The organism is Candidatus Pelagibacter sp. HIMB1746 (genome assembly GCF_052047555.1).
Lineage (GTDB): Bacteria > Pseudomonadota > Alphaproteobacteria > Pelagibacterales > Pelagibacteraceae > Pelagibacter.
The window spans coordinates 115,344-172,233 of sequence record NZ_JBNAJZ010000002.1; the positions used below are offsets into that span (position 1 = coordinate 115,344).

Sequence of the window (56,890 nt, forward strand, 5' to 3'; positions counted from 1 at the left end):
ATTTTAAATAATAATACTTATCCATTAATGATAACTTTTAACCCTTCTTATTTAATTAGATATCCAGATAACAAAAAATATTCTTGGGAAGATTTAAAAAAAATAAGAGAAAAAGTTAAAGAGTTAAAATTAACAATTTAATGAAATTAATAGCTGGTGTTGATGAGGTCGGCAGAGGTAGTTTAATTGGTCCTGTTTATGCTGCTGCTGTCATTCTCAAGAAATCTGCGGATCCAAAAATTTTAAAAGACTCAAAAGTGTTGAGTAAAAAAAAGAGAGAATACCTTTTTAATTATATTAAAAAAAATTCAATTTGGTCATTAGGCAAAGCTTCTGTCAACGAGATTGAAAAACTAAATATACTAAATGCAAGTTTACTGGCTATGAAAAGAGCTATATTAAAATTAACAAAAAAACCAACTCTTGTATTGATAGATGGAAACAAAATTCCAAATTTAAAAAATTATAAATTAAAATCGATCATAAAGGGTGATAAAAAAATTCCCTCAATTTCTGCAGCCTCTATAATAGCAAAGGTATCAAGAGATAGATTAGTTGCTACTCTATCAAAAAAAAACAAAGGTTATCATTGGGATAAAAATTTTGGATATGGAACTAAACAACACTTACAAGCGTTAAAGAAACTAGGCATAACCAAACATCATAGAAAAACTTTCTCTCCTATATCTAGATTAACTTAATACTACATCTAGTTATCATTAAAATTCGATACACAAATCGAATCCAATTTTTTCAATCACAGGTTGACCGAAGAATCCATTTGGAGTCTAATTAATTTTTACAAATGAAATCTAATTTTAAAAATAAAATAATCAACGGAGACAGTCTCGAAGAATTAAAAAAAATTCCACGTGAAACTTTTGATTTAATTTTTGCTGACCCTCCATATAATTTACAATTAAAAGGTGAATTGACTAGACCAGATAGATCAAAAGTCAGCGCTGTAAACGACAAGTGGGATCAATTTGAAAATTTTAAAAAATATGATGAGTTTACGTATGAATGGCTTAATGAATGCAAAAGGATTTTGAAAAAAGATGGAGCTATTTGGGTTATAGGTAGTTACCATAATATTTTTAGAGTAGGAACTGCAATACAAAATTTAGGTTTCTGGATACTAAATGATGTCATCTGGAATAAAAATAATCCAATGCCTAACTTTAGAGGCACAAGATTTACAAATGCTCATGAGACTTTAATTTGGGCTTCGAAGAGTGAAAAATCAAAATACACATTCAATTATCAGTCTTTGAAATGTTTAAATGATGATCTCCAGATGAGATCTAATTGGAGTCTTCCTATTTGTAGTGGTTCTGAACGACTTAAAAAAAATGGAAAAAAAATTCACTCTACTCAAAAACCAGAATCACTTTTACATAGAATTTTACTAGCTACATCAAATAAAAATGATCTAATTCTTGATCCTTTTTTAGGTTCTGGAACTTCTGCTGCAGTTGCAAAAAAACTAGGGAGAAATTATTTTGGTATAGAAAAAGAAAAGAATTATTTTAAAGCTGCTGAGGAACGTTTAAAGGCTACCAAACCAATTGAAGATGATTTATTAGATACACTTAAAAATAATAGATCAAAACCAAGAATTCCATTTGGATCGTTGGTAGAGCTTGGGATAATTAAGCCTGGAACAAATATTTTTGATAATAAGAAAAAAATAACAGCAAGAATAATGGCTGATGGTAGCATCAAGCACAACCAGGCGGAAGGTTCTATTCATAAAGTTGCAGCTACTATTTTGGGAGCTGAAAGCTGTAATGGTTGGACATTTTGGCATTGTGATATTAATGGACGAACCTACCCAATCGATTACTTGAGACAAAGATTAATTTCTAAAAATTAATCTTTATAAATTTTACCTAAATAACTTTGCAGAAATTTTTTATTTTTTGTCAAAAGCTTTAAAAAAATATTTCTAAAAAAGATCATAATCGGATTTGATAAATGAAAAGCAAATTGATTAAAATGAGATCTTCTATTAATCATTTTTACTCTCTCTAATCTAGAATTATAAAAATCATTTTTTTGGTTAATTATAACTTCATGTAATTGATTAGCTCCTTCTATTGATTGTGAGGCTCCCTGAGCAAAAGAAGGAGAGAATGCAAAAAAAGCATCTCCAACTAAATAAATATTTTTTGGAGGAATAAATGGATTTTTACTTACAAACACTGGAAACAATTTTATATCTTCAAGGCTCTGAAATACTTTTGATGAAATTTTTTCGGATAATTTTTCTTTAATGCTCTCAATAAATGTACTTTCATTACAAAGATTGTGGTTTTTTTGCTGATCAGAATTTAACTTATTCTTCAATATCCCAATAAAATTAAAATTTTTATCATTATTAAGTGGATATAATACATAATGAAAATCTGATCCTAAAAATAAAGAAACATTCTCCTCGTTTATATTATCAAGACTTTCTTTGGATACACTGGCTCTAACAGCGATAGTGTTATTGTAAATTGGTTCTGAATTATTATTTGAAATTAATGACTTTCCTTTTGAAAATACACCATCTGAAATAACTAAATGATCACAAGTTATTTTTTCTTTATCAAAAGTTAAATTTATTAAATCATTACTGTATTCTATGTTGTCTAAACTGCAGTTAAACTGGATTGTATTTTTATCCAGTCGATTTATTAGGAACTGAAGTAATTTTGATCTTTTCAATGTTGTATACTTACAATCATCAGAATTAAATTCTGAAATATTTAAATCACAAATTTTCTTTGAATTTTTAATTTGATAAAAGTCAATTTTTTTTGGATTAAATTTCTCTTTGTCTGACAAGGAAGAGAAGCCTAATTTGTTTAATAACTTTACGCTATTAACAGATAATTGAATGCCATAACCTTCCCCTATTTCTAATGAGGTTTTTTTTTCATAAATTGTGACCTGATAATCTTTATTTCCTTTAAATAAGTTAGCTATAAACAGACCGGAAATACCTGCGCCAATAATTGCTATTTTTTTCATTTTTGACTTTCTAAAAATTTTATTATCTTTTTGGTAAATGTTGGAAGTACATAATTTTCAAGCTTTGCAGGATTTATCCAATTAATATTTTTGTCAAAGTTATGCTTCTTTTTATATTCAATTTTAATATTCATATTCATATTAGATATTTTAAAATTTAAATCTTTATCAAAATTTTTAGGATTATTTAATTGATCCATTGGAAAAATATTTAAATTTTTTAAAAAATTAAATTTATTATTTTTGATTAATAAATATTGATTATTTTTTTTATAAACATTCAATTTATAATATGTTTCCTTGTTAATTTTCTTTAATTTCACTAAATCAAAATTTTTATTTTTAAATGCTTTGCAATTATTAGATAGTGGACATTTATTACAATTAGGGTTTGTAGGTTTACAAATTAATGCACCCAATTCCATCAAAGCTTGCGCATAATCGCTTGATCTTTTTGTCGATGTCCCAAAAATTTTTTTTTGATCTTGTAAGAATTCTTTTTTAATTTGACTTTGTTTCTTTAAATACAGATATCTTTTTAATACTCTTTCAATGTTTCCATCCAAAGGAATTATTGGTTTGTTAAATGCGATTGCTGAAATTGCACTCGCTGTATAATCGCCAATACCTGGTAATGATTTTAATTCATAAAAATCTCTAGGTATTTTTTTATTGAATTTTTTAACAATTATTTGAGCAGTTTTTTTTAAATTTCTTACTCTTGAATAATATCCAAGACCTTCCCAAAGTTTGGTTAATTTTCTATCATTATATTTTGATAACTTTTCAATATTAGGAATATTTTTAATAAATCTATTAAAATAAGGTATCACAGTAGCAACCTGAGTTTGTTGCAACATAAACTCGCTAACCAATGTAAAGTATTGTTTCTTTTCTTGTGAAACCTTATTTCTCCAAGGTAAAGATCTCTTATTTATATCGTACCAATTGAGAATTTTATTTGTTATTATTAGATCTTTCATATGCAATTTAAAAATAATACTAAGCAGAGAAATACTAGCATTCAAGGATTAAGATCTTTCAAAGACACTTTGCCAAAAAATTTAAAAAAAATTATTAATAAAAAAGGTCATATATATTCAGAAACACTCAGTAATTGGAAATATTTAGTCGGGAATGAATTGTTTAAAGTCTGTTTCCCAAAAACATTCAAAAACTCAAATCGATTTGGTGTGAGTACTTTAGTTGTAATGGTTAAAAGGGGCCATGAAGTAGATGTAGAATATTCAAAAAAAAACATTTTAGATAAAATGAATAATTTTTTTGGCTACGATGTTGTTGAAAAGCTCAAATTTATTAGCTTTGATAACGAACAAAAAACTAGCAGTTTGAATGAAATTAAATCTAATAATGTGGCAATTAGTAAATATCGAGATAAAATCAAAGATGTTAAAAACGAAAAGATTAAAAAATCATTAACAGAATTAACAAAAGTTTATAAAGAAAAATGAAAAAAATTATATTACTTGCCATAATTGTTTTAGGAAGCTTTTCAAATTTAAACGCTGAAGAAATAAAAAGAATTATTGTTGGAAATAAAGACGCAAAAATAACTATAATTGCGTTTGAGTCACTAACTTGCAGCCATTGTGCTAATTTTCATAAAAACGTTTATCCAGAACTTAAAAAAGAATATCTGGACACAGGTCTTGCTAAAATAGAATTTAGACATTTTCCTTTAGATATTGCCGCCTTCAACGCTTCAAAAGTTGCTCAATGTAAAAATGATGGTAATGCTGATATTTTGGAAAGTTTATACGCCAACCAACAAAAATGGGTAAAGGGAAGCTCTATTGAAGAAGCAAATAAAAATCTTCAAATATTTTTAAAAAATGAAGGTTTCTCAATCGATTTTGAATCTTGTGTGAATAACAAAAATATTGAGGATTTTGTGTTAAATGACCGAATAGATGGTTCTAAAAACTTCAAGGTAAACTCAACTCCTACGATAATAATAAATAACAAAAAATTCGAAAAAAAACTTAATTATAAAAATTTAAAAAAAGCACTAGAAAAAATGATATAAGTTAGTGCATGGAGTTTAAAAAAATCCAATTAAATGGATTTAAATCATTTGCTGAAAAAACAAATTTCTTGATAGAAGAAGGTCTTACTGGAATTGTTGGTCCTAACGGCTGTGGAAAATCAAACATAGTAGAATCTTTAAGATGGGTAATGGGAGAGACCTCTGCAAAAAGTATGAGAGGTTCAGGAATGGAAGATGTAATTTTTTCAGGTACATCTAATAAAGCATCAAAAAATATTGCAGAAGTTTCCATAGAAGTAGAAAACAAAGAAAAAGAAGGTCCCATTCAATATCGTGAATTAGAAAACATTCAAGTTAGACGAAAAATTGAAAAAGATAAGGGTTCTAAATTTTATATTAATGACAAAGAGGTAAGAGCAAGAGATGCTCAAATGTTTTTTGCAGATCTTTCAACGGGCGCACATTCCCCTTCTATGATTAGTCAAGGAAGAATTGGAGCTTTAGTGACAGCAAAACCTACTGACAGAAGAGCAATACTTGAGGAGGCAGCTGGAATTTCTGGTTTACATGTAAGAAGACATGAAGCTGAACTTAGACTTGGCGCGGCTGAAAATAATTTAAAAAGAGCCGATGAATTACGAAGGCAACAAGAAAAACAATTGGCAAATCTTCAAAAACAAGCGGAAGAAGCTACAAAATACAAATTAATTTCAGAGGAAATAAAAAAAATAGAGGCTGGTCTATATTATCTAAGATTGTTGGATATCGATAAGGAAATAAGAATAGAAAATGAAATTAATACAGAGGCAGGAGGAGAAGTTGAAAGTTTCAACAATCAGATATCTGAACTTGAAAACTTAATAAAAACTTCAACTGATAAAGTTGCTCCACTTAGAGAAAAAAATATTGAGAATTTATCAAGAATACAGAGACTTAATTTGGAACTTCAGAACCTAGATGAGGAAAATACTAGAATTCAAGATGAAATTGAAACAATAAAGAAATCAATAAAGACTTTAGACGAAGACATAACTAGAGAAAATGGAATTATTATTGATGCTAACTCTAATGAAAAAAGATTAAAGGAAGAAAAGTCAGATTTAATTGAAGTAGATTCAAAATATTTTGAAACAGAAAAGTTATCAAACGAAGATCTAGAAAATGCAAAAAATGAACTTGAGAGAGAGCAAAAAGAAGTTGACGAAGTAGTTAATAATTTAGCTGACGATACAATTAAAATAAGCATTGGTCCTATAAAGAATGTAAAAAATTCAATTACTAGAGCAAAAGAATTAATTGATAATAATGAGATAAATCAAGCAGTTACATTACTCGATAGATGTAATATGGAATTAGACAATTTTATTAATGATTTAAAAAATGAAAAATCAAGAACAGAACTATTAAGTGTAAATGAGAAATCTCAAAATATAAAAATACTTCAAGAAAAATATGCTGATGCATATAGTAAAAATCAGTCGATAAAGAATGAATCGGTAAAAAGAAATGAAAGAATAAAAACAATAGAGACTGAGATAGAAAGCTGGAAAAATCTTTTATCCAATTCAGAAAAAATGGTAAATGAATTAACTGAAAGAAAAAATAAATTATCTAAACAATTAAATGATTTAGAAAATCAGCCAAGAGTACAAGCAGAAAGAAAAGGTCAAATTTCAGAAAATTTAAGAATTTCTGATGAAGAAAAAATAGAGAACGAAAAAATTATAGAAGAAACTGATAAAAAAATTGAAACTTTAAGAGCTCAACTAAATGAGATACAAGAGCAATCAATTCAAATTAGAGAGCGAAAAGCTAGCTCAGGTGCAACCATAGAAGGTTTACAAAAAAGAAAAAATGATTTGCTTGATAGGGTTAATACAGAATTAAATTTAACAGAAGAAAATATTTTAGAAAATTCAAATTTATTTGGAGTTGAAGAACTTCCAAATCATGTTGATCAAGAAGATGCATTAGATAAAAAAAAACAACAAAGAGATCAATTAGGTTCTGTAAATTTAAAAGCAGACGAGGAAACTAGTAAGTATGAAGAAGAAATAAAAAAAATGGAACAAGATCGTAGTGACCTAGTTACCGCAATTGTTAAACTTAAAGATAGTATTGATGAGCTAAATCAAAAAGGAAGGGAAAGACTTGTTGAGGCATTTGAAAAAGTTAACAGAAAATTTAATGAGGTTTATACAAAACTTTTTAATGGAGGAAATGCCAAGCTTGAATTAGTAGACTCTGATGATCCATTAGAAGCTGGTTTAGAAATGTTAGTCAGTCCACCAGGAAAAAGGCTTCAATCTATAACTTTATTATCTGGTGGTGAACAAGCACTTACTGCCCTATCTTTGATATTTGCAGTATTTTTAACTAACCCTTCTCCAATTTGTGTTTTAGATGAGGTGGATGCTCCTCTTGATGATGCTAACGTTACAAGATTTTGTAGCTTGCTAGAGGAATTAATTAAAATTACTAACACTAAATTTATAATTGTTACTCACCACGCCTTAACAATGTCTAAAATGAACAGGCTATATGGGGTAACTATGCCTCAAAAAGGGATAAGCCAACTGGTAGCCGTAGACCTTCAAAAAGCAGAAAGTATGGTTGCTTAACCAGAATAAATGGCAAAAGACCCTTTTAAAACTCGCTTAGAGATTGCAAAAAGCAAGATTTCCAAGAAAAATCTTTATAACAAGAAGGATAATCCCTCACCTATTGGAACTGCATTCAAATTGAGCACAGAACTTGTTTCTGCAGTGGCCGTCGGGACAATTATTGGGTTTATTTTTGACAAGACCTTTGGTACTAAACCCTGGTTTATATTAATATTTTTTTTTGTTGGGGTGGTCGCTGGAATAACAAACGTGATTAGATCAGCAAAAAAGATGCAAAAATAAGTTAGTACTATGGCAGCAAACCCGATGTCCCAATTCGATGTTTATAGAATTGGACCTGAAATAAAAGTTGGAGCATTTGACATATCTTTTACAAACGCAAGTTTGTTTATGATTATAAGTACTGTTTCTATTTTATTAATTTTTAATTTAGGATCTAAGAAAAATTCAATCTTACCAAATAAAATTCAATTATTAGCGGAACTTAGCTACACCTTTGTTGCTAAAATGATTAGTGATACAGCTGGTTCTAAAGCAAAACCATATTTTGCATTTATTTTTTCATTGTTCATGTTTGTTTTATTTTGCAACATGTTTGGAATGATACCGTACACATTCACTGTAACTAGTCATATTATCGTTACATTTGTTCTTGCTGCATTTATCTTTATTGGCGTAACAGTAATTGGATTTATTAAACATGGTTTTGGATATTTAAAATTGTTTGTACCAAGTGGAGTACCAGCGGTATTACTTCCTTTAATAGTAGTTATTGAAATTATTTCTTATTTAAGTAGACCAATAAGTCTATCAGTTAGATTATTTGCAAATATGATGGCTGGTCATACAATGATGAAAGTTTTCGGAGGCTTTGTAATTAGTCTTGGAATAGTTGGTGGATGGCTTCCACTAAGTTTTTCGGTTGCATTAACTGGTTTGGAGATATTAGTTGCTTTTCTTCAAGCATATGTTTTTGCAATTTTAACCTGCATCTATTTAAATGATGCATTAAATTTACACCATTAATAACAGAGGAGGATATAATGGAATTAGAAGCAGCAAAAATGATCGGAGCAGGTTTAGCAGCAATAGCTTTAGCTGGTGCCGGTGTTGGTATTGGAATAATTTTTGGAAATTATTTATCAGGTGCTATGAGAAACCCATCAGCAGCTCAGAAACAATTTCCTAACCTACTTTTAGGTTTTGCACTTGCTGAAGCAACAGGATTATTTGGATTAGTTGTTGCATTGATTATTTTATTTGCGTTTTAAGTTAATGGTCAAAAAAATATATCTTCATCTGGTATTTTTAAGCTTCTTTTTTATCAAAGAAGCTTTTGCCGCTGAAAGTGGAGGTATGCCTCAATTAAATCCAGAGTTTTGGGTTTCTCAGATTTTCTGGTTGGTACTTACTTTTGGGATAATGTATTTGGTTTTATCTAAACTAATCCTTCCAAAAATTAGTAACAACTTAGAATCTAGAAAATCTCAAATTCTAGAAAATATTGAGGCAGCTGAAAAACAAAGAGAAGATAGTGAGACCAAACTTAAAGAATATGATCAAATAATTTTAAAAAGCAAAACTGAAGCTAATGCTATGTTTAATCAAGCAAGAGAAAAGGCAGTTAAAGATATAAATGCTAAAAGAGACGTTCTTGATAAACAAATAGATGACGAAATAGCTAAAGCGGAAAAAGAAATCCAAGCTTTAAGAGATAATGCACCTGATAAAATAAATAAAATTGCTATAGAAACGTCATCCGAGTTACTTCAAAAACTTATTGGTGCTGAAGTAAATAATAGCAGTATATCAGCAATTGTTGACGATCTAACTAGAAGAAATGGAGATAAATACTATGGCAATTGATGCAACTTTCTGGGTAGCAATTTCATTTGTAATCTTCATCGGAGTTTTAGTTTACTTTAAAATTCCACAAAAAGTTTCTCAAATGCTTGATGGTATGATTTCTGATATCAAAAATGAGATAGATGAAAGTGAAAAATTGAGAACAGAAGCAAAAACTTTGCTCGATAAGGCTCAAAAAAAATTAGATACCGCTACTTCAGTAAGTAATGAAATTTTGGAGAATGCAAAAAAAGAGTCGGATAAATTAATAATAGATTTAAATGATAAATTTCATAAATCATCCGAAATTAAAAAAAGTTTAGCTGAAAATAAAATTAGCCAAATGAAAGAGGCTGCATTGAAAGAAATAAAAGATGCTTCAATCAAAATAGCGGTAGATTCAGTAAAAAAAATCATAACTACATCAGTTGATAAATCTAAACTGGATGCTGTATTTCAAAAAAATTTAGAAGAAACTAAAGAACAGCTAAAAAAAATAAACTCATAATACGGTTACAATTTCCTTAAAAAGCTATAAATTACAGCAATGAATTCTATAGTTATTGGATCTGGATTTGGTGGTATTGCTGCAGCAATTAGACTAAGAGCCAAAGGACATAAAGTAAAATTAATAGAAAAACATTCAGATCTAGGTGGAAGAGCTAGAGTTTTCAAAAAAGATGGTTTTACCTTTGATGCTGGGCCAACAGTAATAACAGCTCCATATTTAATTAACGAACTATTCAGTTTGTTTTCTAAAAATCCTGAGGACTACATAAAACTAACCCCACTTAAAATTTGGTATCAATTTGTTTTTGAGGACCAAACTAAATTTAATTACTCAGGTGATGAAATAGAAATGAAAAAACAAATTGAAAATTTAAATCAAGAAGATGTTAAGGGTTATGAAAATTTAGTAAATTTTACCAAAAAAATTTTTGAGAAAGGATTTTTAGAACTTGCAGATGTTCCATTTGATAGACCCTTTTTTATGATGAAACAGCTGCCAGCATTATTAAAACTTAAGAGTTATAAATCAGTTTATTCATTAGTATCGTCTTATGTAAAAAATGAAAAATTAAGAAGGATGCTTAGTATGCATCCACTTTTGGTTGGTGGTAATCCATTCACAACTACCTCAATTTATGGGCTAATTCTTTATTTAGAAAAAAAATGGGGCATTCATTATTCAATGGGCGGTACAGGAAATATAATTAAAGGATTTGAAAAGTTAATGGAGGAAATAGAAATCAAAATAATAAAAAATACTGAGGTAAAAGAAATTATTACTAAGAATAATAAAATTACTGGTGTTGTAGTTGACAATGAAGAGATTATCAAAGCTGATAATGTTATTTGTAATGCCGACCCTCCTGCTTTTTATGAAAAGATGACTAGTAAAAACTTAAAAAACTCAATGCTGTTTGATTGGAAACAAAAGAGGATGGATTACTCAATGGGTTTATTTGTTTATTATTTTGGAACCAAAAAAGTCTATGAAAACGTTGAGCATCATACAATTAAATTTGGAAACAAATATAAAGAACATCTGGATGATATTTTTGATCATAAAAAATTAAATAACGATATTAGCTATTATCTACATAGACCTTCTGCAACAGATAAGAGCATGGCTCCTGAGGGTAGTGATTGTTTTTATGTATTGGTTCCAGTTCCAAATAATCAATCAAATATAGATTGGCAAATAGAAGGTGAAAAAATGAAAAATCTTGTGATTGATAAAATGGAAAATGATTTAATGCCAAATCTTAGAGATAATATTGTATCAGACTTTTATCTTACACCTGATTATTTTGAGAAAGAACTAAATACAAAATATGGATCAGGTTTTTCAATTCAACCTAAATTCACTCAATCAGCTTATTTTAGATTTCATAATAAATCAGAGATTTATGATGGTTTATATTTTGTTGGTGCTGGAACTCACCCAGGTGCGGGAGTACCAGGAGTACTTTCATCAGCAAAAGTATTAGATAAATTGATCTAGAATGTTAACTAAAAATTATTTATCAACATATGCAAAATCATTTAATTGGGCTGGTTTTTTTTTACCAAAAAAAACTTATGACAAATGTTCTGCGCTTTATGATTTTTGTAGAGAAGCGGATAATATTGCAGATGATCCAGCAAAATTAGAAGACAAAATAATTAAATTTGAAAACTTTAAAAAAGATTTTTTAAATAAAAACTTTAAAAACATTGTTATTAAAAATATTTGGGAACTTATAGATGAATTTAATATTTCAACAAAAGTAATTAATGATTTATTTGATGGGATTAATTCAGATATTAAAGAAAGAGTGGAATTAAAATCAAAAAAAGAGTTATTAATTTACTCTTATAGAGTAGCAGGTACAGTTGGTTTAATGATGGCAAAAATTTTAAAAGTTAATAAGACAGATTCCTTGAAATCAGCTATCGATCTTGGAATAGCAATGCAGCTTACCAATATTTCAAGAGACGTAATTGAAGATAAAAATAATAAAAGAATTTATATCAATGAAAATTTCAACGATATCAAATCCACCATTTCTTTATCTGAAAGATTTTATGAAAATTCTTTTTACTCAATTAAAGAAATACCTTTAAGTTTCAGATTCTCTATTTTAGTTGCAAGACGAGTCTACAGAAAAATTGGACACAAAATAATTAATAAAAATAATTTAGAAAATTATAAAAATTCTGGAAAAATTTATGTAACAAAAATAGAAAAAATTATTGAAACTTTTTTATCAATTTTTGATTTAATAATTTTAACATTTACAAATAAAAATGATAATAACATTGAACATGATCATTCATTAATTAATGAAGAGATAAATTTAAATGAAAGATTTTGATTATATAATTATCGGTGGTGGTTGTGCAGGTTTGTCTTTGGCTTATGAACTTGAAATTTCTGATAAACTAAAAAATAAATCTTTGGCTATAATTGAGCCTAGGGACGAATATAAAAGAGACAAAACTTGGTCATTTTGGAAAGTATTTCCACATAATTTTGATGATTGTGTAAAAAAAAGTTGGGATAATTTTTCTATAAACATTCCTAATGATACAAAGTTTATTGATTGTAAACTAACACCTTACCAATCTATAGATACTGGAAAATTTTATGACAAAATTCTTTCAAAACTTAAATTAAATGAAAATATAAAATTTTTTAAGAATATTAATGATATTGAATTATCAAATTCAATAATTTTTAACAGCGTTCCAAATTTTGAAAATAAGCCAAATAATTTGTGGCAACATTTTTGTGGTGTAGAAATTGAAACTGAAAAAGATTTTTTTGATGACCAAATATTTAACTTAATGGATTTTGCATGTGATCAAAAAAATGAGGTTCATTTTTTTTATACTTTACCTTTTTCAAAAAAAAGTGCACTTGTGGAAACTACCTGGATCTCAAATTTAAGTAATGAAAATATAAAAGATTATGATAATCAAATAGATCAATACTTAAAAAACCATTTAAATATCAGAAATTATAAAATCAATTTTAAAGAAGAAGGCTCTATACCTTTATTTAGAAATAAAAATCTAAAAAAATTAAATGAAATATATATTGGATCAGCCGGTGATATGACAAGATTAAGCACGGGTTATACTTTTTTAAATATTCAGGAACACAGCAAATATATAGCAGAAAACATTGATAATATTTCTAAAGCTAAATTGTTTAAAATTAAAAAAAAATATGATTTTTTGGACAATATTTTTTTGAAAGTTTTAAGAAATAACTCTTCAGATATGGGGGAAATTTTCTTTAAAATGTTCAATAGTTCACCTAAGACTGCTATTAATTTCTTATCTAATAAAAGTAATTTTTTTGAAGATTTAGAAATAATTTTAAAAATGCCTAAATGGAAATTTTTAAAAGAATTATTTTAAATGACTAATCAATTAATTAAAAAAATTAACCTTAATCATTCATTTATATTTTTTTTGTTAATTAATCTATTTTCTGTCGTGATGTTTAGATTAAATTATTTAAATATTTCATCATCAATATGCTTATTTTTAATTTTAACTATTGGAGTTTCACACGGTGCATTAGATAATATTAAAGGTAAAAAACTTCTTAAATTATTTAATTTTGAAAGAATATATATTTTCTATATTTTCTATATTTTTATAGCAGTTTGTGTCATTATTATTTGGTTACTCTTACCTGCAACTACACTGTTAGTTTTTCTTATAGTGGCATCATTTCATTTTGGTAAAGAAGATACACAATTTTTAATAAACAAAAAATCTTACTTAATTCAAATATTATACCTTTTAAAAGGATCGCTCATAATTCTTGCCCCGCTTTTTTTTCATTTTGATGATACTGTGAAAATTTTCAAATCATTACTTGTTGTTAATGAAAATTTTTATTTATTCTTAGAATTTTTAGAAGAAAAAAAGATAATCGAGATATCAATTATTTTGAGTTCATTATCAAGTATATTTTTATTTATTGATAAGTTTGAATTAAAAAAATTCACTATTTTTTTCGATTATTTCTCTATTATAATTTTAAATTACTACTTTACTCCTTTAGTAGCTTTTACAATTTATTTTTGTTTTTTACATTCTGTGAGGCACTCTATTTCACTTGCGATAGACCTTGATGAAAACAATCTCCAAAATGGACTAAAATTATTTATTTTAAAGGCTTTACCACTTACTCTTTTAACAATCTTTATTTCAATAATTGTATTATTTTTATTAAATGACGTTAATTATATAGATGATGCAATCTTAAAACTAATTTTTATTGGTTTGGCGTCTTTGACCTTTCCACATATATTGCTGGAATATTTTTTAGAGAAAAATGAAAAACAAACAAATTAAAATTCTACTTTCTGCTCCAAGAGGTTTTTGCGCTGGCGTTGAGAGAGCTATAGAGATTGTAGAAAAATCTATTCAAAAATATGGATCGCCAGTTTATGTTAGACACGAAATCGTTCACAACAAACATGTTGTTGATAATTTAAAAAATAAAGGCGCTATCTTTGTTGAAGAATTAGAGGAAATTGATGACAAATCTAGACCTGTTATTTTTTCTGCACACGGTGTTCCAAAAAAAATACCTGAAGATGCTGAAAATTATAAAATGACTTATGTAGATGCCACTTGTCCACTAGTTTCTAAAGTTCATAGAGAAGCGGAAAACTTAAATAAAGCTGGTTATCATATTATTTTGATAGGTCATGAGAACCATCCAGAAGTAATAGGTACTATGGGACAATTACCTAAAGGATCTATTGATTTGGTTCAGAATGAAACTGAAGCAATGGAATATAAAACCAATCATAAAGAAAAATTGGCTTATATAACTCAAACAACTCTGTCTGTTGATGATACTAAAGAAATAATAAAAATTTTAAGAGATAGATACTCAAATATTAAAGAGCCAGCAAAAGAGGATATTTGTTACGCAACAACTAATAGACAAATGGCAGTAAAAAATATTGCAAAAGAGTGTGATATGTTTTTTGTAATAGGTAGTAGAAACTCTTCAAATTCAGTTAGACTTGTTGAAGTAGCAAAAAAATCTGGTTGTCAAAATTCACAACTTTTTCATTCTGAGAGTGAAATTCCTTTTGATCAAATACAGAATTCAAATACTATTGGTATATCATCAGGAGCATCAGCACCTGAAATTCTAGTAGAAAATTTTATTAGTGAATTAAAAAAAAAATTTTCTATAAATGTTGAGGAAATAGAAATTGTAAAAGAAAATGTAGTCTTTAAAGTTCCTAACAAATTAAATTAAATGGCTGTATATACAAAAATAAATCAGAGTGATATCGACATAATAAACAACAAGTTTAATATTGAAAAAATTTTAAGTTTCCAAGGAATTACTAAAGGAATTGAAAATACAAATTACATTTTAAAATCTAAAAATAAAAAATTTATTCTCACAATTTTTGAAAAGCGAGTTCTTCCAAAAGAGATCCCTTTTTTTATGAAATTAATGGATTATTTAAATGACTCAAAAATTAATTGCCCAAGACCACTTAAAACTAAAGATAAAAATTATTTAATTAAGCTTAAAAATAAAACAGCCTGCATTGTTACTTTTTTAAAGGGAAAAGATAAAAAGAAAGTTAACGAAAGTGACTGCTATGCTATTGGAAAAGCAATAGCTAAAATGCATTTGGTTACTAAGAAGATAAAATTTACCAGAAAAAATTCAATGGGCATAAGATATTTAAAACCTCTACTTCAGAGTATTAAATTTAAATCAAATAAAAGATCAAATTTGAAAAAATTTTTATTTAATAATTTTAATGACATTAAAAAAAATTGGCCAAAAAAACTTTCTTCTGGGATTATACATGGTGATTTATTTGTAGATAATATTTTTTTTAATAAAAATAAGCTGTCGGGAATAATAGACTTCTACTTTGCTGCTAACGATTACTATATGTATGAAATAGCAGTCTGTATTAATGCACTATGTTTTGATGAAAAAAATAAAAAATTTGTAATTAATAAAAAGAAAGTTGATAACTTAATCAAAGGATACAACAGTGTTAAGAAAATTAAATTAAATGAAAAAGACAATTTAAATATTTTGTGTAGAGGTGCTGCTCTTAGATATCTGTTAACTAGACTATATGATTATACAAATACTCCAAAAACAGCATTAATCAAAATTAAGGATCCAAACGAATATTATCAAAAACTTATTACCCATAACAATTTGAATAGTTTTAAAGATTATTTAATTTAATGATTAAAATTTATACTGATGGCTCATGTTTAAAAAATCCAGGAAATGGTGGATGGGCAGCAATAATATGTACAGATAATGAAGTGAAAAAAATAAGTGGAAGTGAAAAAGATACAACAAATAATAGAATGGAATTAATGGCGACAATCAATGCATTAAAAGAAGTAAATTCTGAAGATTTGATAGAAATCTACACGGATTCTAAATATGTTAAAAATGGAATTACTGATTGGATCCACAATTGGATTAAAAATAATTGGAAAACATCTAATAAAGAAGATGTTAAAAATAAAGATTTATGGGTTCAATTGCATGATTTGAATAATAATTTTAAGATTAAGTGGAACTGGGTTAAAGCTCATGCTGGAAATCCACTAAATGAAGAAGTTGATTTATTAGCTAGAAAAGCTGCAAGTCTAGATTAATTTAAAGAAATTTTCTGCTGCTGAGATTTCACAAGATCCTGTATCTGCTTCTTCCTGAATTTTAATAACCTTCATGTTATCAACAAACATCGTGTATCTATTAGATCTAATTCCTAAACCTCTGCCACTTTTATCAACATCTGCACCAATTTCTTTTGTGAAATTAAGAAATGGGTCACCCATCATAACAATTTTTTCACCTGCATCATTTTGTTTACCCCAAGCATTCATTACAAATGGATCATTTACCGAAATACAAATTATATGATCAATACCTTTTTCTTTATATTGATCATGCATCTTAATATATCCTGGCAAATGTTTAGCAGAACATACAGAAGTATATGCCCCAGGTAGTCCAAATATTACAACTTTTTTGTCTTTAAAAAAATATTCTATATTTTTTTTTACAGGCTCTCCATCTTGAAGAACAAAAATTTCTGAATTTGGTAGGTTATCGTTTTCTTTTATTTTCATTTGGATCTATCTTTAATATGTTCTTTTACTTTTTCAATATCATTTTCAAGAATATCATAATTTTCTTTCTCATTTAATATAAATTGAAGTTCATTTGGTAACTCAGCTTTAATATTTATAGCACTTTGAATTGCATCAGGAAACTTACATGGATGTGCTGTTGCTAGTACAATATTATTACCATTGAGATTGTGTTTATCAAAAGCTCCATAACCAATTGCAGTATGAGGGTCTAAAACAATATTAAATTCTTGATAAACAGACTTAATAATATCAAGTGTTTCAGTCTCGCTCATTCTTGCTGATAAGAAATCTTGATTAATTAAATTTAACTTTTCTTTATCAATTGAATATTTTCCTTCTTCTTTAATTTTCATCATGTCTTTTGATGTTTGTTCTGAATTCTTATCATTCAAATCAAAAATAAGTCTCTCAAAATTGCTTGCAATCTGTATATCCATACTAGGAGAAATAGTTTCGGAAACGGTTTCAGCCTCGTAATTACCGTTTGAAATAGCTCTATGGAGAATGTCATTTTGATTTGTTGCAACAATCAATTTATTAATGGGCAAACCCATTTTTTTGGCTAAGTAACCTGCGTATACATCTCCGAAATTCCCTGTGGGAACAGAAAAATTAGTGGGTTTAGAGTGATCTTCAATGAGATAATAGCTGTAAAAGTAATAAACACATTGAGCAATAATTCTTGCCCAGTTGATTGAATTTACACCTGACATATTAATATCTTGAGAAAATTTTGTGTCAGAAAACATTGATTTAACTAAGTTTTGGCAGTCATCAAAATTTCCTTTAATAGCGATATTAAATACATTTTCATGTTTTCCAGTAGTCATGATTTTTCGCTGAACAGAAGAAACTCGATTATCAGGATGTAGTACAAAAATATTTAAATTTTCTTTTCCTTTGATTGCATCTATAGCTGCTGCCCCTGTGTCTCCAGATGTGGCAACTACAATATTAATTTTTTCTTTTTGCTTGCTTAAATAAAATTCATAAAAATTTCCAAGAAGTTGCATAGCAACATCCTTAAAGGCTAGTGTTGGGCCATGAAATAACTCTAAGACTGATCGATCCCCTATTTTTATGAAATCAATTACATTTTCTCTTCTAAAAACAGAATAAGATTTATCAATTATTTTAGACAATTCATCTTTATCCATAAAATTTCCTATAAAAGGAAAAATAATTTTTTTTGCTAAATCTGAATAATTTAGTGACCTCAATTCTTGAATTTCTTTTTCACTATAGTTTGGAAGTGAGCTAGGAATAAACAATCCCCCATCATCAGCAAGACCTTTGATAAAAACATCCTTAAATTCATATGTTTTTGAAGTATTTCTGGTGCTGACGTATCTCATTAATAATTTTTTTTTCTAAAGTATAAATATATTAAAAGAATTGAAATCGCCATAGAAAACCAAGTAATTGCATACTTTTTGTGGTTATTTGAAATTTTAGCAGTGATCACTCTTGGTCTTGGGTTTTCGTAGTTACCGTTTAAATAAATAATATATTTCGAAAAGTTTTTTCCTGTAAATTTTAAAATATCTTCCCGATCTAGTGTGAACCAATAATTTTTATCTACTTCATTCTTGGGTTTGAATGAACTTGATTTTGATTGAAGCATTAAAGTACCAATAATATTTTTTTGATCAACAACATTAATCTCTGGTTTGTTTTTTTGGTCAAAAGATATCCAGCCTCTATTAATTAAATAATCTTCATTTCCAACTTTAATTGGGTTAATAACTTCAAATCCAGGTTTACCAGTTTCGTTAAGATTATAGAGATAAATTTGTTTTTCAAAATCAATTTGTCCTGATGTTTTTATTCTTAAATAATTTTTTTTTTCTACATTTTGAAGTTCAACAGGATCAATCTTTAAAGAATTTTCAATTTGATTGATTAAATCTAATTTCCAACTCAATCTATACAATTGCCAAAAGCCTAATGACAACAAAACTAAAATTATAAAATAAACGAAAACTGAAAATAGAAGCTTATTCTTCAAGGATTAAATATTAACTTCCCCAAACGTAGATAGCTGCAAACAAGAATAACCAAACAACATCAACAAAGTGCCAGTACCAAGCAGCTGCCTCAAAACCAAAGTGGTGTTCTTTCGTAAAGTGACCCAATCTTCCTCTCCATAAACAAACAGCAAGAAAAATTGTTCCAACAATTACGTGGAAACCGTGAAAACCTGTTGCCATATAAAATACTGCACCATAAATATGTCCTGAATAATCAAATGTAGCGTGATGATATTCGTAAGCCTGTAACAAAGTAAAAAAGAAGCCTAGTGCAACAGTTGCTGTTAATCCTTGAATAAATCCCTTTCTATCGTCTTCTAATAAAGAGTGGTGAGCCCAAGTTACTGTAGTACCAGATAATAATAAAACTAGTGTATTGATTAATGGAATGTCCCATGGATCAAAAGTTTCTATGTCTTGTGGAGGCCAAACATTTCCAACAAACTCATTTGGGAACAAACTTATATCAAAATATGCCCAAAACCATGCAACGAAAAACATAACTTCAGAAGCAATAAATAACGTCATTCCATATCTATGATGGATTTGAACAACTGGAGTATGGTGACCTTGATGTTCAGCTTCAATCACAACATCTCTGAACCACATATAAGCTGCATAAATTACAAGGGCTAATCCTAAATACATTCCCCAAGATACATCATTGTGCATATAAAAAATTGCTCCAATAGCTAGTACCAAGCATGCAAAAGATGTAAATATAGGCCAAGGACTTGGGTCTACTAAGTGATAATCATGTTTTTTTTCAGCTGACATATTTTTTAATTATGATTGTTTATAATAATCTGTCGAGAAAAAAGTATACGACATAGTTACATCCTGTAAGTTTTTAACTGTTGGGTCATTTACCAGTTCTGGGTCCAAATAAAAAGTCATAATATAAGTTGCCTTCTCACCGGCTTTAAGTTCCTGTTTTTCAAAGCAAAAACAGCCTAATTTACTATAATATTTACCAAAACTTGCAGGTGAAACGTTGAAACTAGCAACTCCATAAGTTGTTTCGTCTCCATAGTTCTCAACCTCAAACTCAATTCTATTTACCTGACCAACCTTAACATCAATGACATTTGATTTAGCCTTAAAATCCCAAGTAAGATTGTTTACATTCGTATCAAATCTTACACTTACAACTTTATCTAAAACTATTTTCGGAGCTTCTTTAGATACTTGGGTTGTTCCTCCAAAGCCAGTTACACGACAAAAAAGATCATATAAGGGCACTGCCGCAAAAGATAAACCTAACATTAAACAAAAAATACCTGCTAGAAGTAATGGAGTTAATGTTTTGCTCTTAATCATATCTGCCTATCAAAAACACCAACGTTATATAATGTAAAAATAAACAAAAAAACCATAAAAGCTAAAATTGCTAAAGCAGTAATAATATTTTTTTTCTTTGTTTTTTTATCGGGTGTTATCATAAAATTTTATCTATTAAGAAAAATACAAAAACTAAAAACAAATATAATATCGAGTATCCAAAAATTGTTTTTGCTTTTTTTGCATCAAACTTGTTCTTCTTAAATTTATAAAGTTCAAAACATAAGTAATTATAATAAATTGTCAAAATTAATGATGGAATTAAAAATACTAGACCAACAAAATTAATTGCATATGGGAAAACAATAACTGGCAACATTATTAATGAATAAACAAATATATTTAATTTTGTGCTTTCAACACCATTAGTCAATGGAAGCATTGGAATATTTGCTTTTTTATAATCATCAGATTTATATAAACTTAGTGCCCAAAAATGTGATGGTGTCCAAAAAAAGATAATTAGAAAGAAAGTTAATGGCTCAAGTGAAAGTGAGTTAGTAGCTATAGTCCAACCAATTACAGGAGGTAATGCTCCTGCAGCGCCTCCTATAACTATATTTTGAGGCGTTTTTCTTTTAAGCCAAACGGTATAAACCAGCACATAAAACAAAATTGTAAATAACAATAAAGCTGCTGAAACTGTATTTGCAAAATAATCTAAAGCAACAACAGAAAATATTGATAAAGCGATACCAAAAATCAAAGCTTGGTTTTTATTAACCTTCCCAGTTGGTATAGGTCTTAAACAAGTCCTTGTCATTAATGCATCTAAATCAGACTCGTACCACATGTTTAAAGCTCCAGCGGCACCTGCTCCAATAGAAACTAAAATAATTCCAATGATTGCATCTTTTGTTGGAATGATATTTGGCGCCATTAACAATCCAACTGCACACGTGAAAATTACAAGAGACATTACTCTTGGCTTCATAAGTTTAAATAACTCAGAGAAATTGAAAACGTCTTCTTGACTTAAATTTCTATTTTTTAACTTAGACTTAATCATTTAATTTTAGACAAAAAATCTAAATACTTTTTAAGTAGTAGATTTTTCTGCACTCTCTTCATCTTCAAACTTCGGTAATTCATCAAAAGTATGAAAATTTGGAGGAGACGGTACTGTCCACTCTAAAGTTGTTGCTCCTTCACCCCAAGGGTTTTGAGCAGCAGCTTTTTTCTTATAAAATGCATAAATTAGATTTGCGAAAAATACTCCTAAACCAATTACAGAAATATATGATCCAATTGAAGATATATAATTCCAACCAGCAAATGCATCTGGATAGTCTGCATATCTTCTAGGCATCCCCGCTAAACCTAAGAAGTGTTGAGGGAAGAAAATTAAGTTTACACCAATAAATGTTAACCAGAAGTGTAATTGACCTAACCATTCTGAATACTCGTAACCACTCATTTTTCCAAACCAGTAATAAAAGCCTGCAAAGATTGCGAACACCGCACCTAAAGATAATACATAGTGGAAGTGAGCTACTACATAGTAAGTATCATGCATTGCTGTATCTACACCTGCATTTGCAAGAACTACACCTGTAACTCCACCAACTGTAAATAAAAATATAAACCCTAAAGCCCAAACCATAGGTGTTTTAAATGATATTGAACCACCCCACATAGTTGCTATCCAAGAAAATATTTTAATTCCCGTCGGGACGGCAATGATCATCGTCGCTGCCAAGAAATAAGCTTTAGTATCCGTGCTTAAACCAACTGTATACATATGGTGAGCCCATACAACAAAACCAACTATTCCAATTGCTACCATTGCATATGCCATACCTAAATACCCAAATACTGGTTTTCTTGAGAATGTTGAAACAATATGACTGATCATTCCAAAACCTGGTAAAATTAAAATGTAAACTTCAGGGTGACCAAAGAACCAGAATAAGTGTTGGAATAATACTGGATCTCCACCTGTTTGAGCATCAAAGAATGCAGTTCCGAAATTTCTATCAGTTAATAGCATTGTGATTGCACCTGCTAACACTGGAAGTGATAAAAGTAATAAGAATGCTGTAACTAAAATTGACCAAGCAAATAAAGGCATTTTATGCAATGTCATACCTGGAGTTCTCATGTTTAAAATTGTAGTTATAAAGTTTACCGCTCCTAAAATTGAAGACGCTCCTGCTAAGTGTAAACTCAAAATTGCAAAGTCCATTGCCGGACCAGGCTGTCCTGCTGTAGATGATAAAGGAGGATATATTGTCCATCCACCACCAACTCCAGTTTGACCTGGAGGGCCATCCATAAATATAGACATAATTAATAAAATGAATGAAGTTGGTAGTAACCAAAATGAAATATTATTCATTCTTGGGAATGCCATATCAGGTGCACCAATCATGATTGGTACAAACCAATTTCCAAAACCACCAATCATTGCTGGCATAACCATAAAGAAGATCATGATTAAACCATGACCTGTTACTAAGACATTGTATAAATGATAGTTTCCACCCAAAATTCCATCACCTGGATGCATCAATTCCATTCTCATTAAAACTGAGAATGCAGTTCCGATCACACCTGCAACAATTGCAAATATAAGGTACATTGTACCGATATCTTTGTGATTAGTTGAATACGCCCAACGTTTCCAACCAGTTGGTGTATGATGATCGTCGTGTGATGCAGTTTGTGTATACATATTATTTACTCGCTAGTTTTTTAAATTGATCTTCTTCATTAATTTCTTTTGCAAATTTTATTTTAGCACCAGTAAGCCATTCTTGATATTCTTCTTCAGAAACTACTCTCACTGTAATCGGCATAAAAGCATGTTTAATTCCACAAAGCTCAGAGCACTGTCCATAATAAGTTCCAACTTCTTCCGCTTTAAACCATGTTTCATTTATTCTTCCAGGAACCGCATCTCTTTTAACTCCAAAAGATGGTAATGCCCAAGCGTGCAAAACATCATTTGCAGTAATTAAAACTTTAACTACTTTATTCACTGGAACAACTAATTCATTATCTACAGCTAATAATCTTGGTTGATTTTCTTTTAAATCTTTGTCTTCAATCATATAAGAGTCGAAAATAATATTTTCATCTGGATACTCATATCCCCAGTACCATTGATAACCGATTGCCTTAACTGTTACATCTGCTTTTGGTATTGAGTCTTGTTTATATAAAATTTTAAACGATGGAACTGCCATCACGATTAAAATTAAACATGGAATTAATGTCCATAAAACCTCTACAGCAACATTGTGAGTTCTTTTAGAAGGAACTGGATTTGCTGATGCTCTAAATCTGATACATGCATAGACCATTAAAAATAAAACAAAAACGCTTATCGCAATTATGATTGGTAATAACAATTTGTCATGAAAATTAACTATATCTCTCATAGACTCTGATGCTGCTTTTTGAAAACCTAATTGCCAATCTTTTGGCTGGTTAGCAAACGCAACTGCAGGAGTTAAAATTGAAAGAATTGTTATTAAAATTTTTTTCATTTTTTTACCCTATATAGAACGTCTTCAAAAAAATTACACTTTAGTTTTCGCGACAAAATATCAATTTATGGCGTATTTTATGATCGATATAGCTGAAATTACAGCTGTTTCAGATCTCAATATATTCTCATTAATTTTCAATGGTTGAACTCCGCTAAATTTTAGAATCTTAGCCCTTTCCTCTTCAGAAAAATCTCCTTCTGGACCTATAATTACACATGTAGGTTTATCTGTAACCATCTTTAAATCTATTTTAGTATTTTCAGAATTTAGATCAGTAAAAATTAAATCCATTTCATTACTATTTAAAAAACTATCTAATGATCTTGGGTCCTCAATATCTGGAACATTAATTCTATTCGATTGCTCTGATGCTTCAATAATTACTTTCTCTAATCGTTCTTTATTAATCTTACGAACAATCGTTCTATCAAATATAATTGGAATAAATTTTGTAACTCCTAACTCAGTTGCTTTTTGAATCATAAAGTTAAAGTAATTTGATTTAATTGGAGAAAAAGCAAGCCACAATTCTTTAGAATTTTCTTTTTGTCTTAATTGCCTTGTAACATTAAATTCAACAATACCTTTTGAAATGTTTAAAATTTTTGCTTCCCATTCACCACTGCTATTAAATAAAGAAAAAATTTCATTTTCTTTAACTCTCATTACTTTGTTTACGTAATGCGATTGAGATTTATCAAGTGTATCAGTTAAATTATTAGATAAACTTTTAGAAAAATATAATCTAATGTTACTCATATTATTAAATTAGTTTATGAAAAATATTAAAGCAATAATTTTTGACGCTTACGGCACTTTATTCAATGTAAATTCAGCAGCAGAAAAATGTAAAGACAAAATTGGTGATAAGTGGGAAGCTTTTGCAAATTATTGGAGAACCACACAACTAGAATACACATGGCTTAGAAGCCTAATGAAAAGACACAAAGATTTTTGGCAAATCACTGAAGACAGTTTAGATAAATCAATGAGTGTTTTTAAAATAGATAATTCAATGAGGGATGAATTATTAGATCTATATAAAATTCTTTCACCTTTTGAAGAAGTTCCAGAAGTATTAAAATCTTTAAAAGAAAAAAATTTTAAACTAGCAATACTTTCAAATGGTACAACTTCTCTTCTAAATGAATTAGTACAAAGTAATAATTTAAATAATTTATTTGATGATATTTTTTCTGTCGAAGAAGTTGGTATTTTTAAGCCTGACTCCAAAGTTTATGATATGCCAATAAAAAAATATAAAATTGAAAAAAATGAAGTTGCTTTTTTAAGTGCAAATACCTGGGATGTATCTGGTGGTGGAAACTATGGATATAATTCTATTTGGGTAAACAGAAATAATAATATCTTTGATAAACTTGATTATTCACCACAAAATGAAATTAAAAATTTAAATGGCCTACTTGATATAACTTAGTAGATAATTATATCAGCTCTTATGAAATTAATTGAAGTATCAAAAATTATAGATCCTATTCCAGCTTCTGATGGTGCAGGAGTAAAATTAAAAAGAAGTATTGGTGTTGAACCAAATTACTTTGATCCTTTCTTAATGCTAGACGAATTTGGATCTGAAAATAGCGAAGATTATATTGCTGGTTTTCCCCCTCACCCACATCGAGGAATTGAAACCGTTACTTATATGCTGGCTGGAGATTTTGAACACAAAGATAGCACTGGTGGTGAAGGAAGAATGACTGCAGGTGATGTTCAGTGGATGAAAACAGGAAGTGGAATTATTCATTCAGAAATGCCAGCTATGAAAGAAGGAAGACTTCATGGCTTTCAATTATGGATTAACATGCCTGCTAAATTGAAAATGAGTAAGCCTGAATACATTTATATAGATGCTGATAAAATGAGTGTTCATAAAGATGATGAGAAACAAGTAAAAGTTATTGCAGGTAAATTTGAAAACGCTGAGGGTCCTGTAAAAGGTCATAATGTAGAACCAGTTTATTTTGATGTGGAGTTAAAAAAAGATAAAGAGTTTAATTTTAATATTCCATCAACTCACAATACATTTATTTATTTAATAAATGGTGAAATAGAAATTGGTAGTGAAAAACATGACAATGTAAAGGATAGTACTTTAATATTATTAACAAAAGGTGAAGAACTTAAAATAAAAGCAAAAACAAATACTAAATTTCTTGTGATATCTGGAAAGCCAATAAATGAGGAAATTGCAAGAGGTGGGCCTTTTGTAATGAACACTAAAGCAGAAATCTTGCAAGCAGTTCAAGATTATCATAATGGTACATTTGTAAAATAAATTATGAATTCAGTTATAATATCAAAAGCAGGTGGACCAGAAGTTCTAGAATACAAAGAACTTAAACTTGAAGATCCAAAAGCTGATGAAGTAACTATTAAAAACCACGCTATTGGTCTAAATTATATTGATACTTATCACCGATCAGGACTTTATCCATTAACTCTACCCTCTCCTATTGGTCTAGAGGGAGCTGGAGAAATAACTAAAGTTGGCTCTAACGTTAAAGATTTTAAAGTTGGAGATAAAGTTGCATACTGTGCAGCTCCTCTTGGCGCCTATTCAACTCATAGAAATTATCCAACTAAAAACTTAGTAAAAGTTCCTGATAGTGTTGATTTAGAAACAGCAGCAACTTTAATGACAAAAGGAATAACGACATTTTATCTTTTACACAAAACTTATCCTGTAAAATCTGGAGAAGATATTTTATTTCACGCAGCAGCAGGTGGTGTTGGTCAAATTTTTGGACAATGGGCCAAAAGTCTAGGATGCAATGTTATTGGTACTGTTGGATCAGATGAAAAAATAGAAAATGCAAAACAAAATGGTTATGACCATGTAATTAATTATAACAAAGATAATTTTGCTGAAAAAGTAAAAGAGATAACAGAAGGAAAAGGATTGTCTGTTGTTTATGATGGAGTCGGAAAAAATACTTTTGATGGCTCTATTGAATGTTTAAAATTAAGAGGAATGTTGGTTTCTTTTGGAAATGCATCTGGACCTTTAGATCCTGTTAATGTTGCAAAATCAATTCAACCAAAAGGACTTTATTTAACAAGACCGAGCATTATGCAGTACACAACTACAAGAGAGGAGTTGGACGAAGCTGCTAATAAAGTTTTCGAAATGGCTTCAAGTGGAAAAGTAAAAGTAAAAATCTCAAAAAAATATCCTCTAAAAGATATTGCACAAGCGCATAAAGATTTAGAGTCTAGAGTTCTTACTGGCCCAGCAGTAATACTTCCCTAGTTTACATCCACATCCATATCAGACATATGGAGTTTAAGAGCATTTGTTGAAATTTGAATTTCTCTAATAAAAAAAATAATTGATATAATCATAGATAAACAACATGACCCAAAAATTACTCTCGCTGCAAATACTTCATCTAAATAAAGTGCAAAAACAGTAAGCATATTAAATAGGAAGCCAAATGAGGCAAATAAAATTGTCCATCTAAGAAGTGTTATCCTACCACTTAAATTTATAAACTGCTTCTTCCATTCTGGTGGAATATGTTTTTCATAAACATGCTCATCATGAAGTTGTCGAATTAAGATACTTAGAGAGTGAAATCTGTTGCTATAAACACTCATGAGTAATGGAATAGCTGGAAACATTAGTGCAGTAACTGTGTAATCTATGTTCATACGAATCAATTTGATTATGAAACTACCCTTTGTTATTTACAAGTAAAATATTATGAACCAAATTAAACTTTTCATTGAATTAACAAGATTAAAAAAACCTATCGGCTACATGCTTTTATTTTGGCCATGTGCATGGGGTCTAACTTTAGCTTATGATTTTTCATCAAGTTGGGATAACTATTTTTTTTGTTTAATTTTGTTTTTTCTAGGAGCTGTTTTAATGCGTTCAGCTGGCTGTATCGTGAATGATATTTTAGATAGAAAATTTGACGCTAAAGTTTTTAGGACTAAGGATCGACCCATAGCCTCAGGAAAAATTTCAGTTAAACTTGCAATCTTTTATTCAACAATACTTTGTTTTTTAGCTTTTTTAGTTTTAATTAGTTTTAACTTATTCACTATAATTCTTGCTTTAGGTTCAATGCCACTTGCTTTTACCTATCCTTTAATGAAAAGATTTACTTATTGGCCTCAATTATTTTTAGGTATTACTTTCAATTATGGTCTAATACTTGGATGGACAGCAATTAAAGGACAAATTGATTTAATTCCTGTTCTATTTTATCTGGGAGCCATATTTTGGACATTAGGCTATGACACGATATATGGATTTCAAGATCTTAAAGACGACGAAATTATAGGACTAAAATCAACTTCTATAAAATTTAAAGGAAATGCAAAAAAATTTTTATTCTTATGTTATTCAATTTTAATGGTTTTCTTTTTATTAGGAGGTTTTCTTATGAATTTTCATAATGTTTATTATATTTTACTCATTTTACCTCTTATTCATTTATTTATTTATCAAATGAAAGTTTTTAATCTTAACGATCCAGCAAGTTGTTTCAAAGCTTTTAAAAGTAATAATTTTTTTGGTCTAATTATTTTAATTAATATTTTAATTTCTCAGAACTTTTAGATGAATAAATCAGAAATATACAAGAGACTTTATAACGATTATTCCAAAAGCTATTTAAATAAAATATTTTTGTCTGCATTTTTATCTATATTGGTCGCTGGTAGCACTTCATCTATCGCTTGGCTTTTAGATCCTGCAATAAAAAAACTTTTTATTGATAAAGATCAATCCTTAATATTTTTCATTCCTTTAATGATTGTGGTTGCGTTTGCAACAAAAGGTCTCTCTCTATATTTTGCAAAAGCTACAATGATAGGTGTTGGTGAGTCTATTAAAAAAAAATTACAATATGATATGGTTCAAAATTTGGTTGGAACAGATACACAAATTATTGATAAAAAACATTCAGGTAAATTTATTTCAAACCTTACATATGATGTTACTCATATTACTAATTTATTAAGTAATGCTGTATTAACTCTATTTAAAGATACCTTAACTCTTATTTGTTTATTGGGAGTAATGTTTTTTCAAAATTGGAAACTAGCGCTTATTTCTATAATTATGATACCTCTTGCAAGTATTGCAGCTAAAACTTTAGGAAAGAGAATCAGTAAAGTTACAACAGAAGCACAACAAAAATCTGGATTTTTAACTACATACTTGGTTGAACTTTTTAAAAATCATAAATTAATTAAAATTTTTCAAAAGGAAAATTATGAAAAAAAACGAGCAGATAAATTTTTATCAGATTTAAGAGATAAAAACCAAAAGATACAGACAGTCTTTGTAAGAATGTCTCCAATAATGGAAACTTTTACAGGTATAATGATTGCAATATTAATTTTCTACTCAAGTTTATTGATTTCCCAAGAGGAACTTGAGATTAATAATTTTTTCTCATTTTTAGCTGCGATGATGCTGGCTTACCAGCCTGTTCGTGCTTTATCAACTATAAGCTTAGTTGCAAATCAAGGCATATCAGCTGCATCTCGTATTTTGCCAATTATAGATCAACAAAATCAAATTAAAGATAAAATAAACGCAAATTCTATTAAGATAAATAAATCTAACATCAAATTTAAAGATATAAAATTTTCATATGACACTAAAGAGGCTCAAACTTTAAAGTCAATCAATCTGGAGTTTGAGGGAGGAAAAATGACGTCTTTAGTAGGTCATAGTGGATCTGGTAAATCCACAATAATGAATTTAATTCCAAGATTTTATGATGCTCAATCTGGAGACATTACAATAGATGAGCAATCTATATATGACGTTAGTCTTAAGTCGCTGAGAAATGAGATATCTTTAGTAAGCCAAGAGACAACTCTTTTTGATGATACAATATTTAATAATATTAAATATGGTAATGATAATGCTACAGATGAAGAGGTTTATGAAGTTTCAAAATTAGCATTTTGTGATGAATTTATAAAAAACTTACCTCAAAAGTATCAAACGTTGATAGGTGAAAATGGAGTAAGATTATCAGGAGGTGAAAAACAAAGACTGTCAATAGCAAGAGCAATGATGAAAAAAAGTTCAATAATTTTACTAGATGAGGCAACCTCATCCTTGGATACAGAAACTGAAAACAAAATTCAAGAGGCACTAAAAATTTTAACTAAAAATAAAACTACAATTGTAATAGCTCATAGACTCTCAACAGTATTAAATTCAAATAACATCTATTTAATCGATTCAGGAAATATTATTCATAGTGGCAAACACGAAGAGCTATTGAATAACTCCAAATTGTATAAAAGTTTTTATGAAAAACAAATACAAAAGTAATAATGTTTTTTTTATATCAAATATTTCTTACAATTATTTTATTTATTTCACCTTTTATAATTGTTTATAGAATTTTAAAAAATAAAGAGGACAAAGCAAGATTTATAGAAAAATTTAGTATCCCCTCCAAAAAAAGATTAAATGGAAAACTTATTTGGTTTCATGGTGCAAGTGTTGGGGAAATTTTAAGTGTAATACCTTTGATAAAGTATTATGAAAAAAATAAAAAAATTAGTCAAATTTTAATTACTTCAAGTACATTAAGCTCTTCAAAAATTATTAAAAAATTCGAGTTTAAAAAAACTATACATCAATTTTATCCAATTGATTACGTTCCTATTACAAATAAATTTTTAAATTTTTGGAAACCTGATTTAGGTATATTTATTGACTCTGAAATTTGGCCCTGCATGTTTAAAAATATGTATTCAAAAAAAATTCCATTGCTTTTGCTAAATGCACGAATAACAAAAAAAACATTCAATAAGTGGATCAAAATAAAAAGTATAAGTAAATCTATTTTTGAATATATTAAAGTTGCATATCCTCAAAATCTTGAAACAAAATCATATCTTAGAAAATTATCTAGTTGTAAAATAAAACATATTGGTAATTTAAAATTTTCTGAAGATTACGATAGTGATTTAGAAAAAATAAATATTAATTTAAAATCTTATTTAATAAAAAAAAAAATTTGGGTCGCATCAAGTACTCATAAATCTGAAGAAATATTCTGCGCTAAAGCTCATTTAGAGTTAAAAAAAAAATATAGAAATATATTAACTGTAATTATTCCACGACATATACATAGGGTTGGTAAGATAAAATCAGAATTAGAAAATTTAGGTCTAACAGTTTTTCTTCATAGTTCAAAATTAAATAAACCTCAAAACATAGATATTTATTTAGTAGATACTTTTGGTGAAACAAAAAAATTTCATAAAATCAGTTCTACTGTTTTCATAGGTGGATCTATCATAAAAAGAGGTGGTCAAAATCCACTTGAAGCCGCACGATTTGGAGCAAAAATTCTTCATGGTCCTAATACTGACAACTTTAAAGATGTATATAAATTGTTAAATTCTCTTGGTGTATCAAAAAGAATTTATTCATCAAAGAAACTTGCTTCTTCAGTATCATTTATAAAGAATAAAAAAGGTGGAAAACAAATAACAAATATTGGAGAAAAAATTTTAAAAAAAACTATAAAAGAGCTAAACAATCATATCTTTAATGACTTTAAGAAAACCTAATTTTTGGAACTTAAAAAAACCAAATTTCTTAGCTTATCTTTTATTGCCAATAGCAAAAACTATTCAATTAATTAATTATTTTAAAAAATATTCTAAGCCAAAAAAATTTAAAATTAAGACTATTTGTGTTGGAAATATATATGTTGGTGGGACAGGTAAAACATCTTTAAGTATAGAATTAAATAAAATTTTAAATAATAAAAATATTAAATCTTGTTACGTAAAAAAATTTTACAAAAATCAAATTGACGAACAAACAATTTTAAAAAATAAAGGAAAACTTTTTTTATCCAATGAAAGAGCGACGGCTATTAAACTAGCAGAGGAAGAAAAATATGAAGTTGCAATTCTTGATGATGGTCTTCAAGATAGAAGTATAGAATATTTTTCAGAAATAGTTTGTTTCAATAGTATCAATTGGATTGGAAATGGTTTGACAATTCCAGCAGGTCCTCTGCGAGAAAATATTAACAATTTGAAAAGATACAAAAATATATTTATCAATGGAAACCTAGAAAATATAGATGAAATTAAATCAGAGATTAAAAAAATTAATCCTCAAATAAATATTCACTTAGGAAAATATAACCCCTTAAATTTAAATGAATTCAACCTTAATGATAAATATATAGTATTCTCTGGAATTGGAAACCACTCAACATTTGTCTCAATGCTTAATTTAAATGGACTAAAAATAATAAAAGATTTTGAATATCCTGATCATTATCAGTATGAAAAGGAAGATATTGATAAAATTTTATCTCAAGCTGAAAATTTAAATTGCAAAGTAATTACAACAGAGAAAGATTACGTAAGATTGGATAAAATTTATTCAAATAAAATTAAATTTTTAAAATCTGAATTAAAAATTATAGATAAAGAAAAATTTATGAGGTGTATTGGCTATTAATGAAAAATATAAAATATCTTTTTCAATTCTTGTTAATTATATTTCTTTTTATAATTTTTAAGATTTTAGGTGCAAATTTATCTTCAAAATTTAGTGGTAAAATTTTTGAAAAAATAGGACCATTTTTTAGATCCAAAAAAGTTATAAATTCAAATATTAAAAGAGCTTTTCCAGATATAAATTTAGAAAAATTAGAAAATATTAAATCACAAATGTGGAATAATTTTGGAAGAATTTTTGCAGAATATATATTTATAAAAAATTTTAGATCTGGGAATTTAAACTCTCGGATTTCAATACAAGGGGGAGAGATACTTGAAGAAATAAAAAAAAATAATCAACAAGTAATTTTTATTTCAGGACATCTAAGTAACTTCGAACTTATGGCGATGTGTTTGGAGAAAAGTGGTATACATCTTGCGGCTATCTATCGTCCATTGAATAATATTTATTTAAATAAAATAATGGAAAGAATTAGAAAAAAATACATTTGTAATAAACAAATAAAAAAAGGAATTGGCGGGCTTAAAAACTTAATTCAACTTAAAAGAAAAAACTATTCTACGGCTCTAATGATTGACCAAAGAGTTTCGGAGGGAATACTATCAAATTTTTTTAATCAAAAAGCTTTAACAACGACTATTCCTGCACAATTGATTAAAAAATTTAATATACCGGTGGTCCCAGTGTACATAGAGAGAATTAAAGGTATAAGTTTTAAGATAACTATTAATAAACCTTTGAAGTTTCCATTAAATTACTCTCAAGAAAAAATTACAGATGAGTTAAATAAAGTTCTTGAAGATATGATTATAAAGAATCCCGGGCAGTGGATATGGTCACACAATCGATGGAAATAAAATTTATTTATCTACTCTCCATCTCTTTTTTTATGTGCTTCTATGTATGAATAATAAGCTTCCTGTTTATCTACATTCCAATAGGTCAAATTTTCTAACATAATTTTTTTTCCTGATATAGCACATATTACATGATCGCCAGTCTCCAAGATATTAAAGTTATTGGGCAGATATTTTAATTTAGCTAATTTATTTTTCATTTCTAAGATATATAAATAGTTATATGAAAATTGCAATTTTAGGTAGCGGAGGAAGAGAGCATGCTTTAACGTTTTCAATATCTAAATCAAACATAGTTGAAAAAATTTACTGTATACCAGGTAATGCAGGAACATCTGAGCTAGCTGAAAATATTTCTCTTGATACAAATAATTTTAAAACTGTTTATGAATTTATAAAAAATAACAATGTTGATCTTGTAGTTATTGGTCCCGAAGATCCACTTGTAAATGGCATAGTAGACTATCTGGAAAAACTAAATATAAAAGTTTTTGGCCCAAATAAGATCGCTTCACAATTAGAAGGTTCAAAAATTTTCACAAAAAAACTTTGTAAAAAATATAATATACCAACTGCAGAATTTGGTATTTTTGAGAATATTGATGATTCTAATAGATATATTGATAACGCAAAACACCCATTGGTAATTAAAGCAGATAATTTAGCAGCTGGAAAAGGCGTCTATATTTGTAAAGACAAAAAAGAATCTTATACGGCAGTAAAAGAAATATTTGACGGTAAGTTTGGAGTTGCAAAACATATTCTATTTGAAGAATTTTTAGAGGGTGAAGAAATGAGCTATTTTATCGTCAGTGATGGAAAAACATTTAAATATTTTGGCTCCGCTCAAGATCATAAAAGAGTTGGAGAAGGTGATGAGGGTAAAAATACTGGAGGAATGGGCGCATACTCACCATCAAGACTTTTTAATAAAGAACTTGAACAAAAAATAATAGAGAGAATTATTAAGCCAACATTAGAAGGTATAAATAATTTAGGAACAAAATATAAAGGATTTTTATATGCTGGATTAATGATAGTTGGGGATGAACCATATTTAATAGAATACAATGTAAGAATGGGAGATCCAGAGTGCCAAACAATTCTGCCAACTTTGGAAACTGATATCATCCAAATTTTTCAATCATGTATTGATGAAAAGCTTAATGAAATAGAAATAAATTGGATAAATAAGAAAAGCTTATGTGTTGTATTATGCTCAAATGGTTATCCCGACAAATATGAAAAAAATACATTTATAAATAATTTGGAGAAATTAAATTTAGATAAAAATAATTATTTGTTTCACGCTGGAACAAAAAAACAGGATAATAAAATTTATGCAGTTGGAGGAAGAGTATTAAATTTTATCTCAATTTCTGAAACTTACGGTGAGGCAAAAAAAAATATCTATAAAAACTTAGAAAAGTTAAATTGGAAAAAAGGTTTTTTTAGAAAAGATATTGGATACAAAGTCATTGATAAATGAGAATTATTAGTGGCACTTTTAAAGGTAAAAAAATTCTTGAACCCAAAGATAAAGAAACAAGACCTTTAAAAGATTTAACAAAAGAATCGATTTTTAATATTATTAATCATTCAAATAAGTTTTCAATCGATCTGGAAAAATCTTATGTATTAGATTTATTTTCTGGTACAGGATCTTTTGGTTTGGAATGTTTGTCTAGAAAAGCAAAACATGTAAGTTTTGTAGAAAATTATAATGGAATATTGCCTATCTTAAAAAAAAATTTATCAAGTTTAAAAAAAATAAACAACTATTCGATTATTGAAAAAAATATTTTCAATGATAAAGATTTTTTAGAAATAAAAGAAAAGTTCGATATTATTTTTTTAGACCCACCTTACAAAGAAAAAGAAATCAATAATATTTTGAATAATCTTTATAAATTTAAAACTCTTAGACTGAATGGAATAATAATTATTCATAGACATAAAAAAGAGAAAGATAATTTCCCTGAAAAATTTAAAATCATTGAAGAAAAAAAATATGGAATTTCTAAAATAATTTTTGGAAAATTTATTTAAGCTAGTATTTTTTTTGTTTCGGTTTTAATTAACTCTACTGCAGGTTGGTTAAAAGGATTAATTTTAAGAGCTTTGCCCAACAAAATTGTTTCTAAAATAAAAAAAGTAAAAAGTTCACCTAGGGTTTTTTCATCTCTTTTCAAAATCTCAAAACTCCTAAAAGGTATTTTCTTGCTTTTAAAAACATTCTCAGTAGCTTGTTTTTGAGCGTAAATAATATGATCAATATCTTTATTTTTTAAATAACTCTGCATTTTTAAAATTTGGCTATTGTTTATTTTTAGAGAATTTTTTTCTTTAACATAAAAAAAAGTAAAAAAATTATTCTTACAACCGTCTAAATATAATTGCATAACACTATGATTGTCTTTAGGCATATTTGAAACGATAGGAAGAATACCTATACCTTTTTTACCTAAACTTTCGGCAACTAATTGTTGGTACCAGTTAAATAGATTTGTAGATTTTTCATCATAATTTATTATTACAGAATTAAATTTTTTTCTTTTTACAAAGTATAAGATTTGATCAACATTTTTGATTAAAGAATTTAAATAATTTTTATTTTTGATTAAATTATTTAATTGTTTAAATTTACTAGAGTCTAGACCCATCAATTCTGCCGGTAACATTCCTACTTCTGATAAAACAGAGTATCTTCCTCCAATAAAATTATTGTGATGAATTATTTCTGATTTAAATTTTTCAGCTAAAGTATGAAGATAATTTTTTTTATTTTCTGTAATAAAAATATTTTTATTTTTTTTTTGAACAAAAATATTTGTATTAACAATTGTTTCTATTGTGTTACCAGATTTAGATATTATTATATTTAAACACTTTTTTTTTTGATTTTTTTTTATATGTGCTTGTAAATTGTCTAAAAATTCAAATTTTTTTTTTATTTTATGTTTTAAAAAATCGTAAATAGCCTGAGCTCCTAGTGAAGACCCACCCATACCTATAATTCTATAATAGATAAAACTCTTAAATTTAGAAATTGTCTTTTTGTTAAAATTATTTCTATATTCTTTTTTTTGTGATTTAATTACAAAATTTTCTTCATCAAGAAGATTTGTTAATTTCTTTTTTAAATTTTGATTTAACTTGTTTTTCCTAAAAAGCTTTAATTTAATATTTTTTGTGAGCATTATTTACTTTTAATTTTGCTCAAAATAGAACCCTGTATATCGCTATCTGTTAATTCTTCATCAATATTATCAGTATTTTCTGTTATTAAACTTTTAAAGTTATCATCTTTTTTTTGGTCAATTTCTTTAGTTTGATTTGGAATTGGCAATTCATTAAAATTTGGTGGCATAACTAATGGTGATTTTTTTTCAACTAAAAATTCATCAGTACTTTTTTTTTTTTGATTAGTAAAACCTTCTTTGATTGTCCCACATGATGATAGAGAAAACAAAATTATCAAAAAAATTGGAATGCCTAGTCTTTTCATAGTTCTTTTTTATTATTACCGATAATTTCAATAAATATCAAAAATAATACTCCTACTGTAATAAATATATCTGCAATATTAAAAATAAACCAATGAAAATTTCCAACATGAAAATCTATGAAATCAGGAACAGCCTTGTAAAATAATCTATCAAAGAAATTTCCCAAAGCACCTCCTAATACCAGTAATAGAGCATATCTGCTTACAAGATCACTGTTTCTAATTAGAAAAATTATAAAAATAATCACTAAAAATATTAAAAAAGTTAAAAAATTATATAAATTATTTTCATTAAATGAGAAAAGACCAAAAGCTATTCCCTCATTCCAAATTAGATGAATATTCAAAAATTTTGATGTGTATATTTCAGAATTAAAATTAAGTTTATCCTGATAAATTACAAATAATTTTGATATTCTGTCTAAAAAAAAAATGATTAAAATAATAATTATTTCCAAATAATAATTTTTAAATATTTTATTTAAGAACATTAAGAATTCTGAGGACAATTAGATCTAACACATCCTTTTTCGTTTATTTTCCAACACATCGAACATTTTGTTCCTTTTGCTTTTTCTGTAAGAACATTTGTGTCGATATTATTTTCATATGTAACTTCAGCTTTAGACGTTATACAAAGCTCCGAAAAATCAATATCCTTTGTGATACTTTCTAATTTTTGATCTAAATGAATCTTAATTTCAGCTTCTAAACTTGATCCTATTACTTTGGCTGCTCTTTTTTCTTCTATACTTACATTGCATAAATTTCTAATTTTAATTAGCTCAATCCATTTCAGATTTAATTTTTCATTATGAAAATTTTTTGGAAAAGTTAAAAAGTTTTCTAAATGAATACTTTTCTGGTTTTTAAATAATAATTGATAAATTTCTTCAGTTGTGAAAGACAAAATTGGAGCAAACCATCTAAGTAAAGAGTTTAAAATTACATTCAACAATAAGATAGTTGATTTTCGCTTAGGGTGATCTAAAGAATCACAATATAAAGTGTCTTTTCTTATATCAAAATAAAAAGCTGACAAATCTACAGTGCAAAAATTTAATAGTTCTTTATACAAATTGTGAAAATCATAATTTTCAAAATATTTTTTGAAATTATTATTTAAAGAATATAATTTATGTAGCATGTACTGCTCTAAATCAGGTAATTTATTTAATTCTATTTTTTCAAGATCAATTATCTCAAAATTATCATTAAGATTTCCTAATAAATATCTAAATGTATTTCTAATCTTCCTATATGAATCTGCGTGTTGATCTAAAATTGAATAATCTATTCTTAAATCCTCTGAATAATTTGATGAAGCTACCCAAATTCTTAAAATATCTGCTCCGTATTTTTTCAAAATATCTTCTGGAGCAATCACATTTCCTAATGATTTAGACATTTTTAAACCTTTTCCATCCACAACGAAACCGTGTGATAAAATTGAGTCAAAAGGAGCTCTACCCCTAGTTCCACATGACTCTAGTAATGATGAATGAAACCATCCTCTATGTTGATCTGAACCCTCTAAATACATGGATGCTGGCCACTTGAGATCATTTCTTTTCTCCAATACAAATGAATGAGTAGAGCCACTATCAAACCAAACTTCTACGATATCACTTAGTTTATCATAATCTTGGGCTCTGTACTTATCGCCTAAAAATCTTTGCGGATCGTCTGAAAACCAACAATCAGATCCCTCTTTTTCATAAATTGATGCAATATTTTCATTAACTTCATCATCAACTAAAATTTCTTTGGTTTTTTTATTTACAAAAATAGGTAAAGGAACACCCCATACTCTTTGTCTAGAAACGCACCAGTCAGGTCTAGTTTCAATCATAGATTTTAATCTTTCTTTTCCCTTGCTTGGATAAAATGTTGTATCATCTATAGCTTTTAGAGCTTTGTCTCTTAATTTGTGACTTTCCATAGAAATAAACCACTGAGGTGTTGCTCTATGAACTAATGGTGCTTTTGATCTCCAAGAATGAGGATAAGAATGAACTAATTCACCATTTGATAATAAATTTTTTTGCTCTTTAAGTTTTTCAATTACTATTTGGTTAGCTTTAAAAATATGAATACCTTCAAATAATTTTACATTATTTGTATATTTCCCATCACCATCAACTGTCTCTATTGCTTTTATTCCATTATTTAAACATAAATTAAAATCATCAGGCCCATGACTTGGCGCACAATGAACTATTCCTGTGCCCTGCTCTGTCGTCACAAATCTTGCTTCTAACATTGGGATTTCAGTATCATAACCTAAGTTTAAAAAAGGATGGTTGCAAATAGTATCCTTAAACTCTTTTCCTTTAAACCTATTAATCTCTTTATAATTTTTAATTCCACATTCTTTAATGACCGACTCAAGTAAAGCTTGTGCCACAACTATTTTTCTGTTTTGAAAATCTCCCTCATCATTAACTTCTAATAAAACATAATCTAACGCTTCATTATAAGCTAATGCTTTATTAGCAGGAATTGTCCATGGTGTAGTTGTCCAAATTATAATTTCACATTTTTCTAATTCTTTAATTTTAGAGGACCTAACTGAAAAGGATGTATATATAGTATCTGACTTGTGGTCTTGGTATTCTACTTCCGCATCGGCAAGAGCAGTTTTTTCAACAGTTGACCATAAAACTGGTTTATATCCTCTGTATAAACTTCCTTCTTTAAGAAATTTACCAAGCTCTCTTACTATCTGAGCCTCTGCATCAAAACTCATTGTAGAATAATAATTTTCCCAATCACCAACTACACCCAATCTTTTGAATTGACCTTTGTGAATTTCAATCCATTTTTCAGCAAAAGATCTACACTCTTTTCTAAACTCAACTATAGGGACGTCATTTTTATTTTTTTTATTTTTTTTATATTCCTCTTCTATTTTCCATTCGATTGGTAAACCATGACAATCCCATCCAGGTACATAAATTGAGTCTTTACCGTCCATTTGATGAAATTTTACAATTATGTCTTTTAAAATTTTATTTAATGCTGTCCCCATATGAATGTTACCGTTTGCATATGGAGGGCCGTCATGTAAGACAAATTTTTCTTTACCTTTGCTTGATTTTCTTAATTCATCATAAAGGTTTATTTTTTGCCAATAATTTAGAATTTCTGGTTCTCTAGTAGGCAGGTTCGCCTTCATTGAGAAAGCTGTTTTAGGTAGATTTATATCAGATTTGCTCATTTAGTTTTTTTTGCAATATTTAAATCAGATTTAATTTGTTTTCTGAGTTGATCAACATTCTTAAATTTTTTTTCTTTTCTAATAAACTTTAAAAACTGCACTGATAAAAGCTTATTATAAAGATTTCCAGAAAAATTAAACAAATGAACCTCAAGTAAGATTTTTTTTTGATTAAATGTGGGTCTATAGCCAAGATTTGCTATTCCACTCAATTTTTTTTGATTTTTTTTTCTTAATACTCTTACTGCATAAACTCCTGGCTGTGCTAAGACATAATCCTTAATATCTATGTTACATGTTGGAAAACCAATTTTTTTTCCAACTTGTCTTCCCTTTTTAACTATTCCATCAATGGTCCACTCTCTTCCTAAAAATTTATTAGCTTTATTTAAATCACCTTTTTCCAGTAAGCTTCTTATTATCGTTGAAGATACTATTTTTTTACTTTTTAAAAGTGGCTTTGGTTTAATAACTTTATAATTATAATTTTTTTCATTTTGTATAAGTAATTTAACATCACCTTCTCTTTTATTTCCAAATCTAAAATTGTTACTTACAAATATAAACTTACAATTGAGTTTTTTATATAAAATTTCTTTTATAAATTTAATTGATTTTATTCTGGAAAAATTTTTATCAAATTTTTTTGTAATTATAAAATCTACTTTTAATTCTTTAAGTAATTCTAATTTTTGATTTACAGACGAAATTTTAAAATTCTTCAATGAATTGTTAAAATACATCTTGGGCATTGGATCAAAATTAATCACACCAATTTTTGAATTATATTTTTTTTTATATGATAGAGCTAATTTAAATAATTTTTGATGTCCTAAATGAAGACCATCAAAATTTCCAATTAATATAATTGAATTTTTATGATGATTATTAATATTGAAATTTTTATATAACTTTACCATTTTAATTCTGTTTGAGTAAAATTAACGATAGCTTCATACTCTTTTGAAACTTCAGTAACTCCTTTATTTTGTATCTCTTCTTTGTGAATTCCATTGCAAACTAACAAGGAATGGTAATTTAATAAGTTGGCACCTTTTATATCTGTATTTAAATTATCACCAATTGCCAAAACTTTCTTACCAATATTGTCTATAGACTGATTGTAAACCTCCGCATGGGGTTTTCCAAAATAAATTACTTCTCCACCCATTTTTTCAAAAACCATTGCAACTGAGCCTGCACAAAACTCTCTTATATTTCCTCTATCAACAATTAAATCAGGATTTGTACAAATCATTTTTTTTGTTGTGTATTTTTCAAGCAAGTTTTTATAATAACTTAAATCATCTTCATGTTCATCGAATAAACCTGTGCAAAGTAAATATTCACTTTCATTTAGTTCAGTTGATTTATTATTTTTAAATTCATTGAACAAATCGAAATCTCTTGGGGGGCCTATATGAAAAAAATTCTTTGATTTAAAAGATGTTTTTAAAAAATTTAATGCTGCCTCACCTGAGGTAAAAACATGCTCTCTCAAATCTTCACTCATGCCCATTTTTTCTAAAAATTTATTTACCGTAGTATTTGGTCTTGGAGCATTGGTTAAAAGAACAAAACTTTTATTTTTTTTCTTTAGTTCATTTAAGGTTGCTATTGCTGAGTTATGTAATTTTACACCATTATGAATGACCCCCCACAAATCTATGTAAAAAAGGTCATAATTATCAGCAATTGACTGAAGGCCATCTAAGTCTAAATTTTTGGTCATTATTTTACCTATAAACCATAATATTTAGATTTTCCTAGCATAATTACTCTGAAAAGATTCTCTAATCTTGAAATAGGCTATGAAATATCTATATGAGGCTCATATTTATATAGAATTATAAAGGAGATTTATGAAGTTTAAACCGTTACATGACAGAGTATTAATCGAAGTTTTAGACAGTAGTGAAAAAACTGCTGGTGGAATAATTATACCAGATACAGCTCAAGAAAAACCTCAAGAAGGAAAAGTTGTTGCTGTTGGTGGTGGAGCTAAAACGGAAGATGGAAAAACAATTCCAATGGATGTTAAAGTTGGAGACAAAGTTTTATTTGGCAAATGGTCAGGAACTGAAGTCAAAATAGATGGCAAAGAATATAGCATAATGAAAGAGTCTGACATTATGGGTATTTCAAGTAAGTAATTTAATTTAAAGGAGAAAACAAAATGGCAAAAGTTGTTAAATTTGATGCTGAAGCAAGAGCAGCTATGATTAGAGGAGTAAATATCTTAGCTGATACTGTTAAAGTAACTTTGGGTCCTAAAGGAAGAAACGTTGTAATGGATAAATCTTATGGTGCACCTAGAATTACTAAAGATGGTGTTTCTGTTGCTAAAGAAATTGATCTTGAAGATAAGTTTGAAAACATGGGCGCGCAGATGGTTAAAGAAGTTGCTAGCAAAACAAATGATGAAGCTGGTGATGGTACAACAACTGCAACTATTCTTGCACAAGCAATTGTTAGAGAAGGTGTAAAATACGTAACTGCTGGCATGAATCCTATGGATGTTAAGAGAGGAATTGATGCAGCGGTTGAAGTTGTAAAAGAAAACTTAGTAGCATCAGCTAAAAAAGTAAAAGACAGTGATGAAATTGCACAAGTTGGAACTATTTCTGCAAATGGTGATAAAGAAATTGGAACAATGATTGCAAAAGCAATGCAAAAAGTTGGAAACGAAGGTGTTATCACGGTTGAAGAAAATAAAGGAATAGAAACCGAACTAGACGTAGTTGAAGGTATGCAATTCGACAGAGGTTATTTATCACCATACTTTATTACTAATAGTGATAAAATGACTACTGAGTTAGATAATCCCTTCATTCTTTTACATGAAAAAAAATTAACAAACCTACAACCAATGGTTCCTCTATTAGAAGCTGTTGTTCAAGCAGGTAGACCATTAATGATTATTTCTGAAGATGTTGAAGGAGAAGCTTTAGCAACTTTAGTTGTAAACAAGTTAAGAGGTGGTCTAAAAGTAGTTGCTGTAAAAGCACCTGGTTTTGGTGACAGAAGAAAAGCAATGCTTGAAGATATTGCTATCTTAACTGGAGGTCAGGTTATTTCTGAAGATTTAGGAATTAAACTTGAGAATGTTAAACTTGATGACCTAGGTTCATGTAAGAAAGTTAAAGTAGATAAAGATAACAGTACCATTGTTAATGGAAGTGGTAAAAAATCTGATATCGAAGGAAGATGTGCTTCAATTAAACAACAAATTGATGAAACAACATCTGACTATGACAGAGAGAAACTTCAGGAAAGACTTGCAAAACTAGCTGGTGGAGTTGCTGTAATCAAAGTTGGTGGTGCAACTGAAGTTGAAGTTAAAGAAAGAAAAGATAGAGTTGAAGATGCTTTGAACGCAACAAGAGCCGCAGTTGAAGAAGGTATTGTGACTGGTGGTGGTTGTGCATTACTTTACGCTGCTCAAGACCTTAATAAGGTTAAAGCAAAAGGTGATGATCAAAAAGCTGGGGTAGAGCTTGTTAGAAAAGCACTTGAAGCTCCAATCAGACAAATTACTAAAAATGCTGGTGTAGATGGTTCAGTAGTTGTTGGTAAATTGTTAGAGCAAAATAAAAAAACACATGGATATGATGCACAAAGCGAAGAATATTGCGATATGTTCGCTAAAGGAATTATAGATCCTGTTAAAGTTGTAAGAACTGCTCTACAAGATGCTGCTTCAATATCTGGATTATTAGTAACTACAGAAGCGATGATTGCTGACAAACCTGAGGAAAAAGATGCTGCTGGTGGCGGAATGCCTGGTGGTATGCCTGGTGGTATGGGCGGCATGGGAGGAATGGGTGGAATGGGAATGTAATCCCAAAACTCATAATAAAAGTTTTAGAAACGCCAGAGAAATCAACCTCTCTGGCGTTTTTTTTTGTAATAAAGTTCAACGAAGGTCTCAACGAAGTTTCAACGAAGGTTTATTCTAAGTTTAAAATCTAGAACTATGTTATATTTCTTTAATCTAGTTTTAATATTAAAAATAAATCTATGCCAAAATTAATAAGTTTGTTTACTGGATGTGGAGGTTTTGACCTTGGGTTTAAAAAAGCCGGTTTTAAAGTATGTTTTGCCAATGATAACGAAAAAAAACTTAAAGAAACATATGAAAAAAATTTAAAACATAAAATTGTAATCGAAGATATAAGAAATATTGATAAGAAAAAAATACCTCAAGGTGATATTATTATAGCAGGAATACCTTGCCAGCCATTTTCAAATGCTGGCAACAGAAAATCTACTAAAGATAAAGACGGAAATTTATTCATTGAAGTAATAGAGGTTATAAAAAATCAAAAAAGAAAACCAAAGGTAATTTTATTTGAAAATGTAAGAGGTTTTTTGTCCTCTAAAGATGAACATGGGGTTCTGTTAACAAAAAGATTTGAAAATGAAATGAAAAATATTGGTTATAAAACACAATTTCAGCTTCTAAATGCTTCAGATTTTGGAGTTCCTTCAAATAGATACAGAGTATTTATAATTTGTATTAGAAATGATGTTAAAAAAATTTATCACTTTCCAGAACCAGATATACTGGTAACAAAAAAAACTGTAGGTGATATTATCAATCAACCGCTTCCAAAAAATGAAAAAGAAGAAATTTGGGAATTTTCTGAAGCAACACTAAAGTCTATAAAATTTATAAAAGAAGGTGGATCATGGAAAGATATTCCGACAGATTATTTATCTGTGGCTCATAAAAAAATTAGGAAAAATATAAAAAAATATAGATCGCCAAATTTTTATCGTAGATTTTCAAGAAATGAAATCATGGGAACAATTACAGCAACATCCTCCCCTGAAAATTCTGGCATTATTCATCCTTTAGAGGATAGAAGATATTCTGTCAGAGAAATTGCTAGGTTTCAAAGTTTTCCTGATAGTTTTAAATTTTATAGTGATAATATTCAATTTAAATACAAAATGATTGGCAATGCTGTTCCTCCCGAACTAGCTTACAGAATTGCTAGCTCAATCAAAAAATATTTATTTTAATTTTTTTCTTTTAGCCAATTAATAGCATTTTGAACTATTTTAGGGTCATCATCAAATCTTCCAATTCCAGTATTACAACTTTCACATAAATATCCTCTAACTTTCCCATTATGATGATTGTGATCTAGAACTATTTTACTTATTCCAGATATAGTTGTTTTTTTACAAATAGGGCATTCAAAAAGACTAAAATCTTTAGGTTTTTTAGAAATCCACAAAGATCTGTCAGAGCTTGAGATACTCACACCATCTTTTATTTTTCTACAATCCTTACAGGAAGGTCTTTTGGTTATAGAATTTTTTTTTATTCTATTATTGGAAAAGAAATTTGTAGGTAGGAACCTAAAACATCTATCACATACCTTATGTTCAAATTGGTCCCCAGTTTTTTCTATTATTATTTCATTTAAAAGATTTTCATCAATATCACATGTAATATTATAGTTGATGAAATAAATTTTAATTTTATCAGTATTTTTACTTTTTAAAACACCAATTGAATTTTCTTTTATTTCTAAGTCATTAAATAGAAACGCTTTATTAATATAATAAAACTTCAACATTAGTTAACTTAGCTTTTCTAGAAAAAAATCAAAGTATTTTAGTAAGCATTATTTTAAAGAATATTAAAAAATAAGAAATTTACGTAATAAAATCTAATTGATAAGTCAATTAGAAGGTTTTTGATGGCTTATTCTTTTTAACCTCTCTTCTCCAAAGAATAAAAAATATTAAGATTAATATAGGTTGGATGAACACAAATATTACAATATTTGCTAATTCATATCCCATACCGGTAACATTCCCAATTACCTCAAGAACATAAACACACCAATTAAAGAAATCATTTACCATTGTAATATTATGAAAGATTAATTTGGTAAGAATATGTCTGGATAAGTTGAAATTAATCCCTATATAAAATGTATTGATAGATATTGATTATTCAAAAGACCTCCACGATTTAAACACAGTTAAATCTGCTTTAAGAGAGTGTGTATATCTAAAGGTACTTAGGCATCAAAAAGATTTTGTGAATATGATTATTGAAACAGATGAGGCTTATTATTATGCCGAAAAAAATTATAGAAATAAAATTGTTGAATCAACATTGAATATAAAGATTTTTAAACAACAGAGAGACAGGATTATTCACCTACATTACGTATTTTATAAAGCACTATATTTCTTAGTTGATAGACTTTCGATTGATTACAAAAATTTTATGATCTCACTTCGAAAAGATAGTGTTAGATTTCACAAGTGGTTTGAAAAAGATGGTATAATTAATACATCAACTTATTAATTAATAGATTTACCTTAATTAAGATGATAAATTTATTCAATTTCCATAAATGATATCAAATAAGTTATATGATCAAAAATCTATAAATTCGCCTTTTCGTTGGGCTGGTGGTAAATTTTACGCAAGAAAAATTATTGAAAATTATATTCCAGACCACGATTATTATGTAGAACCTTTTGTTGGTGGTGGGTCAATATTTTTTCATAAAAATAAAGTTAAAAGTTGGTTAAATGACTATGAGGAAGATTTAATTAACTGTTATGAAGTTATTAAGAACCAACTTCCAGACTTATTAAAAAAATTAAAAAACCAGAAAGTCTCCAAAGAAAAACACCATTGGTTTAAAAACAAATATAAACCAAAAAATAAATTAGAGCAGGCATTTAGATATTATTATTTAAATAGAACTTCATATTCTGGCATTATGAAGAAAGAAAACTGTTTTTTTGGTTATGGTGAAAAATATTCTATGAGACCAGAAAACTGGCCAAGACAATTAGAAAAAAATTCAAAAAAATTACAGGATGTTAAGCTGACAAATTTAGATTTTGAAAAGATATTAAATAATATAAAACAAAAAAATAGTTTTGTTTTTTTAGATCCACCTTATTTTAAAGCTGATCAAAATAAATTTTATACAAAATCTTTTAGTCATGATGATCACATTAGACTTAGTAAAATTTTAAAAAAAAATTCAAGTAAATTTAAATTTTTACTCACATATGACAATTGTGATGAAATTAAGGAAATATATAGTTGGGCTAAATTTTCTGATCCTCAGGAGTGGAATTATGTTATTGCCAGAACAGATGATCAAAAAGGAAAGAAAAAACTAAAAGATGGTTTTTTTAAACCTAGAAGTAAAGGGAAGGAAATTTTTATATATAATTATCCTATTCAAAAAAAATTAGAACAATTAAGTCTTATATAGAAAAAAATTTTTCTATATATTTTAGATTTTTCCAAACTTTGCCTAACTCATCAAATCTAAAAACTGGATAATTTGGTATAAATTTACAATCATTAGGATTTGGACATTTTTTTCTATTACAAATATTATTCTTGCTAATAGGAGCAAGATCAAAACTATTGGCAAAATAATGATTATTTTTCAAATCATTATCAATTTTAGAGTGATTTTTTGTATTACAGAAGTTTTCTAAAAATGACCACTCCTCATCATTTGGCCTAAAAATAAATTTTTTGTCCTCGTTTGTAATGTAAAAAGCATTTCGCAAATTAGTGATAACTAAATCAAAGTGATTATACAAATAACTATCTTTATGTGATTTTAATTCCTCTATTGTTGCTTCACCTTTCTTGGATAATCTTTTTATTATTTCATCTCCCAAAGTACGTGACCTCATCACTTTTATAGAGCAGTGTGAATATTTTTTATTTTTTGTTCCTAAAGAAAAACTATTATTTTTAGCTAATTTACATTCTAAACTAAAACTTTTTTTAGTGTCTCTTTCATAAATTTGTAGATCATCACCTTTAACAGTTAATTGTGAATTAATAATTTCTTTTTTAACTGTAAGATTATCGTTTTTTTTTAATAAATTTATTAAATAATTTTTTATTACATATTCAAAACCTATTCCCCTTACCATAGGAGCTACTTTAGGTTCATCAATAATTTCTGGCAAAGATTGGAAGTCTAAACCATGCTCTTCACAGTAATCTATAATTTTTTGAATAGATTTTTTTGTTAAATCCATCCTTAATGATAGCTAAAAATTTTAATTGAATAAAGAAATTAAATCTTGAAGTTAAGAATCTTAAAAAAATTATTCATTAGTTTAATATGATCCAGATTCTTAGGAGAACTATCTAATAAATTTGGATTAAATAAAATTATTGAAGCAACTTGAGCTCTGGAAATCGCTACATTTAATCTATTTCTACTAAAGAAGAATTCTTTATTTCTAGGTAATGAATCACTATCTGAGGAAGTCATTGAAATAATTGTAATTGGCGCTTCTTGACCTTGAAACTTATCAATAGTCCCAACTCTTGGGTTCTCAATTTTAGATTCTTCTAATTTTGAAATAAGTAAATTAACTTGAGTGTTGTATGGACTGATAATTAAAAAATCATTTACAGTTAATTGTCTTTTGTTACCTTGATCATCAAACTCAAGACCAATCATTTCTTTCATAAGATCCCTAATAACTTCAAATTCTTCGATACTTGTTTGAACATTATTTGTATGACTCATTTCAATATAATGAATTCCAATATCTTGGATTTTTGTTTTTTTATTAAATTTAATTAACCTTTTATCTGTTCTTTCATCACAAATTAGTCTCTCCTCATAAAAATTTGATGAAATAAAATTATTTAATTTAGAGTTAAGCCTATATGTTTTGTTTAAAAAGATACCTCTATCTTCTGGAATAGTATCTTTTCCCTCTAACAAATAATCTAAAATTGATTGACCAGATTCATTTGGATGAATTCCTCTAATAGGTTGACCAAGTTGATTTTGATCACCAATTAAAATTATATTCTTTGCTACATTTCCAATACTTATTAAATCTGCCAAACTTACTTGTCCCGCCTCATCTATAAAAAGATAATCAATCTTTTCATCATAAAAGGTACTAGCTAAATGATATTTGGTTCCAGCATAGATTTGTCCTACATTTAATTCTTTTAACGCATCCATAAAAACAGGATCTTTTTCGTAGGTTTTAATATATTCACCATTAAATACTGTATCTTCATCCTCTAACGTCCCTCTTTTATATCCTTCAAACTCAAATTGTTTTTCAGTTGCCATATCTTCTATTCTTTGAAGTAGATTGTGAATTACTTTGTGAGAAAGTCCAGTGATCGCAATTTTTTTATTTTGTTTTAACAATTCAATAATCGCATTTGCCGCTTGATAAGTTTTTCCAGTTCCAGGAGGCCCTTGTATGTAAAGATAACTATTTTCTAAATTAGAGATAATTTTAGGTATTTCTTTATCAAACTGCTCTGAAGAAATTAATTTATCTCCAGTTTTTATTCCTTTAATTTTGGGATGTTTTTTCTCTAAGAAATTATTTAGTGCGTTATACTTATTTTCTTTATTAATCAAACTATCAATAAATTTATAGGTATTAGATATTAATTTATTATTCGCTCGAGGTTTATCGGGACCAATAGAAAGAATTTCAGGCAACATACCTGATGCTGTTCCTCTTTTTAAAAGAACTTCTTTTGTTTTGTAATCAATGTCTATTATTGTTCCCGCATTATCTTTTTGTTCAATATCTTGATTATTTGCGATGATGGCTCTTTTACTTTTTCTTAGTTTAAAATCTTGATCTTCAAATTTATACGCATAAATCAATGACCTTTTTTCTGGAGTAGGTTTTCCATTTAATTTCATATCTCCAATACATTCAGGATCATCAATTAATTCTTCATCAGATTTCGTTCTTCTTTCAAAAAATTCTCGCCAAGCTGGTTTGTCTTCTCTGTTATAAAATCCAATTATATCAGCCATTAATTGTTTAATTTGAGGATTTTTAATTTTTGATTTCTCAACTTTATCTTGATAGGCAAGCATATCCACTTCCCAATCTCTTAAATCCATTTCATTGTCTTTTTTTTGAGAAGTAAACCAAGAAGTCTCTTTAGGTTTAATATCTAAAAGCCACTTATGAAGTTCATAAGTAGATCTACAATCTTGTTTATTATAACTCTCTATTTCATCTAAATATTTTTGATCCTGCGTTTCAACCCATTCACTATAATACTCTTGAGAAACATCACCTTTTTGTACATCGCCCACTCTTTTAAAATTATAAAATTTTTCTATATTTTTTAATGAATAACTGTTTTCAGAAATAAATAGTCCTTGAGTATTTACGTTTAGCAAATTTACAAACTTATCTAAGTTCATATAGTGATCGTATTCAATACCTTTTACTTTGTGTAATGATGTCAATTTTAATAATGCGGTTATTTCATAAGATCCATAATGATAAATTTTAGATGATGGGTATTTTTCAAAATGTGATTTTGTAAACTCAAAAAAATTAATTACATTTTGTTTTTCTTCTTCTTTATTGTGAGACCAAAGTGCTTTGAATTTTTCTTTATCATCTTCTATATAGTAAATACCTAATAGATACTCTAATCCGCCTGGATAAATGTGGTCTTCAACACTCTCTATATCAAAGTATAAGTCACATGCTGATGGTTCTGGTAATGAGTTAAAGCCTTTTATACCATCTAAATTTCTTGGATTTGGTTGATGAATTGGAACATTAGTTTTTTCATATTCTTTTTGAAGTTTAGCTTGAGTAATTAATTTATATGAAATTTCTTCTCTAAAACCCTTGAGATTCTTTTTTGAATCTTGTTTTGATAATTTAGTAGTAGTATCGATTTTTAATTGTAATAATTTTTTTAAATGAACTTTTGTTAAACCACCAACTTGATTTAAATTATCTTCTTTAACCCAAATTTTTTCACACTCTTCCTTCCATGAACAAATTTGACAGAAACCACATTTTTCTGGTTTAGTTTTGTCAATTCCGTTAGATACAAATTTCTCATAATTTTCTCTATGAGTTTTAAAAAATTCATTTACTTGATTTACTTGTACATTTTCCTCGATCATATCTTTTAGTACAATTGTAAATCTTTTAGGTAATACACCTTGAGTTTGCTCCAACATGTATGTGTACATACCTAATTGAATAATATGATCAGGTTTAGGTTTATTAGAGTTCTTTGTATCTATTACTTCATAACTGTAATCACCAAACTTTGATTTAAGATCTTTATTAATAATCAAAAAATCAAATTCTCCACGCCACTTATTTCTTTGTAAATAACCGCCATGAATGACTTCCCAACCCTCTTTCATAGCCTGTATTGTTTTGGGAACTTTTTCCTCTTTTGAGAGTTTAGTATTTTTTAAATCTATTACTTTTTTATATTTTTTCCTAAGTTCTTTAAGATAGTTTTTCTCGTGTATATTTCCTTTTTCTAATCTTAATTGATCATTCTTAGATAATTCTATTTTCTTTAGATTTAACTTCTTTTCATTTACTTCATTAAAAATAGTGTATTTACAGCTTAAATAACTCTTAAGCATCGATGGAGAGTAGAGGTTTTTCATTAATATAATTTAACTTGTTTAATTATTAATTAACAAGTTTATTTTTCTTTTAATTTTTCAACAATATTTAAATAATCTTCATTAAAAACTTTTTCTGCGAATGTCGATAACTCTTTTCTAGATATAGAATTTATAATTTCATCAATATAATTTATTCTTGTGATAGGCTCACCATATGAATGATATTGAGAAATTAAATCCATCCAAAATATATTATCTTTTAAATTTACAAGATGTTCACTTAATAAAGTTTTTTTAGCATTTTCAAATTTGTTATTTTCATAATCATTATTAATAAATTTATTGATAACTTGTTTGATTTCTTCATTTACTTTTTCTTCATTTTTAATACTGGACGCATAACTAACGATAAAACTATATGTCTCAACTGGATATTTTGTAGTGTCATAAGATGAAGCTGAAATTGAATAAACTAAGTTTTTTTCTTCTCTCACTTGATCCATTAACATCGAGTCTAAGATATCTTCTATGTAATAAAGTTTAAATCTATTTTTTAAAGTGTTTTTAAAATAACCATTATAAAATCGAATATGATTTAAATTTAAAGGATTTTCTTCTTCATATAGAAAAAGTTTATAATTTTCTTGAAATCTTATTTTATGATCTACAAAACTTTCTTCACGATTAGTAATCTTTAAACTTCCAATATATTTTTCGATCAACGGCTCTATTTTGTCAACTTCGAAATCTCCTACAAATACAAAAATAAAATCCTTAGCATCTTCAAATCTATCTTTGTAAAAAGAAACTGCTTTCTCATGTGTAATTTTTTCAAAAAATTCTTTGTCAGGATATAATGATCTTGGATGTTTATTATAATACTCTTCATAGAAATTCTTATTAAACTCAAATTGTGGATCTTGAGAAGAATTAATATATTGATCAATTTGTCGATCTTTGAATTGTTCAACAACTTCTTTATCAAAATTAAGATTATAAAAATTTTGATAAATTAATATAAACATTTCTTCTAAAAATTGACTAGTACTATAACCATCAACTCCATCTTGAAGTTGGGTTATGATTGGATAAACATTTAGAGATTTTCTTGGATATTGTTTTCTTAAATCTAGTTTTTTTAAACTACCAATGTCTGCTAAACTAAGAATATTACTTAAATACTTCGCTGTTGGAAAAGTATCATTGTCTGCTATTGAATAACCACCGTTACTTCTTGATTGAAAATATATTACATTTTCTTCAAAGTCTGTTGGTTTTAAATAGACCGTTACTCCATTTTCTAATACGAATTTTTGAACTCCAGTATATGGAACTCTACTTTTCTTAATAATTTTTGATCCTTTTAGATCTTCATTAATTTGTAGTTTATTTAATTTAACACTTTCATATGGCTTAATATCAGCATTTTTAGCGGAGTTTTGTATGATCTTAATTTGATCAAGATTTGGTAAATTTTCTACATTGGGTGGTGATTTAATTTCAATAAATTTATATCCCTCATTAATGATACTTGAAAAATATTGATTTATTTCACTTAAACTGATTGTGGGTAAGAACTCTCTATTTAGTTTTAATTCATATTCTATTCCAGAAATCATTTCATCATAATTAAAATTTCTTTCAAATTCATCTACATAACTAACTGAAGTTCTAGACTTAGACTCTAACAAATTATCTTCAGCACTTATTAGAAAACGATTTTTTGCTTCATCTAATTCTGTTAAATTAAATCCAAATTTAATTGCTCGTTCTATTTCTGTATAAAATCTCTTAATACCCCTCTCAATATTTTCTTTTGTGAGACGAACTAAAAAATATTCAAAATTGTTACTTTGTCCAAAATCAAAGTCACTAATTACACTTTTGATAAACTCTGGGTCATTTGAATATGAAACTTCATCAAGTCTTTTTTGAAAAATATCATATGTTAAACTCTTTACAATATTAGAACGATAATTTTCTTTAGTGTTTATTTTTAAAAAATCTTTTCTTTTTAAAATTGAAAGTTCAATTCTATCTTCTTTTTCATCTTGATATCTTAAAAATTTTTCTTCTGTGTAATCTGGAACTGTAAAATCAATTTGTTTTGTAATTGTTTTATTTTGAATATTAGAAAAATATTTTTCTATAATTTGAAATACTTTTTTTTTATCAAAATCTCCAACAATAAATAAACCAGCGTTCTCAGGTTGATACCAATCATTATAAAAGTCTTTAACATCATCATACTCAAAGTTTCTAATTACCTCCAAATCTCCTCTAGGAAAACGTTTTGGATATCTTGAACCATCTAAAAGTCTTGTTAAAAATAAATCTCTATATTTTATACCTGATGTTAAGTCAGATAATATTTCTTCTTCAACAATTTTTCTTTCTTTTTCAAAAGACTCATCTGTTAAATCTAAATTTCTAATTATGTCTGATAAAAATAGTAGACCTTTATCTAAAGCTCCATCTATGTCGGTAGGTATTTCAATATTATACGATGTTGTATCAAAACCTGTAAACGCATTGAAGTGAGAACCTAAATTTAATCCAATACTATTAAAATATTCATCAATTGAATTTTTAGGAAAGTTTTTAGATCCATTAAAAGCTACATGTTCTAGTAAATGTGCCAAACCCTTTTGATGTTCTTCTTCCATCATTGATCCTGCTTTAATTACCAATCTTAGTTCAGCTTTGTTTTCAGGTTTTGTATTTTCTTTAATGTAATAAGTAAGACCATTTTCAAATGTTCCTTTTTGAATACTAGGATCTACAGGAAGTTCATTGGATAATGTTATTTGTGATTTAAAAAGTAAAATTAAAAAAACTAAGGATTTTATTGAAATTTTTGACCAACTTTTCATAAGTTTTGATTATTAAGTCATATCAAAATATTATGACGCTAAAGTGATTTTCTTTGAATTATTAACAAACCCCTTAAATTTCAGAATAAGTAAAAATAAGTACTATAAGCGTTCGATTATCAATTAGAATTCTCTAGATCTAAGATCAAATATTACCTTTGATGAGAAATTATCAAAAATTTTTAAAATCAAACAATCTCTAAGTATAAATAATTAACGATAAGTACGATCATTTAAATGATCATTTATATCGTAAAGCGAAGTGATTAAACGCTTCAATATATCGATTTAATAAAAATCGTCTTAAGAATTTAATCGGAATTTATTCTTATTACAATACACGAGGCCGTAAACTCATGATTACGGAAAAACGAGGGTGAGACGCTGACTGTCAAATCCCATAGAACTTAATATTGAACTTACCAAGATATTAAGTCTAGCGTTGGTAGTTTGAAGACTACAAAGTGGTAAGTATCTGGTTTTACCAGCAGATTGAAGCGCCGACCGTTTGTCTGTGAATGCCGATTTTCAATACTCCAAGGTAGGTGTCTATTTGGGCGTTGTACTCAAGGACAAGACTTTTCCAACTTCTAATATTTTTTAAGTATTAGTTGATGGCAAAGTTTTGTCTAAATGAACGTTACCTCAAGGATATGGTTACAAATGAGATCAAGACGAAGTCTTGGTTGACGAAGTCAACTACTTAAAGAACAACATGAATAAATACTAGTATGGAAAACAAAATAACAAGTCTCTGGAACAAGATAAAAACTACTAGAGATACTTTTAGTAAAATAGCGTTAATTAAAGAATTTGATGATCTAGTTACAAAATACAAAGATGAGCTCATTAAGAGGTATCAAAGAGAAAAGAAATGAATCTAGTTCAACAAAGTGTCAAACAAATACATAAAGAAAGTCTTAAAAATTATTATGATGTCACAAGAGCGGAAGATGAATTATTTGATATGTTACAATCTAATCGGCTCTATAGTGAAGTACAATTAGTTCTAGATTTGATCAAAGACATCACTGGCGATAACAATGATAGTTATAAAGTAAGAAAAATGGGTAAATTATTATCTAATCTATTTAACAAAATTAAAATCAAATACGACATTAAGGAGTAATCAATGTGGACAGCTCAATCAGAGAAAATATTAAAACAAAAAACTAAAAAAGAACGTGTCAATTTTCTAATCTCAAAAGAATATCGAGATCGATTTAAACTCTTATGTCAAAAGAATGGATTGATAATGTCAGTGTTTATTGAAAATGCGATTAGACGATTTGTAGATGGGAGATGAATTATTACCCCCTCCCCAATTAAATAATCAATTAGGGGGTAAAGTAGTTACTTTTTATTTTTTTTTAGGATTAATTTTTTTTTATCAATCCTCTTATTTTCATTTTTTTTTGTATATTTTTTAGGAGAAAAAAAATCATAGGTTCCTAAAAGACCCATTGGATCATTATCTTCAGTAGCGAGTATTGTTTTTATTATTTTTCCCATCTTACTCTCCTTCTGTTTTATTTTCTTTTTTTCCTTCAATCTCTTCAATGATAGCCAGATCAAAACGATTTAATTTTTTACCTTTCTTTTCATCAGCTTTGATTTGATCATATTGTTCTTTTACAATTGCCATCATTTCTTCCATTTCTTTAAGTGTTGTCATTAGTTTCTCCTTTCTTATTTTTGATAAAAGAAACATGAATTTCTTTTGTTGTTGATGGCTCTTCCTCTTTTTCAAAAAATTCAATTAAAGATTCTCCAAACATTCCAATATTTTCACCAGCTGCTTTTTTCTTTTTAAGTAGCTCGTAAACTTCTCTAACTGTTGCCATTAGAACCTCCTTTGATTTTCCAACCATTTTTTTTCAAAGCTTTAATGAGATTTTGAAGTAGTTGATTTCTTGAAGAGGTTTTATCTCCAATCTTTTCGAAAAAGATAGGTTTTAACCTCTTTTCTTCTTTAGATTTAAGATAGTCTTTAACAGGACTAATGGTAAACCCTTCTTTGTAAATTGAACTATCTTTGTTTGATTTAACGATTTTATATTTCATGTATCTCCTTTAGCGTTAATGTTTAATGTCCGAAGCAAGTAGAGTAATTTTCTAAATCACGGACAAGTCTATATTAATATAAATGTATTTTTATTTCAATGTTTAAAATTGTAAATATCTAAATCATTTTCAAAAGATTTTTTTAACTTTTCTATTAGTTTTCTTTCATGTTTTTTTTGACAAATTTCACAGTAAAGCTTTCCAACAGGATATAATTCATTTAACTCAATCTCAAATTTAGTTAATTGATTAGAACATTTTGAACAAAGATATTTCATTACGCAACTCTTTGTTCGATTGTTTCTCTTTTAAGAATATTAAACACCCATGATTGAACAAACTTTTTTCTAGTTGATTTTGTAACTATCTCAGAAATTTGTTTATATGATTTTCCTTTTTTTCTTAATAACTTCATCAATC

Annotated in this window: 66 protein-coding genes (2 of these 66 only partly in view); 35 read left to right on the forward strand and 31 right to left on the reverse strand. The window is 27.7% G+C overall.

Annotated features, from left to right (window positions below):
• The 3 genes from ACTTBM_RS03275 to ACTTBM_RS03285 form a co-directional block, all read left to right on the forward strand.
• Positions 1-141: the final stretch of a uracil-DNA glycosylase gene (locus ACTTBM_RS03275; protein ID WP_440634701.1), read on the forward strand. It extends 576 nt beyond the left edge of the window; the window shows 141 of its 717 coding nt (coding positions 577-717); its start codon lies off the left edge, out of view; it ends in the stop codon at positions 139-141.
• On the forward strand, positions 141-701 hold the full coding sequence (locus tag ACTTBM_RS03280; RefSeq protein ID WP_440634702.1) for a ribonuclease HII: 561 nt from the start codon (positions 141-143) through the stop codon (positions 699-701). The genes ACTTBM_RS03275 and ACTTBM_RS03280 overlap by 1 nt, the downstream gene beginning before the upstream one ends.
• Positions 702-805: 104 nt before the next feature.
• Positions 806-1,876, forward strand: coding sequence for a site-specific DNA-methyltransferase (locus ACTTBM_RS03285; protein WP_440634703.1), 1,071 nt, complete (start codon positions 806-808; stop codon positions 1,874-1,876).
• Here the strand turns inward: ACTTBM_RS03285 and ACTTBM_RS03290 are convergent.
• Entirely contained in the window at positions 1,873-3,018 is a 1,146-nt protein-coding gene (locus tag ACTTBM_RS03290) for a salicylate 1-monooxygenase (protein WP_440634704.1), read from the reverse strand. The two genes, ACTTBM_RS03285 and ACTTBM_RS03290, sit on opposite strands and share 4 nt — an antisense overlap.
• Positions 3,015-4,001 carry an A/G-specific adenine glycosylase gene (locus ACTTBM_RS03295; RefSeq protein ID WP_262589775.1) on the reverse strand — a complete coding sequence of 329 codons (987 nt, stop codon included), beginning with the start codon at positions 3,999-4,001 and terminating at the stop codon, positions 3,015-3,017. The genes ACTTBM_RS03290 and ACTTBM_RS03295 overlap by 4 nt, the downstream gene beginning before the upstream one ends.
• Here ACTTBM_RS03295 and ACTTBM_RS03300 point away from each other — a divergent pair, their 5' ends adjacent.
• From ACTTBM_RS03300 to rnhA, 15 genes are read left to right on the forward strand one after another with little or no spacing between them, the layout of a single operon-like run.
• Positions 4,002-4,490, forward strand: coding sequence for a DUF721 domain-containing protein (locus tag ACTTBM_RS03300; protein ID WP_440634705.1), 489 nt, complete (start codon positions 4,002-4,004; stop codon positions 4,488-4,490).
• Positions 4,487-5,065, forward strand: a complete 579-nt coding sequence (locus ACTTBM_RS03305; protein WP_262589778.1) for a DsbA family protein — start codon at positions 4,487-4,489, stop codon at positions 5,063-5,065. Before ACTTBM_RS03300 ends, ACTTBM_RS03305 begins: the two co-directional genes overlap by 4 nt.
• Positions 5,066-5,073: 8 nt before the next feature.
• Positions 5,074-7,647: a chromosome segregation SMC family protein gene (locus ACTTBM_RS03310; protein ID WP_262589779.1), complete on the forward strand. Its 2,574-nt coding sequence runs from the start codon at positions 5,074-5,076 to the stop codon at positions 7,645-7,647.
• Between the two features lie 9 nt (positions 7,648-7,656).
• Positions 7,657-7,932: an AtpZ/AtpI family protein gene (locus tag ACTTBM_RS03315; RefSeq protein WP_262589780.1), complete on the forward strand. Its 276-nt coding sequence runs from the start codon at positions 7,657-7,659 to the stop codon at positions 7,930-7,932.
• 9 nt (positions 7,933-7,941) lie between these two features.
• The gene (locus tag ACTTBM_RS03320) at positions 7,942-8,676 is read left to right on the forward strand and encodes a F0F1 ATP synthase subunit A (RefSeq protein ID WP_075506408.1); all 735 of its coding nucleotides are present in this window, start codon (positions 7,942-7,944) and stop codon (positions 8,674-8,676) included.
• 17 nt (positions 8,677-8,693) lie between these two features.
• Positions 8,694-8,921, forward strand: a complete 228-nt coding sequence (locus ACTTBM_RS03325) for a F0F1 ATP synthase subunit C (RefSeq protein ID WP_006997791.1) — start codon at positions 8,694-8,696, stop codon at positions 8,919-8,921.
• A gap of 4 nt (positions 8,922-8,925) precedes the next feature.
• Entirely contained in the window at positions 8,926-9,516 is a 591-nt protein-coding gene (locus ACTTBM_RS03330) for a F0F1 ATP synthase subunit B family protein (protein WP_440634706.1), read from the forward strand.
• Complete coding sequence (locus ACTTBM_RS03335; RefSeq protein WP_440634707.1) at positions 9,491-10,003, forward strand: F0F1 ATP synthase subunit B family protein; 513 nt, start codon at positions 9,491-9,493, stop codon at positions 10,001-10,003. Before ACTTBM_RS03330 ends, ACTTBM_RS03335 begins: the two co-directional genes overlap by 26 nt.
• Positions 10,004-10,042: 39 nt before the next feature.
• Entirely contained in the window at positions 10,043-11,503 is a 1,461-nt protein-coding gene (gene crtI / locus ACTTBM_RS03340; protein ID WP_440634708.1) for a phytoene desaturase family protein, read from the forward strand.
• A 1-nt stretch (position 11,504) separates the two neighbouring features.
• Positions 11,505-12,356, forward strand: coding sequence for a phytoene/squalene synthase family protein (locus ACTTBM_RS03345; protein ID WP_440634709.1), 852 nt, complete (start codon positions 11,505-11,507; stop codon positions 12,354-12,356).
• A complete protein-coding gene (locus ACTTBM_RS03350) occupies positions 12,343-13,407 on the forward strand; it encodes a lycopene cyclase family protein (RefSeq protein ID WP_440634710.1) in 1,065 nt (354 codons plus the stop codon). Before ACTTBM_RS03345 ends, ACTTBM_RS03350 begins: the two co-directional genes overlap by 14 nt.
• Entirely contained in the window at positions 13,408-14,355 is a 948-nt protein-coding gene (locus ACTTBM_RS03355; protein WP_440634711.1) for a Brp/Blh family beta-carotene 15,15'-dioxygenase, read from the forward strand.
• The gene (ispH, locus tag ACTTBM_RS03360; RefSeq protein ID WP_440634712.1) at positions 14,336-15,280 is read left to right on the forward strand and encodes a 4-hydroxy-3-methylbut-2-enyl diphosphate reductase; all 945 of its coding nucleotides are present in this window, start codon (positions 14,336-14,338) and stop codon (positions 15,278-15,280) included. Before ACTTBM_RS03355 ends, ispH begins: the two co-directional genes overlap by 20 nt.
• A complete protein-coding gene (locus ACTTBM_RS03365) occupies positions 15,281-16,246 on the forward strand; it encodes a homoserine kinase (protein ID WP_440634713.1) in 966 nt (321 codons plus the stop codon). It abuts the gene before it with no gap.
• Positions 16,246-16,671, forward strand: a complete 426-nt coding sequence (gene rnhA / locus ACTTBM_RS03370; protein WP_440634714.1) for a ribonuclease HI — start codon at positions 16,246-16,248, stop codon at positions 16,669-16,671. The genes ACTTBM_RS03365 and rnhA overlap by 1 nt, the downstream gene beginning before the upstream one ends.
• Here the strand turns inward: rnhA and ACTTBM_RS03375 are convergent.
• From ACTTBM_RS03375 to ACTTBM_RS03420, 10 genes are read right to left on the reverse strand one after another with little or no spacing between them, the layout of a single operon-like run.
• Positions 16,663-17,148, reverse strand: coding sequence for a peroxiredoxin (locus ACTTBM_RS03375; protein ID WP_440634715.1), 486 nt, complete (start codon positions 17,146-17,148; stop codon positions 16,663-16,665). The two genes, rnhA and ACTTBM_RS03375, sit on opposite strands and share 9 nt — an antisense overlap.
• Positions 17,145-18,527: a threonine synthase gene (gene thrC, locus ACTTBM_RS03380; RefSeq protein ID WP_440634716.1), complete on the reverse strand. Its 1,383-nt coding sequence runs from the start codon at positions 18,525-18,527 to the stop codon at positions 17,145-17,147. Before thrC ends, ACTTBM_RS03375 begins: the two co-directional genes overlap by 4 nt.
• A complete protein-coding gene (locus tag ACTTBM_RS03385) occupies positions 18,527-19,180 on the reverse strand; it encodes an SURF1 family protein (RefSeq protein ID WP_440634717.1) in 654 nt (217 codons plus the stop codon). The genes thrC and ACTTBM_RS03385 overlap by 1 nt, the downstream gene beginning before the upstream one ends.
• A gap of 10 nt (positions 19,181-19,190) precedes the next feature.
• Positions 19,191-19,979, reverse strand: a complete 789-nt coding sequence (locus ACTTBM_RS03390; RefSeq protein WP_075506420.1) for a cytochrome c oxidase subunit 3 — start codon at positions 19,977-19,979, stop codon at positions 19,191-19,193.
• Between the two features lie 9 nt (positions 19,980-19,988).
• Complete coding sequence (locus tag ACTTBM_RS03395; protein WP_256998103.1) at positions 19,989-20,522, reverse strand: cytochrome c oxidase assembly protein; 534 nt, start codon at positions 20,520-20,522, stop codon at positions 19,989-19,991.
• Positions 20,519-20,644 (reverse strand): serine protease, encoded by a 126-nt coding sequence (locus ACTTBM_RS03400; RefSeq protein ID WP_440634718.1) that lies wholly within the window; start codon positions 20,642-20,644, stop codon positions 20,519-20,521. Before ACTTBM_RS03400 ends, ACTTBM_RS03395 begins: the two co-directional genes overlap by 4 nt.
• Entirely contained in the window at positions 20,641-21,552 is a 912-nt protein-coding gene (cyoE, locus tag ACTTBM_RS03405; RefSeq protein WP_262589797.1) for a heme o synthase, read from the reverse strand. Before cyoE ends, ACTTBM_RS03400 begins: the two co-directional genes overlap by 4 nt.
• A gap of 30 nt (positions 21,553-21,582) precedes the next feature.
• Positions 21,583-23,217 carry a cytochrome c oxidase subunit I gene (gene ctaD / locus ACTTBM_RS03410; protein WP_075506423.1) on the reverse strand — a complete coding sequence of 545 codons (1,635 nt, stop codon included), beginning with the start codon at positions 23,215-23,217 and terminating at the stop codon, positions 21,583-21,585.
• 1 nt (position 23,218) lies between these two features.
• Complete coding sequence (gene coxB, locus ACTTBM_RS03415) at positions 23,219-24,034, reverse strand: cytochrome c oxidase subunit II (RefSeq protein ID WP_428080982.1); 816 nt, start codon at positions 24,032-24,034, stop codon at positions 23,219-23,221.
• 60 nt (positions 24,035-24,094) lie between these two features.
• On the reverse strand, positions 24,095-24,796 hold the full coding sequence (locus tag ACTTBM_RS03420) for an RsmE family RNA methyltransferase (protein ID WP_440634719.1): 702 nt from the start codon (positions 24,794-24,796) through the stop codon (positions 24,095-24,097).
• A gap of 16 nt (positions 24,797-24,812) precedes the next feature.
• Here ACTTBM_RS03420 and ACTTBM_RS03425 point away from each other — a divergent pair, with 16 nt between their 5' ends.
• From ACTTBM_RS03425 to ACTTBM_RS03435, 3 genes are read left to right on the forward strand one after another with little or no spacing between them, the layout of a single operon-like run.
• The gene (locus tag ACTTBM_RS03425; protein WP_440634720.1) at positions 24,813-25,475 is read left to right on the forward strand and encodes a haloacid dehalogenase type II; all 663 of its coding nucleotides are present in this window, start codon (positions 24,813-24,815) and stop codon (positions 25,473-25,475) included.
• 21 nt (positions 25,476-25,496) lie between these two features.
• On the forward strand, positions 25,497-26,333 hold the full coding sequence (locus ACTTBM_RS03430; RefSeq protein WP_440634721.1) for a pirin family protein: 837 nt from the start codon (positions 25,497-25,499) through the stop codon (positions 26,331-26,333).
• A 3-nt stretch (positions 26,334-26,336) separates the two neighbouring features.
• Positions 26,337-27,308 (forward strand): quinone oxidoreductase family protein, encoded by a 972-nt coding sequence (locus ACTTBM_RS03435; RefSeq protein WP_440634722.1) that lies wholly within the window; start codon positions 26,337-26,339, stop codon positions 27,306-27,308.
• Here ACTTBM_RS03435 and ACTTBM_RS03440 read toward each other — a convergent pair.
• Positions 27,305-27,709, reverse strand: a complete 405-nt coding sequence (locus tag ACTTBM_RS03440; protein WP_075506429.1) for a DUF2721 domain-containing protein — start codon at positions 27,707-27,709, stop codon at positions 27,305-27,307. The two genes, ACTTBM_RS03435 and ACTTBM_RS03440, sit on opposite strands and share 4 nt — an antisense overlap.
• Before the next feature lie 52 nt (positions 27,710-27,761).
• Between ACTTBM_RS03440 and ubiA the strand changes: the two genes are divergently transcribed.
• Genes ubiA through ACTTBM_RS03465 form a run of 5 tightly spaced genes read left to right on the forward strand, consistent with a single transcriptional unit; the run spans position 27,762 to position 33,388 of the window.
• Positions 27,762-28,628, forward strand: a complete 867-nt coding sequence (gene ubiA / locus ACTTBM_RS03445; protein WP_440634723.1) for a 4-hydroxybenzoate octaprenyltransferase — start codon at positions 27,762-27,764, stop codon at positions 28,626-28,628.
• Complete coding sequence (locus tag ACTTBM_RS03450) at positions 28,629-30,365, forward strand: ABC transporter ATP-binding protein (protein WP_440634724.1); 1,737 nt, start codon at positions 28,629-28,631, stop codon at positions 30,363-30,365.
• A gap of 2 nt (positions 30,366-30,367) precedes the next feature.
• Complete coding sequence (locus ACTTBM_RS03455; RefSeq protein WP_440634725.1) at positions 30,368-31,618, forward strand: 3-deoxy-D-manno-octulosonic acid transferase; 1,251 nt, start codon at positions 30,368-30,370, stop codon at positions 31,616-31,618.
• The gene (gene lpxK, locus ACTTBM_RS03460) at positions 31,599-32,528 is read left to right on the forward strand and encodes a tetraacyldisaccharide 4'-kinase (protein ID WP_440634726.1); all 930 of its coding nucleotides are present in this window, start codon (positions 31,599-31,601) and stop codon (positions 32,526-32,528) included. Before ACTTBM_RS03455 ends, lpxK begins: the two co-directional genes overlap by 20 nt.
• Positions 32,528-33,388 (forward strand): lysophospholipid acyltransferase family protein, encoded by an 861-nt coding sequence (locus ACTTBM_RS03465; RefSeq protein ID WP_440634727.1) that lies wholly within the window; start codon positions 32,528-32,530, stop codon positions 33,386-33,388. Before lpxK ends, ACTTBM_RS03465 begins: the two co-directional genes overlap by 1 nt.
• 11 nt (positions 33,389-33,399) lie before the next feature.
• Here ACTTBM_RS03465 and ACTTBM_RS03470 read toward each other — a convergent pair whose 3' ends face one another.
• Positions 33,400-33,588, reverse strand: a complete 189-nt coding sequence (locus ACTTBM_RS03470) for a DUF2093 domain-containing protein (RefSeq protein WP_440634728.1) — start codon at positions 33,586-33,588, stop codon at positions 33,400-33,402.
• Positions 33,589-33,611: 23 nt separating this feature from the next.
• Between ACTTBM_RS03470 and purD the strand changes: the two genes are divergently transcribed.
• Both purD and rsmD read left to right on the forward strand, forming a co-directional pair.
• Positions 33,612-34,877 (forward strand): phosphoribosylamine--glycine ligase, encoded by a 1,266-nt coding sequence (gene purD / locus ACTTBM_RS03475; protein WP_440634729.1) that lies wholly within the window; start codon positions 33,612-33,614, stop codon positions 34,875-34,877.
• Positions 34,874-35,437: a 16S rRNA (guanine(966)-N(2))-methyltransferase RsmD gene (gene rsmD, locus ACTTBM_RS03480; protein WP_440634730.1), complete on the forward strand. Its 564-nt coding sequence runs from the start codon at positions 34,874-34,876 to the stop codon at positions 35,435-35,437. The genes purD and rsmD overlap by 4 nt, the downstream gene beginning before the upstream one ends.
• On the opposite strand, the gene ACTTBM_RS03485 is transcribed toward rsmD, so the two are convergent.
• From ACTTBM_RS03485 to ACTTBM_RS03510, 6 genes are read right to left on the reverse strand one after another with little or no spacing between them, the layout of a single operon-like run.
• Entirely contained in the window at positions 35,434-36,588 is a 1,155-nt protein-coding gene (locus tag ACTTBM_RS03485; RefSeq protein WP_440634731.1) for a glucose-6-phosphate isomerase, read from the reverse strand. The two genes, rsmD and ACTTBM_RS03485, sit on opposite strands and share 4 nt — an antisense overlap.
• On the reverse strand, positions 36,588-36,896 hold the full coding sequence (locus tag ACTTBM_RS03490) for a DUF3035 domain-containing protein (RefSeq protein WP_440634732.1): 309 nt from the start codon (positions 36,894-36,896) through the stop codon (positions 36,588-36,590). Before ACTTBM_RS03490 ends, ACTTBM_RS03485 begins: the two co-directional genes overlap by 1 nt.
• Entirely contained in the window at positions 36,893-37,387 is a 495-nt protein-coding gene (lspA, locus tag ACTTBM_RS03495) for a signal peptidase II (RefSeq protein ID WP_440634733.1), read from the reverse strand. The genes ACTTBM_RS03490 and lspA overlap by 4 nt, the downstream gene beginning before the upstream one ends.
• On the reverse strand, positions 37,387-40,116 hold the full coding sequence (gene ileS, locus ACTTBM_RS03500) for an isoleucine--tRNA ligase (protein ID WP_440634734.1): 2,730 nt from the start codon (positions 40,114-40,116) through the stop codon (positions 37,387-37,389). Before ileS ends, lspA begins: the two co-directional genes overlap by 1 nt.
• On the reverse strand, positions 40,113-41,036 hold the full coding sequence (locus ACTTBM_RS03505) for a bifunctional riboflavin kinase/FAD synthetase (protein WP_440634735.1): 924 nt from the start codon (positions 41,034-41,036) through the stop codon (positions 40,113-40,115). The genes ileS and ACTTBM_RS03505 overlap by 4 nt, the downstream gene beginning before the upstream one ends.
• A complete protein-coding gene (locus tag ACTTBM_RS03510; RefSeq protein ID WP_440634736.1) occupies positions 41,030-41,848 on the reverse strand; it encodes a TIGR01459 family HAD-type hydrolase in 819 nt (272 codons plus the stop codon). The genes ACTTBM_RS03505 and ACTTBM_RS03510 overlap by 7 nt, the downstream gene beginning before the upstream one ends.
• Positions 41,849-41,978: 130 nt before the next feature.
• Between ACTTBM_RS03510 and groES the strand changes: the two genes are divergently transcribed.
• From groES to ACTTBM_RS03525, 3 genes are all read left to right on the forward strand, one after another.
• Positions 41,979-42,269, forward strand: a complete 291-nt coding sequence (groES, locus tag ACTTBM_RS03515) for a co-chaperone GroES (protein WP_075506443.1) — start codon at positions 41,979-41,981, stop codon at positions 42,267-42,269.
• 23 nt (positions 42,270-42,292) lie between these two features.
• Positions 42,293-43,957: a chaperonin GroEL gene (groL, locus tag ACTTBM_RS03520; RefSeq protein WP_075506444.1), complete on the forward strand. Its 1,665-nt coding sequence runs from the start codon at positions 42,293-42,295 to the stop codon at positions 43,955-43,957.
• 179 nt (positions 43,958-44,136) lie between these two features.
• Positions 44,137-45,144, forward strand: coding sequence for a DNA cytosine methyltransferase (locus ACTTBM_RS03525; RefSeq protein ID WP_440634737.1), 1,008 nt, complete (start codon positions 44,137-44,139; stop codon positions 45,142-45,144).
• Here ACTTBM_RS03525 and ACTTBM_RS03530 read toward each other — a convergent pair.
• Positions 45,141-45,707: an endonuclease VII domain-containing protein gene (locus ACTTBM_RS03530; RefSeq protein WP_440634738.1), complete on the reverse strand. Its 567-nt coding sequence runs from the start codon at positions 45,705-45,707 to the stop codon at positions 45,141-45,143. The genes ACTTBM_RS03525 and ACTTBM_RS03530 overlap by 4 nt on opposite strands.
• 109 nt (positions 45,708-45,816) lie before the next feature.
• Complete coding sequence (locus tag ACTTBM_RS03535) at positions 45,817-45,999, reverse strand: hypothetical protein (RefSeq protein WP_440634739.1); 183 nt, start codon at positions 45,997-45,999, stop codon at positions 45,817-45,819.
• Between the two features lie 73 nt (positions 46,000-46,072).
• Between ACTTBM_RS03535 and ACTTBM_RS03540 the strand changes: the two genes are divergently transcribed.
• The gene (locus ACTTBM_RS03540) at positions 46,073-46,450 is read left to right on the forward strand and encodes a hypothetical protein (protein WP_440634740.1); all 378 of its coding nucleotides are present in this window, start codon (positions 46,073-46,075) and stop codon (positions 46,448-46,450) included.
• 49 nt (positions 46,451-46,499) lie between these two features.
• A complete protein-coding gene (locus tag ACTTBM_RS03545; RefSeq protein WP_440634741.1) occupies positions 46,500-47,381 on the forward strand; it encodes a DNA adenine methylase in 882 nt (293 codons plus the stop codon).
• Here ACTTBM_RS03545 and ACTTBM_RS03550 read toward each other — a convergent pair.
• From ACTTBM_RS03550 to ACTTBM_RS03560, 3 genes are read right to left on the reverse strand one after another with little or no spacing between them, the layout of a single operon-like run.
• Entirely contained in the window at positions 47,374-48,171 is a 798-nt protein-coding gene (locus ACTTBM_RS03550) for a hypothetical protein (protein WP_440634742.1), read from the reverse strand. The two genes, ACTTBM_RS03545 and ACTTBM_RS03550, sit on opposite strands and share 8 nt — an antisense overlap.
• A gap of 38 nt (positions 48,172-48,209) precedes the next feature.
• A complete protein-coding gene (locus ACTTBM_RS03555) occupies positions 48,210-51,572 on the reverse strand; it encodes a TM0106 family RecB-like putative nuclease (protein ID WP_440634743.1) in 3,363 nt (1,120 codons plus the stop codon).
• Positions 51,573-51,610: 38 nt separating this feature from the next.
• Positions 51,611-54,406 carry a M16 family metallopeptidase gene (locus tag ACTTBM_RS03560; protein ID WP_440634744.1) on the reverse strand — a complete coding sequence of 932 codons (2,796 nt, stop codon included), beginning with the start codon at positions 54,404-54,406 and terminating at the stop codon, positions 51,611-51,613.
• 731 nt (positions 54,407-55,137) lie between these two features.
• Here ACTTBM_RS03560 and ACTTBM_RS03565 point away from each other — a divergent pair.
• On the forward strand, positions 55,138-55,284 hold the full coding sequence (locus tag ACTTBM_RS03565; protein WP_440634745.1) for a hypothetical protein: 147 nt from the start codon (positions 55,138-55,140) through the stop codon (positions 55,282-55,284).
• Positions 55,281-55,535 carry a hypothetical protein gene (locus ACTTBM_RS03570; RefSeq protein WP_440634746.1) on the forward strand — a complete coding sequence of 85 codons (255 nt, stop codon included), beginning with the start codon at positions 55,281-55,283 and terminating at the stop codon, positions 55,533-55,535. Before ACTTBM_RS03565 ends, ACTTBM_RS03570 begins: the two co-directional genes overlap by 4 nt.
• A 224-nt stretch (positions 55,536-55,759) precedes the next feature.
• Here the strand turns inward: ACTTBM_RS03570 and ACTTBM_RS03575 are convergent, their stop codons facing one another.
• The 6 genes from ACTTBM_RS03575 to ACTTBM_RS03600 all read right to left on the reverse strand — a co-directional run.
• Positions 55,760-55,918 carry a hypothetical protein gene (locus ACTTBM_RS03575; protein ID WP_440634747.1) on the reverse strand — a complete coding sequence of 53 codons (159 nt, stop codon included), beginning with the start codon at positions 55,916-55,918 and terminating at the stop codon, positions 55,760-55,762.
• 1 nt (position 55,919) lies between these two features.
• Positions 55,920-56,081 (reverse strand): hypothetical protein, encoded by a 162-nt coding sequence (locus ACTTBM_RS03580; protein WP_440634748.1) that lies wholly within the window; start codon positions 56,079-56,081, stop codon positions 55,920-55,922.
• Positions 56,068-56,250 (reverse strand): hypothetical protein, encoded by a 183-nt coding sequence (locus tag ACTTBM_RS03585; protein WP_440634749.1) that lies wholly within the window; start codon positions 56,248-56,250, stop codon positions 56,068-56,070. Before ACTTBM_RS03585 ends, ACTTBM_RS03580 begins: the two co-directional genes overlap by 14 nt.
• Positions 56,237-56,470, reverse strand: a complete 234-nt coding sequence (locus tag ACTTBM_RS03590; protein ID WP_440634750.1) for a hypothetical protein — start codon at positions 56,468-56,470, stop codon at positions 56,237-56,239. Before ACTTBM_RS03590 ends, ACTTBM_RS03585 begins: the two co-directional genes overlap by 14 nt.
• 95 nt (positions 56,471-56,565) lie before the next feature.
• Positions 56,566-56,748, reverse strand: a complete 183-nt coding sequence (locus tag ACTTBM_RS03595) for a hypothetical protein (RefSeq protein ID WP_440634751.1) — start codon at positions 56,746-56,748, stop codon at positions 56,566-56,568.
• Positions 56,748-56,890: the 3' end of a recombinase family protein gene (locus ACTTBM_RS03600; protein WP_440634752.1), read on the reverse strand. The gene runs 541 nt beyond the window's last position; the window shows 143 of its 684 coding nt (coding positions 542-684); its start codon lies off the right edge, out of view — the gene reads right to left on this strand; it ends in the stop codon at positions 56,748-56,750. The genes ACTTBM_RS03595 and ACTTBM_RS03600 overlap by 1 nt, the downstream gene beginning before the upstream one ends.

Coding starts and splice junctions, on each gene's coding strand:
- ACTTBM_RS03280 (WP_440634702.1), top strand. CDS start 141: ATGAAATTAATAGCTGGTGTTGATGAGGTCGGCAGAGGTAGTTTAATT.
- ACTTBM_RS03285 (WP_440634703.1), top strand. CDS start 806: ATGAAATCTAATTTTAAAAATAAAATAATCAACGGAGACAGTCTCGAA.
- ACTTBM_RS03290 (WP_440634704.1), bottom strand. CDS start 3,018: ATGAAAAAAATAGCAATTATTGGCGCAGGTATTTCCGGTCTGTTTATA.
- ACTTBM_RS03295 (WP_262589775.1), bottom strand. CDS start 4,001: ATGAAAGATCTAATAATAACAAATAAAATTCTCAATTGGTACGATATA.
- ACTTBM_RS03300 (WP_440634705.1), top strand. CDS start 4,002: ATGCAATTTAAAAATAATACTAAGCAGAGAAATACTAGCATTCAAGGA.
- ACTTBM_RS03305 (WP_262589778.1), top strand. CDS start 4,487: ATGAAAAAAATTATATTACTTGCCATAATTGTTTTAGGAAGCTTTTCA.
- ACTTBM_RS03310 (WP_262589779.1), top strand. CDS start 5,074: ATGGAGTTTAAAAAAATCCAATTAAATGGATTTAAATCATTTGCTGAA.
- ACTTBM_RS03315 (WP_262589780.1), top strand. CDS start 7,657: ATGGCAAAAGACCCTTTTAAAACTCGCTTAGAGATTGCAAAAAGCAAG.
- ACTTBM_RS03320 (WP_075506408.1), top strand. CDS start 7,942: ATGGCAGCAAACCCGATGTCCCAATTCGATGTTTATAGAATTGGACCT.
- ACTTBM_RS03325 (WP_006997791.1), top strand. CDS start 8,694: ATGGAATTAGAAGCAGCAAAAATGATCGGAGCAGGTTTAGCAGCAATA.
- ACTTBM_RS03330 (WP_440634706.1), top strand. CDS start 8,926: ATGGTCAAAAAAATATATCTTCATCTGGTATTTTTAAGCTTCTTTTTT.
- ACTTBM_RS03335 (WP_440634707.1), top strand. CDS start 9,491: ATGGAGATAAATACTATGGCAATTGATGCAACTTTCTGGGTAGCAATT.
- crtI (WP_440634708.1), top strand. CDS start 10,043: ATGAATTCTATAGTTATTGGATCTGGATTTGGTGGTATTGCTGCAGCA.
- ACTTBM_RS03345 (WP_440634709.1), top strand. CDS start 11,505: ATGTTAACTAAAAATTATTTATCAACATATGCAAAATCATTTAATTGG.
- ACTTBM_RS03350 (WP_440634710.1), top strand. CDS start 12,343: ATGAAAGATTTTGATTATATAATTATCGGTGGTGGTTGTGCAGGTTTG.
- ACTTBM_RS03355 (WP_440634711.1), top strand. CDS start 13,408: ATGACTAATCAATTAATTAAAAAAATTAACCTTAATCATTCATTTATA.
- ispH (WP_440634712.1), top strand. CDS start 14,336: ATGAAAAACAAACAAATTAAAATTCTACTTTCTGCTCCAAGAGGTTTT.
- ACTTBM_RS03365 (WP_440634713.1), top strand. CDS start 15,281: ATGGCTGTATATACAAAAATAAATCAGAGTGATATCGACATAATAAAC.
- rnhA (WP_440634714.1), top strand. CDS start 16,246: ATGATTAAAATTTATACTGATGGCTCATGTTTAAAAAATCCAGGAAAT.
- ACTTBM_RS03375 (WP_440634715.1), bottom strand. CDS start 17,148: ATGAAAATAAAAGAAAACGATAACCTACCAAATTCAGAAATTTTTGTT.
- thrC (WP_440634716.1), bottom strand. CDS start 18,527: ATGAGATACGTCAGCACCAGAAATACTTCAAAAACATATGAATTTAAG.
- ACTTBM_RS03390 (WP_075506420.1), bottom strand. CDS start 19,979: ATGTCAGCTGAAAAAAAACATGATTATCACTTAGTAGACCCAAGTCCT.
- ACTTBM_RS03395 (WP_256998103.1), bottom strand. CDS start 20,522: ATGATTAAGAGCAAAACATTAACTCCATTACTTCTAGCAGGTATTTTT.
- ACTTBM_RS03400 (WP_440634718.1), bottom strand. CDS start 20,644: ATGATAACACCCGATAAAAAAACAAAGAAAAAAAATATTATTACTGCT.
- cyoE (WP_262589797.1), bottom strand. CDS start 21,552: ATGATTAAGTCTAAGTTAAAAAATAGAAATTTAAGTCAAGAAGACGTT.
- ctaD (WP_075506423.1), bottom strand. CDS start 23,217: ATGTATACACAAACTGCATCACACGACGATCATCATACACCAACTGGT.
- coxB (WP_428080982.1), bottom strand. CDS start 24,034: ATGAAAAAAATTTTAATAACAATTCTTTCAATTTTAACTCCTGCAGTT.
- ACTTBM_RS03420 (WP_440634719.1), bottom strand. CDS start 24,796: ATGAGTAACATTAGATTATATTTTTCTAAAAGTTTATCTAATAATTTA.
- ACTTBM_RS03425 (WP_440634720.1), top strand. CDS start 24,813: ATGAAAAATATTAAAGCAATAATTTTTGACGCTTACGGCACTTTATTC.
- ACTTBM_RS03430 (WP_440634721.1), top strand. CDS start 25,497: ATGAAATTAATTGAAGTATCAAAAATTATAGATCCTATTCCAGCTTCT.
- ACTTBM_RS03435 (WP_440634722.1), top strand. CDS start 26,337: ATGAATTCAGTTATAATATCAAAAGCAGGTGGACCAGAAGTTCTAGAA.
- ACTTBM_RS03440 (WP_075506429.1), bottom strand. CDS start 27,709: ATGAACATAGATTACACAGTTACTGCACTAATGTTTCCAGCTATTCCA.
- ubiA (WP_440634723.1), top strand. CDS start 27,762: ATGAACCAAATTAAACTTTTCATTGAATTAACAAGATTAAAAAAACCT.
- ACTTBM_RS03450 (WP_440634724.1), top strand. CDS start 28,629: ATGAATAAATCAGAAATATACAAGAGACTTTATAACGATTATTCCAAA.
- ACTTBM_RS03455 (WP_440634725.1), top strand. CDS start 30,368: ATGTTTTTTTTATATCAAATATTTCTTACAATTATTTTATTTATTTCA.
- lpxK (WP_440634726.1), top strand. CDS start 31,599: ATGACTTTAAGAAAACCTAATTTTTGGAACTTAAAAAAACCAAATTTC.
- ACTTBM_RS03465 (WP_440634727.1), top strand. CDS start 32,528: ATGAAAAATATAAAATATCTTTTTCAATTCTTGTTAATTATATTTCTT.
- ACTTBM_RS03470 (WP_440634728.1), bottom strand. CDS start 33,588: ATGAAAAATAAATTAGCTAAATTAAAATATCTGCCCAATAACTTTAAT.
- purD (WP_440634729.1), top strand. CDS start 33,612: ATGAAAATTGCAATTTTAGGTAGCGGAGGAAGAGAGCATGCTTTAACG.
- rsmD (WP_440634730.1), top strand. CDS start 34,874: ATGAGAATTATTAGTGGCACTTTTAAAGGTAAAAAAATTCTTGAACCC.
- ACTTBM_RS03485 (WP_440634731.1), bottom strand. CDS start 36,588: ATGCTCACAAAAAATATTAAATTAAAGCTTTTTAGGAAAAACAAGTTA.
- ACTTBM_RS03490 (WP_440634732.1), bottom strand. CDS start 36,896: ATGAAAAGACTAGGCATTCCAATTTTTTTGATAATTTTGTTTTCTCTA.
- lspA (WP_440634733.1), bottom strand. CDS start 37,387: ATGTTCTTAAATAAAATATTTAAAAATTATTATTTGGAAATAATTATT.
- ileS (WP_440634734.1), bottom strand. CDS start 40,116: ATGAGCAAATCTGATATAAATCTACCTAAAACAGCTTTCTCAATGAAG.
- ACTTBM_RS03505 (WP_440634735.1), bottom strand. CDS start 41,036: ATGGTAAAGTTATATAAAAATTTCAATATTAATAATCATCATAAAAAT.
- ACTTBM_RS03510 (WP_440634736.1), bottom strand. CDS start 41,848: ATGACCAAAAATTTAGACTTAGATGGCCTTCAGTCAATTGCTGATAAT.
- groES (WP_075506443.1), top strand. CDS start 41,979: ATGAAGTTTAAACCGTTACATGACAGAGTATTAATCGAAGTTTTAGAC.
- groL (WP_075506444.1), top strand. CDS start 42,293: ATGGCAAAAGTTGTTAAATTTGATGCTGAAGCAAGAGCAGCTATGATT.
- ACTTBM_RS03525 (WP_440634737.1), top strand. CDS start 44,137: ATGCCAAAATTAATAAGTTTGTTTACTGGATGTGGAGGTTTTGACCTT.
- ACTTBM_RS03530 (WP_440634738.1), bottom strand. CDS start 45,707: ATGTTGAAGTTTTATTATATTAATAAAGCGTTTCTATTTAATGACTTA.
- ACTTBM_RS03535 (WP_440634739.1), bottom strand. CDS start 45,999: ATGGTAAATGATTTCTTTAATTGGTGTGTTTATGTTCTTGAGGTAATT.
- ACTTBM_RS03545 (WP_440634741.1), top strand. CDS start 46,500: ATGATATCAAATAAGTTATATGATCAAAAATCTATAAATTCGCCTTTT.
- ACTTBM_RS03550 (WP_440634742.1), bottom strand. CDS start 48,171: ATGGATTTAACAAAAAAATCTATTCAAAAAATTATAGATTACTGTGAA.
- ACTTBM_RS03555 (WP_440634743.1), bottom strand. CDS start 51,572: ATGAAAAACCTCTACTCTCCATCGATGCTTAAGAGTTATTTAAGCTGT.
- ACTTBM_RS03560 (WP_440634744.1), bottom strand. CDS start 54,406: ATGAAAAGTTGGTCAAAAATTTCAATAAAATCCTTAGTTTTTTTAATT.
- ACTTBM_RS03565 (WP_440634745.1), top strand. CDS start 55,138: ATGGAAAACAAAATAACAAGTCTCTGGAACAAGATAAAAACTACTAGA.
- ACTTBM_RS03570 (WP_440634746.1), top strand. CDS start 55,281: ATGAATCTAGTTCAACAAAGTGTCAAACAAATACATAAAGAAAGTCTT.
- ACTTBM_RS03575 (WP_440634747.1), bottom strand. CDS start 55,918: ATGGGAAAAATAATAAAAACAATACTCGCTACTGAAGATAATGATCCA.
- ACTTBM_RS03580 (WP_440634748.1), bottom strand. CDS start 56,081: ATGACAACACTTAAAGAAATGGAAGAAATGATGGCAATTGTAAAAGAA.
- ACTTBM_RS03585 (WP_440634749.1), bottom strand. CDS start 56,250: ATGGCAACAGTTAGAGAAGTTTACGAGCTACTTAAAAAGAAAAAAGCA.
- ACTTBM_RS03590 (WP_440634750.1), bottom strand. CDS start 56,470: ATGAAATATAAAATCGTTAAATCAAACAAAGATAGTTCAATTTACAAA.
- ACTTBM_RS03595 (WP_440634751.1), bottom strand. CDS start 56,748: ATGAAATATCTTTGTTCAAAATGTTCTAATCAATTAACTAAATTTGAG.